The 49,554-nt window shown below is 48.4% G+C and carries 48 protein-coding genes and 6 tRNA genes (1 of these 54 only partly in view); 39 read left to right on the forward strand and 15 right to left on the reverse strand.

Features of this window, described 5'->3' with window-relative positions:
* From AT705_RS13230 to AT705_RS13240, 3 genes are all read left to right on the forward strand, one after another.
* Window positions 1–563: the 3' portion of a thiazole synthase gene (locus AT705_RS13230; RefSeq protein WP_058797998.1), read on the forward strand. The gene continues 229 nt to the left of window position 1, outside the view; the window shows 563 of its 792 coding nt (coding positions 230–792); its start codon lies beyond the left edge, outside the window; it ends in the stop codon at window positions 561–563.
* 84 nt (window positions 564–647) lie between these two features.
* A complete protein-coding gene (gene thiE / locus AT705_RS13235; RefSeq protein WP_058796941.1) occupies window positions 648–2,168 on the forward strand; it encodes a thiamine phosphate synthase in 1,521 nt (506 codons plus the stop codon).
* Window positions 2,165–2,917 (forward strand): HesA/MoeB/ThiF family protein, encoded by a 753-nt coding sequence (locus AT705_RS13240; protein ID WP_058796942.1) that lies wholly within the window; start codon window positions 2,165–2,167, stop codon window positions 2,915–2,917. The genes thiE and AT705_RS13240 overlap by 4 nt, the downstream gene beginning before the upstream one ends.
* A 305-nt stretch (window positions 2,918–3,222) precedes the next feature.
* Here the strand turns inward: AT705_RS13240 and asd are convergent, their stop codons facing one another.
* A complete protein-coding gene (asd, locus tag AT705_RS13245) occupies window positions 3,223–4,089 on the reverse strand; it encodes an archaetidylserine decarboxylase (protein ID WP_058797999.1) in 867 nt (288 codons plus the stop codon).
* A gap of 34 nt (window positions 4,090–4,123) precedes the next feature.
* Window positions 4,124–5,176 (reverse strand): small ribosomal subunit biogenesis GTPase RsgA, encoded by a 1,053-nt coding sequence (gene rsgA / locus AT705_RS13250; RefSeq protein WP_058796943.1) that lies wholly within the window; start codon window positions 5,174–5,176, stop codon window positions 4,124–4,126.
* A 173-nt stretch (window positions 5,177–5,349) separates the two neighbouring features.
* Here rsgA and orn point away from each other — a divergent pair, with 173 nt between their 5' ends.
* The 19 genes from orn (at window position 5,350) to alr (ending at window position 16,971) form a co-directional block, all read left to right on the forward strand.
* Window positions 5,350–5,895, forward strand: coding sequence for an oligoribonuclease (gene orn / locus AT705_RS13255; protein WP_010386260.1), 546 nt, complete (start codon window positions 5,350–5,352; stop codon window positions 5,893–5,895).
* A 96-nt stretch (window positions 5,896–5,991) separates the two neighbouring features.
* Window positions 5,992–6,067, forward strand: a tRNA-Gly gene (locus AT705_RS13260).
* 206 nt (window positions 6,068–6,273) lie between these two features.
* Window positions 6,274–6,349, forward strand: a tRNA-Gly gene (locus AT705_RS13265).
* Window positions 6,350–6,398: 49 nt separating this feature from the next.
* A tRNA-Gly gene (locus AT705_RS13270) sits at window positions 6,399–6,474 on the forward strand.
* A gap of 70 nt (window positions 6,475–6,544) precedes the next feature.
* Window positions 6,545–6,620, forward strand: a tRNA-Gly gene (locus AT705_RS13275).
* Window positions 6,621–6,836: 216 nt separating this feature from the next.
* Window positions 6,837–7,178: a 30S ribosomal protein S6 gene (gene rpsF / locus AT705_RS13280; RefSeq protein ID WP_010386261.1), complete on the forward strand. Its 342-nt coding sequence runs from the start codon at window positions 6,837–6,839 to the stop codon at window positions 7,176–7,178.
* A gap of 30 nt (window positions 7,179–7,208) precedes the next feature.
* Window positions 7,209–7,538, forward strand: a complete 330-nt coding sequence (priB, locus tag AT705_RS13285) for a primosomal replication protein N (protein ID WP_049865201.1) — start codon at window positions 7,209–7,211, stop codon at window positions 7,536–7,538.
* Between the two features lie 12 nt (window positions 7,539–7,550).
* Window positions 7,551–7,778, forward strand: a complete 228-nt coding sequence (rpsR, locus tag AT705_RS13290; RefSeq protein WP_010386263.1) for a 30S ribosomal protein S18 — start codon at window positions 7,551–7,553, stop codon at window positions 7,776–7,778.
* Between the two features lie 35 nt (window positions 7,779–7,813).
* On the forward strand, window positions 7,814–8,266 hold the full coding sequence (gene rplI / locus AT705_RS13295) for a 50S ribosomal protein L9 (protein WP_010386264.1): 453 nt from the start codon (window positions 7,814–7,816) through the stop codon (window positions 8,264–8,266).
* Window positions 8,267–8,678: 412 nt separating this feature from the next.
* The gene (locus tag AT705_RS13300) at window positions 8,679–9,098 is read left to right on the forward strand and encodes a type IV pilin protein (RefSeq protein WP_058796944.1); all 420 of its coding nucleotides are present in this window, start codon (window positions 8,679–8,681) and stop codon (window positions 9,096–9,098) included.
* Window positions 9,085–9,546, forward strand: a complete 462-nt coding sequence (locus tag AT705_RS13305) for a pilus assembly FimT family protein (RefSeq protein WP_058796945.1) — start codon at window positions 9,085–9,087, stop codon at window positions 9,544–9,546. The genes AT705_RS13300 and AT705_RS13305 overlap by 14 nt, the downstream gene beginning before the upstream one ends.
* Window positions 9,537–9,932 carry a type IV pilus modification PilV family protein gene (locus tag AT705_RS13310; RefSeq protein ID WP_058796946.1) on the forward strand — a complete coding sequence of 132 codons (396 nt, stop codon included), beginning with the start codon at window positions 9,537–9,539 and terminating at the stop codon, window positions 9,930–9,932. The genes AT705_RS13305 and AT705_RS13310 overlap by 10 nt, the downstream gene beginning before the upstream one ends.
* Window positions 9,929–10,453 (forward strand): PilW family protein, encoded by a 525-nt coding sequence (locus AT705_RS13315; protein ID WP_082668993.1) that lies wholly within the window; start codon window positions 9,929–9,931, stop codon window positions 10,451–10,453. Before AT705_RS13310 ends, AT705_RS13315 begins: the two co-directional genes overlap by 4 nt.
* 4 nt (window positions 10,454–10,457) lie before the next feature.
* Window positions 10,458–12,200 (forward strand): DUF7305 domain-containing protein, encoded by a 1,743-nt coding sequence (locus tag AT705_RS13320; protein WP_082668994.1) that lies wholly within the window; start codon window positions 10,458–10,460, stop codon window positions 12,198–12,200.
* A 154-nt stretch (window positions 12,201–12,354) separates the two neighbouring features.
* Window positions 12,355–12,906, forward strand: a complete 552-nt coding sequence (locus AT705_RS13325; RefSeq protein ID WP_010386271.1) for an RNA polymerase sigma factor — start codon at window positions 12,355–12,357, stop codon at window positions 12,904–12,906.
* Window positions 12,899–13,384: a hypothetical protein gene (locus tag AT705_RS13330; protein WP_058796948.1), complete on the forward strand. Its 486-nt coding sequence runs from the start codon at window positions 12,899–12,901 to the stop codon at window positions 13,382–13,384. The genes AT705_RS13325 and AT705_RS13330 overlap by 8 nt, the downstream gene beginning before the upstream one ends.
* Window positions 13,385–13,393: 9 nt before the next feature.
* On the forward strand, window positions 13,394–14,335 hold the full coding sequence (locus AT705_RS13335; protein ID WP_058796949.1) for a DUF4097 family beta strand repeat-containing protein: 942 nt from the start codon (window positions 13,394–13,396) through the stop codon (window positions 14,333–14,335).
* Window positions 14,336–14,454: 119 nt separating this feature from the next.
* Complete coding sequence (gene dnaB / locus AT705_RS13340; protein WP_049865207.1) at window positions 14,455–15,834, forward strand: replicative DNA helicase; 1,380 nt, start codon at window positions 14,455–14,457, stop codon at window positions 15,832–15,834.
* A gap of 48 nt (window positions 15,835–15,882) precedes the next feature.
* Window positions 15,883–16,971, forward strand: coding sequence for an alanine racemase (gene alr / locus AT705_RS13345; RefSeq protein WP_058796950.1), 1,089 nt, complete (start codon window positions 15,883–15,885; stop codon window positions 16,969–16,971).
* A gap of 9 nt (window positions 16,972–16,980) precedes the next feature.
* Here the strand turns inward: alr and AT705_RS13350 are convergent, their stop codons facing one another.
* The 4 genes from AT705_RS13350 to AT705_RS13365 form a co-directional block, all read right to left on the reverse strand.
* Window positions 16,981–17,412, reverse strand: a complete 432-nt coding sequence (locus AT705_RS13350) for a secondary thiamine-phosphate synthase enzyme YjbQ (protein WP_058796951.1) — start codon at window positions 17,410–17,412, stop codon at window positions 16,981–16,983.
* Window positions 17,409–17,876: a chemotaxis protein CheX gene (locus tag AT705_RS13355; protein ID WP_010386278.1), complete on the reverse strand. Its 468-nt coding sequence runs from the start codon at window positions 17,874–17,876 to the stop codon at window positions 17,409–17,411. The genes AT705_RS13350 and AT705_RS13355 overlap by 4 nt, the downstream gene beginning before the upstream one ends.
* Window positions 17,877–17,948: 72 nt before the next feature.
* Window positions 17,949–18,383 (reverse strand): transcriptional repressor, encoded by a 435-nt coding sequence (locus AT705_RS13360; RefSeq protein ID WP_058796952.1) that lies wholly within the window; start codon window positions 18,381–18,383, stop codon window positions 17,949–17,951.
* Between the two features lie 43 nt (window positions 18,384–18,426).
* A complete protein-coding gene (locus tag AT705_RS13365; RefSeq protein WP_058796953.1) occupies window positions 18,427–20,913 on the reverse strand; it encodes a bifunctional diguanylate cyclase/phosphodiesterase in 2,487 nt (828 codons plus the stop codon).
* A gap of 27 nt (window positions 20,914–20,940) precedes the next feature.
* On the opposite strand from AT705_RS13365, the gene AT705_RS13370 reads away from it, so the two are divergent.
* Window positions 20,941–21,150: a hypothetical protein gene (locus tag AT705_RS13370; RefSeq protein WP_157576786.1), complete on the forward strand. Its 210-nt coding sequence runs from the start codon at window positions 20,941–20,943 to the stop codon at window positions 21,148–21,150.
* A gap of 38 nt (window positions 21,151–21,188) precedes the next feature.
* A complete protein-coding gene (locus AT705_RS13375) occupies window positions 21,189–21,683 on the forward strand; it encodes a YbaK/EbsC family protein (RefSeq protein WP_058796955.1) in 495 nt (164 codons plus the stop codon).
* A 13-nt stretch (window positions 21,684–21,696) separates the two neighbouring features.
* Here AT705_RS13375 and AT705_RS13380 read toward each other — a convergent pair whose 3' ends face one another.
* From AT705_RS13380 to cysG, 9 genes are all read right to left on the reverse strand, one after another.
* Window positions 21,697–22,272 (reverse strand): hypothetical protein, encoded by a 576-nt coding sequence (locus tag AT705_RS13380; RefSeq protein ID WP_049865212.1) that lies wholly within the window; start codon window positions 22,270–22,272, stop codon window positions 21,697–21,699.
* A 139-nt stretch (window positions 22,273–22,411) separates the two neighbouring features.
* A tRNA-Ile gene (locus AT705_RS13385) sits at window positions 22,412–22,488 on the reverse strand.
* Window positions 22,489–22,792: 304 nt separating this feature from the next.
* On the reverse strand, window positions 22,793–23,158 hold the full coding sequence (locus AT705_RS13390) for a cupin domain-containing protein (RefSeq protein WP_058796956.1): 366 nt from the start codon (window positions 23,156–23,158) through the stop codon (window positions 22,793–22,795).
* A gap of 64 nt (window positions 23,159–23,222) precedes the next feature.
* Entirely contained in the window at window positions 23,223–23,990 is a 768-nt protein-coding gene (cysQ, locus tag AT705_RS13395; protein WP_058796957.1) for a 3'(2'),5'-bisphosphate nucleotidase CysQ, read from the reverse strand.
* A gap of 15 nt (window positions 23,991–24,005) precedes the next feature.
* Window positions 24,006–24,605 carry an adenylyl-sulfate kinase gene (gene cysC, locus AT705_RS13400; protein ID WP_058796958.1) on the reverse strand — a complete coding sequence of 200 codons (600 nt, stop codon included), beginning with the start codon at window positions 24,603–24,605 and terminating at the stop codon, window positions 24,006–24,008.
* 12 nt (window positions 24,606–24,617) lie between these two features.
* Window positions 24,618–26,342, reverse strand: a complete 1,725-nt coding sequence (locus AT705_RS13405; RefSeq protein WP_082669072.1) for an SLC13 family permease — start codon at window positions 26,340–26,342, stop codon at window positions 24,618–24,620.
* Between the two features lie 33 nt (window positions 26,343–26,375).
* Window positions 26,376–27,791: a sulfate adenylyltransferase subunit CysN gene (gene cysN / locus AT705_RS13410; protein ID WP_058796960.1), complete on the reverse strand. Its 1,416-nt coding sequence runs from the start codon at window positions 27,789–27,791 to the stop codon at window positions 26,376–26,378.
* Window positions 27,791–28,690, reverse strand: a complete 900-nt coding sequence (gene cysD / locus AT705_RS13415) for a sulfate adenylyltransferase subunit CysD (RefSeq protein WP_058796961.1) — start codon at window positions 28,688–28,690, stop codon at window positions 27,791–27,793. Before cysD ends, cysN begins: the two co-directional genes overlap by 1 nt.
* Before the next feature lie 43 nt (window positions 28,691–28,733).
* Window positions 28,734–30,155 (reverse strand): siroheme synthase CysG, encoded by a 1,422-nt coding sequence (cysG, locus tag AT705_RS13420; protein WP_058796962.1) that lies wholly within the window; start codon window positions 30,153–30,155, stop codon window positions 28,734–28,736.
* A 452-nt stretch (window positions 30,156–30,607) separates the two neighbouring features.
* On the opposite strand from cysG, the gene deoC reads away from it, so the two are divergent.
* From deoC to tuf, 15 genes are all read left to right on the forward strand, one after another.
* Window positions 30,608–31,354, forward strand: a complete 747-nt coding sequence (gene deoC, locus AT705_RS13425) for a deoxyribose-phosphate aldolase (RefSeq protein ID WP_058796963.1) — start codon at window positions 30,608–30,610, stop codon at window positions 31,352–31,354.
* A gap of 89 nt (window positions 31,355–31,443) precedes the next feature.
* On the forward strand, window positions 31,444–31,884 hold the full coding sequence (locus AT705_RS13430) for a hypothetical protein (RefSeq protein ID WP_058798001.1): 441 nt from the start codon (window positions 31,444–31,446) through the stop codon (window positions 31,882–31,884).
* A 128-nt stretch (window positions 31,885–32,012) separates the two neighbouring features.
* Window positions 32,013–32,089, forward strand: a tRNA-Trp gene (locus tag AT705_RS13435).
* 130 nt (window positions 32,090–32,219) lie between these two features.
* Window positions 32,220–32,597 (forward strand): preprotein translocase subunit SecE, encoded by a 378-nt coding sequence (gene secE, locus AT705_RS13440; RefSeq protein ID WP_058796964.1) that lies wholly within the window; start codon window positions 32,220–32,222, stop codon window positions 32,595–32,597.
* A 37-nt stretch (window positions 32,598–32,634) separates the two neighbouring features.
* Window positions 32,635–33,192, forward strand: coding sequence for a transcription termination/antitermination protein NusG (gene nusG / locus AT705_RS13445; RefSeq protein WP_058796965.1), 558 nt, complete (start codon window positions 32,635–32,637; stop codon window positions 33,190–33,192).
* 176 nt (window positions 33,193–33,368) lie between these two features.
* Entirely contained in the window at window positions 33,369–33,797 is a 429-nt protein-coding gene (gene rplK / locus AT705_RS13450; protein ID WP_010387320.1) for a 50S ribosomal protein L11, read from the forward strand.
* Between the two features lie 6 nt (window positions 33,798–33,803).
* Entirely contained in the window at window positions 33,804–34,508 is a 705-nt protein-coding gene (gene rplA / locus AT705_RS13455) for a 50S ribosomal protein L1 (protein ID WP_010387319.1), read from the forward strand.
* A gap of 332 nt (window positions 34,509–34,840) precedes the next feature.
* A complete protein-coding gene (gene rplJ / locus AT705_RS13460) occupies window positions 34,841–35,335 on the forward strand; it encodes a 50S ribosomal protein L10 (RefSeq protein ID WP_010387318.1) in 495 nt (164 codons plus the stop codon).
* Window positions 35,336–35,405: 70 nt separating this feature from the next.
* Window positions 35,406–35,768 carry a 50S ribosomal protein L7/L12 gene (rplL, locus tag AT705_RS13465; RefSeq protein WP_023400585.1) on the forward strand — a complete coding sequence of 121 codons (363 nt, stop codon included), beginning with the start codon at window positions 35,406–35,408 and terminating at the stop codon, window positions 35,766–35,768.
* 264 nt (window positions 35,769–36,032) lie between these two features.
* Window positions 36,033–40,058: a DNA-directed RNA polymerase subunit beta gene (gene rpoB / locus AT705_RS13470; protein WP_010387312.1), complete on the forward strand. Its 4,026-nt coding sequence runs from the start codon at window positions 36,033–36,035 to the stop codon at window positions 40,056–40,058.
* 96 nt (window positions 40,059–40,154) lie between these two features.
* Entirely contained in the window at window positions 40,155–44,336 is a 4,182-nt protein-coding gene (gene rpoC / locus AT705_RS13475) for a DNA-directed RNA polymerase subunit beta' (RefSeq protein ID WP_058796966.1), read from the forward strand.
* A gap of 191 nt (window positions 44,337–44,527) precedes the next feature.
* Window positions 44,528–44,902: a 30S ribosomal protein S12 gene (gene rpsL, locus AT705_RS13480; protein ID WP_010387308.1), complete on the forward strand. Its 375-nt coding sequence runs from the start codon at window positions 44,528–44,530 to the stop codon at window positions 44,900–44,902.
* A gap of 102 nt (window positions 44,903–45,004) precedes the next feature.
* Window positions 45,005–45,475, forward strand: coding sequence for a 30S ribosomal protein S7 (gene rpsG / locus AT705_RS13485; protein WP_010387307.1), 471 nt, complete (start codon window positions 45,005–45,007; stop codon window positions 45,473–45,475).
* 27 nt (window positions 45,476–45,502) lie between these two features.
* Complete coding sequence (gene fusA, locus AT705_RS13490) at window positions 45,503–47,617, forward strand: elongation factor G (protein WP_010387306.1); 2,115 nt, start codon at window positions 45,503–45,505, stop codon at window positions 47,615–47,617.
* Window positions 47,618–47,674: 57 nt separating this feature from the next.
* Window positions 47,675–48,859, forward strand: a complete 1,185-nt coding sequence (gene tuf, locus AT705_RS13495) for an elongation factor Tu (RefSeq protein ID WP_010387468.1) — start codon at window positions 47,675–47,677, stop codon at window positions 48,857–48,859.
* The last annotated feature ends 695 nt before the right edge of the window (window positions 48,860–49,554 follow it).

Consider the following 49,554-nt stretch of genomic DNA (forward strand, 5'->3'; position numbering starts at 1 on the left):
GTCACAGTGTTAAAGAAGTGGTGACACTGGCGCAAATGTGTCGCGAAGTGTTTGCCACTGACTGGATAAAGTTGGAACTCATCGGGGATGAATACAATTTACAGCCAGATCCGATTGCGTTGCTCGAAGCAACCGAGATTTTAATAAAACAAGGGTTTAAAGTGCTGCCCTACTGCACCGATGACTTAGTGGTGTGTCAGCGCCTGGCGGATCTGGGCTGCGAAGTCCTGATGCCCTGGGGTGCCCCCATAGGTACTGGTAAAGGCTTACTCAATCCCTATAATTTGCAAACCATTCGAGAGCGTTTGCCTAATCATACCCTGATTGTCGATGCAGGGCTGGGCTTACCATCTCATGCCGTTCAAGCGTTGGAGCTGGGTTATGACGCGGTGTTGTTAAATTCGGCCATTGCGGGTGCCGGGTGTCCGGTGACTATGGCCAGCGCTTTTCATCACGCGGTGGTTGCCGGGCGTGCTGCCTATGTGGCGCAGGCGATGCCTGAGAAAGAGGTGGCGGCGCCTTCTACCCCAACTATGGGTATGCCTTTTTGGCATCAGAATTAAACACACGTTTACGTGTCGTGAAGATTGTGTGGCGCATCGCACTTTATCATGCGCCCATGTTCAACAGAATAAGTAGGAGTAATTGTGGCTGAACTGGTATGGACCATTGCAGGGTCGGACTCGGGTGGGGGAGCAGGCATACAGGCTGATGTGAAAGCTATGCACAGTTTTGGTGTGCAAACCTGCACGGCCGTAACCGCACTGACGGCGCAAAATAGCCTCGCGGTAGAGGAAATTAACGCGGTGTCCAGTGAAGTGCTGGAATCTCAGTTACTGGCGCTTGAAGCTGATTTAAAAGCGACTGTGATTAAGATTGGCATGCTGGCTAATAGTACGCAGATCCAGTTGGTTGCAGAGCACCTGGCACAGTACAAAAGCCGCTGGGAAAGGCCGCCTGTGGTGGTCTTTGATCCTGTTGCGATTGCATCCAGTGGCGATGCGCTGACCGAAGAAGATACCCTGGACGCGCTGAAAAAGTATCTCTTGCCGCTGGTTGACGTGATCACGCCCAATACGCAGGAAACACAGGTACTGACCGGGGTTTATCTAATTGGCCCAGACGCAGTCAGAGACGCTGCCCTTAAACTGAGGGATCTGGGGGTGAAATCGGTGATTATTAAAGGTGGTCACTGGGATTACCCTAACGGTTACTGTATCGATTATTGCTGGAGCGAAGGCGAAGAGTATTGGCTTGGCAATGAGGCGATACAAACACCACACAGTCATGGCACTGGTTGTAGCTTTGCATCTTCTGTCGCCGCGTGTCTGGCGAAAGGCTACCCTATCAAAGATGCCTTTATTCTGGCCAAAGCCTATATCAATCAGGGGTTGAAAGTGGCACAGCGATTTGGTGAGGGCAGGGGGCCACTGGCCCATGCTGGATTCCCTGAGCAGATCAGCGATTTTCCACAGGTCATAGAAGCGGGCAGTTGGCTGGGCGATGAGCTGGAGTTTGCGGTTAGCGAAGAGTTTAACTTTGCTGCGGGTTTTGCGCCGGTGGGAGAAGAGTTGGGGCTCTATGCCGTTGTTGATTCTGTAGACTGGGTGGAAAAGTGTCTGGCTGAGGGCGTGAGAACGGTGCAACTCAGAATTAAGCAGGCTGACAAGGCTACGCTGGAAGAAGACATCCAGTGTGCTATCACCCTGGGGGAAAAGTATCAGGGCCGGGTCTTTATAAACGACTACTGGGAACTGGCTATTCGTCATGGGGCTTATGGTGTCCATCTTGGTCAGGAAGATTTGGATTCGGCTAATCTGGTTGCCATTCAGCAGGCGGGGCTGCGTCTTGGGGTATCAACACATGGCTTTTACGAAATGCTGCGTGCCCATAACTACCGGCCCAGTTATCTGGCGTTTGGGGCGATATACCCGACTACGACCAAAGACATGACAGGTCAGATCCAGGGGCTGGAGAAACTCAGGCATTTTGTGCCCCTGATGCGTGAGACTTACCCCACGGTAGCTATTGGGGGGATCGACCTGACTCGTGCTCATCAGGTCGCTGCAACGGGTGTCGGGAGTGTTGCTGTGGTGCGTGCCATTACCGAGGCCAGTGACCACAGGCAAGCGATTGTTGACCTTAAGCGGGCCACTGGCGAATCATGAGTACAGAACTCAGTGACAAAGAGCGGTTGAGGTACAGCCGCCATTTACTGCTCAATGCAGTATCTGAAGCTGGCCAGATGCGGCTCAAAGCGGCCCGGGTGGCCGTAATTGGGTGTGGTGGCCTGGGAAGCCCTGCGCTGTTTTACTTAGCGGCAAGCGGTGTTGGCCAGTTGACCTTTTGTGATGATGATGCAGTTGAGTTGTCGAATTTACAAAGGCAGATTTTGTATAAGATCAATCATATTGGCCAGTCAAAAGCAAAAGCAGCAGGGAAAGTCTTAGCGAGTTTGAATAACCAAATATCACTTATTCCACTGTCATTAAAACTCGACACGAGCAACATAGACACGGTGCTGCAAGACAGTGACTGGATCCTTGATTGCAGCGATAACTTCGCCACGCGCTACTTGCTGAATCAGTATTGTCTGCGTGAACGCAAAGTACTTATCTCTGGCGCAGCGCTGGGCACTCAGGGACAGTTTATATCTTTTGACTTCAGAACATCGTCTCCTTGCTATCATTGCGTCTTCCCTGAGTCGCCAGCGTCTACTGAATTAAATTGTCAAAATGCCGGGGTCGTCAGTCCTTTACTTGGCATGATTGGCTCTATGCAGGCGATGAAAGCGGTCAGTTTGATTGTCTCTGGTGTACCAGACAAGGCGAGTGAGATGATAGTGGTTGATGCGTTAAGCTTGCAGCAGAGACAATTTACATTGGAAAGAGATCCTGCCTGTACAGTGTGCTGCTAATCCTGTCATGTTAATGTGTTTTCGTATTGTTGATTTATTCATCAATAAGGAAACATTATGAAAATCACACTCTCTAAAAAAAACCTCAAACAATTAAGCTCGCAAAGACGTGAGATAAATCTGCAGGAAACCCCTAAAGTGGCTGGTGGAGTTTCAGTACTTGCGCCTTGCCATACAGGTCCTGCAGGTTCGTGCGTCTGGTCTGTGTGTACACTGATTGGGTGCCCGTAACGCTCATCGAAGCACCCATATCATATTAAAAAGCCCGCATGCGCGGGCTGTTTTAGTGTCTTATCTGGGTGGGTTTATTCACGAATGGTCGCGAATGGCGTGCCCATGCGGGTAACGGTTTCTGGTAACTGGTTTGCCAGGAAGTCGGCTTTATCTTCTCCCCAGGCCAGGATCACAGTTGAGCCCAGCTTAAAGCGGCCCATTTCGTCGCCTTTTTTCAGCTTAATGGCGTTGTCACCTTCGGCCGGGTAATCCCAGCTGAAGACGTCTTTGCCTGCGGGTGGGGTCACAGTACCAGCCCAGATGGTTTCAATGCTGGCTACTATGGTTGCGCCCACCAATACCATGGCAAGGGGACCGATTTCAGTGTCGAAAATAGCCACAACGCGCTCGTTACGTGCAAACAGGTTCGGGACGTTTTGTGCCGTCAAAGGGTTAACTGAGAACAGGTCGCCAGGCACGTAGATCATCTTTTTCAGTGTACCATCAAGGGGCATATGAATACGGTGATAGTCTTTGGGTGCCAGGTAAATCGTGGCAAATTTACCACCCAGATACGGCGCTACGTCTGACTCTTTGCCACCCAACAGGGTTTGCAGGCTGTAGTCATGGCCTTTGGCCTGAATGATCTGACCATCTACGACATCGCCCAGCTGGCTGATGGCGCCGTCAACCGGGTGTGCCACGATGCTGGCTTCCTCAGCAAGCGGACGGATCCCCGGCTTCAGCGGGCGGGTAAAGAATTCATTAAAGGTCTTGTAGTGAGCTGGATCTTCATGCAGCGCTTCACTCATGTCTATCTTGTATTGTTTGATAAACAGTTTAATTAAGGTGGTTGTCAGTGCACCCGCTTCGGCTGCTGCCAGTTTTCCCACCAAACGTGATACGGCATGTTTGGGTAAAGCATATTGCAGGGCAATTTTTAGTTTATCCAAGTTCACTTTTATTATTCCTGAAAAAATTTTGAAGATAGTATCAAACTCTTGGCGCGCGCGCACCTGCGCGGCCATCTGCCATTGACTCCAGAATGCGGTGATAGCTGTCGAAGCGCAGTTCGCTTATTTTGCCTTCGTCAACCGCTTCCAGGATCAGACAACCAGGATCGTTGAGGTGTTTGCAGTCTCGAAAACGGCAGCCACCGATAAACTCACGGAACTCTTTAAAGCACCAGGTCACGCGCTCTACTTCGAGATGCCACAGACCAAACTCACGGATCCCCGGGCTGTCTATCAGGTTACCGCCACTGGGTAAGTGATGCAGTTTTGAGACGGTTGTGGTGTGCTGGCCCAGGCCACTGTTTTCGGACACTTCCTGGGTCAGGATGGCTGCATCAGGCAGTACCGTATTGACCAGTGTTGACTTCCCGACCCCAGACTGACCAACGAAGATATTATTCTTTTCTGTCAGCAGGGCTTTGAGCTCATCGATCCCTTCGCCAGTCTTGTTACTGACCAGTAAGACGCGGTAACCTAAGTCGCGATAGATATCCAAGACTTCATCGACATAGTCGAGGCCTTCGTCATCGAGCAGGTCAACCTTGTTGAGTAACAGAATTGGTTCAATCCCCATGTCTTCACAGGCGACCAGGTAACGGTCAATGATCTGTGGGGTAAATTCAGGCACCACGGCGGACACCATTAAAATCTGATCTATGTTGGCTGCCACCACCTTAACACCATCATAAAAATCCGGACGGGTCAGCTGAGAGCGTCGAGGCTCGACGGCTTCTATGACGCCGGCCAAATCGCCTTCGCTCACTTTGGCGCGACGGAAAATCACTTCGTCACCACACACTAAACTGGTGACGGTACGGCGGATATTGCAGCGTAGCACGTCGCCATTTTCGCACTCGACATCGGCATGTTGCCCAAAGCGACTGATCACTACGGCGGGTTCTGTGGGGCCCAGGTTGTCTGTTTGCCAGCTTACCTGAGTGTCGGATTGTTGTTTCGCTTTATGCAAGCGTTTTTGATGATTGGCACTGATCCGTCTGGATTGGCCCTTACTGAGTTTTTTGCGTTTTGCCATATCTAATAAACTCGCGACACGATTTATTGCTATCGAGTGGTATACAGGCCAATCATGGACTATAACTCAATAAATTGCCCCGCTTTGTAAAAAAAAGCTTTTGGTCGAGTGATGAAGCTAATATGATATATCTAATTGCATTGGATCTAAAGGAAAGTACCGTTAGGTAGTGTATGTCTTTTCATGAATCAAACCTGATCTGGCTCGACTTAGAAATGACGGGTCTGGAACCTAAAACAGATAGGATCCTCGAAATTGCCACTGTGATCACAGACTGTGATCTTAACGTACTGGCTGAGGGACCTGTAATTGCTATCCATCAAAGTGATGAATTACTTGATAATATGGATGAATGGTGTACAAACCAGCATGGCCGCTCAGGTCTGACTGCGCGTTGTAAGGCCAGTTCTCATTCTGAATCTGATGCAATCAAACAAACCTTGGACTTCCTGAAGCAATGGGTGCCGCCGGGCAAATCGCCTATGTGTGGTAATTCGATTGGTCAGGACCGTCGTTTCCTCAATAAATACATGCCAGAGCTGGAAGAATACTTCCACTACCGCAACCTGGACGTTAGCACGATTAAAGAGCTGGCACGTCGCTGGAAGCCTGAGCTGTTAAACGGGATCCACAAAAAGAGTTCTCACCTGGCTCTGGACGACATTAAAGACTCCATTATGGAGTTGAAGGTCTATCAGCAAAAATTCTTCAATCTTTAAAAAATTTAGAAAAAGTACTTGCAATGCTTTTTCTATCTTGTAGAATCCTGCCCCGCTCAAGACGGCAAAGCTTATTTGTCTCTGGGGTATTATGAAGCGGCACTAGCTCAGCTGGTAGAGCGCGACCTTGCCAAGGTCGAGGTCACGAGTTCGAACCTCGTGTGCCGCTCCAATCTACAATCAGTTTACTCAACTGACTAAAAAAGAGCACTTATTGTGATGCGGCACTAGCTCAGCTGCTAAAACGTTAGACGCGACCTCAAGGTTGCGCCCAGCGGGAAACTAAGAGCTACATTGGAATGCGGCACTGGCTCTGCTGCTAAAACGTTAGACGCGACCCGTCGCGCACCAGCGCTTTAATATTCCATAACTTATGAAGCGGCACTAGCTCAGCTGGTAGAGCGCGACCTTGCCAAGGTCGAGGTCACGAGTTCGAACCTCGTGTGCCGCTCCAATCTATAATCAGTTTACTCAACTGACTAAAAAAGAGTACTTATAGTGATGCGGCACTAGCTCAGCTGGTAGAGCGCGACCTTGCCAAGGTCGAGGTCACGAGTTCGAACCTCGTGTGCCGCTCCAATTTACGATCAGTTTACTCAACTGACTGAATAACGAGTTTGTATGGTATTATATTTCCATACCCTGTGATGCGGCACTAGCTCAGCTGGTAGAGCGCGACCTTGCCAAGGTCGAGGTCACGAGTTCGAACCTCGTGTGCCGCTCCAACTTCCTCCTGTCTCTTTATACTCAATACTCATATTTTTTCACTCCGACTCACGCAACTTTAAATATTATTCCACCAATTTTCAGCGATAAACTGATTGCTTATTTTTAGCGCGACACGTAAAATACGCGCTCTTTCGGCCTAACTAACTTTAGTTCCTTGCCTTACCCCGACTGGCCGAAACGGGACAAGGCTATATTAACCGTAAGGAATATCCATGCGTCATTACGAAATCGTATTCATGGTTCACCCAGACCAAAGTGAGCAAGTACCTGGTATGATCGAGCGTTATACTGGTGCCATCACAGAAGCTGGCGGTAAAATCCACCGCCTAGAAGACTGGGGCCGTCGTCAACTGGCTTACCCAATCGAAAAGCTTCACAAAGCACACTATGTTCTGTTGAACGTTGAAGCACCTACTGAAGTAATCAGCGAGCTTGAAACTTCTTTCCGCTACAACGATGCAGTGCTTCGTAACCTGGTTATGCGTACTAAGAACGCTGTAACTGAAGCGTCTCCTCTTGCTAAAGAAGAGAAAAAAGAAGCAGCAACTGCTTAATCGTTATTGATTCGGAATTGACCTGGTAGTTTGGTGAGCACTCAGTCTGAACTGTATACAAACCAGCTGGTATTATCTGGCACGGTCTGTAAGCCACCTAAGTACAGTCAAAGCCCCGCCGGCATCGCGCATTGTATTTTTGTTTTAGAACATAAATCGATGCAGATAGAAGCTGACCTAAATCGTAACAGTTATGTACGTATTCAGGTGGTTGCCAGCGGACAGCAGTTCCGGACTCAACTAGAGCATTTATACGTTGGGCAGACCTTACAGGTACGCGGTTTTTTAAACCGACACGAAAGTCGCAGTGGCTTGAGTCAACTTGTATTACATGCACAACATATTGAAAGAATTAATTGAGGAAATTTACTCATGGCACGTTATTTCAGACGTCGTAAGTTCTGCCGTTTCAAAGCGGAAGGCGTACAACAAATCGATTACAAAGATCTGGCTACTCTTAAAAACTATGTAACTGAAAGTGGCAAAATCGTACCTAGCCGTATCACAGGTACTAGCGCTAAATACCAGCGTCAGCTAGCAACTGCTATCAAGCGTGCTCGCTACCTAGCCCTTCTTCCGTACACTGACTTACATAAGTAAGCAGCTGATTAACAGTTTTTAAAAGGTGTAGAGACATGCAAGTTATTCTACTAGACAAGATCGCAAACCTAGGTGGCCTAGGTGACCAGGTTTCAGTTAAATCTGGTTTCGCACGTAACTTCCTTTTCCCTAAGGGCAAGGCAGTTCCTGCAACTAAAGCTAACATCGAAACTTTCGAAGCACGTCGTGCTGAGCTTGAAGCGAAAATCGCTGAAGAGCTAACTGCTGCACAAGCGCGCGCTGAAAAACTAGAAGCACTTGCTGAAGTGACTCTGGTTTCTAAAGCGGGTGACGAAGGTAAGCTATTCGGTTCTATCGGTACTCGCGATATCGCCGACGCTATCACCGCAGTAGGTCTTGAAGTTGCTAAGTCAGAAGTTCGTCTGCCTACCGGTACTATCCGTGAGACAGGTGAGTTCGACGTAACTATCCAGCTTCACACTGACGTGACAACAGCTATCAAAGTAATCGTGATCGCTGAAGCTTAATTTTATTAAGCACCAACCGCGCGCATCTGTGCGCGGTTGTATTCCCAATCTCTGAAAGACAATAACAACTCCAATTTTCAGTGTGTGGATCTGATGATTATCGGGATCATCATGGAAGATTTACAACACAAGTCGGAAAATTAATCCAAATCAAAACAACAGCGCTCGTAAACGGCTTATAGTCATCTCGGGAACAATTGTAGCTGCAATTTAATGGTCTGACCTCAAGAGGTTTTTAGGGGAAAGAGCCCGGCTGTTATAGACTGTAAGCGCGTTCCTGTTTTAGCTAATTCTGTTTTGTGATATTTTAGTTAACTGTTTTTATTACAGGCACTTTTTTTTATTGGTTAAATGTCATACATTCTAATTAATGAGTTTATGACAGCGTTATCATTTAGGTGGGAAACCCAATATGCTTAAGACCTCCAGAATGCGTGGATTTACTTTGATAGAGCTGCTGATCGCCATTGCGATCGTTGCCATCCTGGCCAGTGTGGCATTGCCAAACTACGGCGAGTATGTGCGTGAAAGCAGACGACTGGATGCACAACATTTGTTGTTGCAAACCAGTGCCACGTTGGAGCGTATTTATTCCCGCAATGGTGGTTACCCCAATACTGCAACATTCCAGGGTTTGCCTGCTGCTGAGTACTACACGTTCAGTTATGAGGCGCGTAATAAGCCACAAGGTGCGAGCGGTGATTTTCGCAATATGGGCTATATTTTAAGGGCGACACCAGTGGCCGATAAGGGTCAGAGCAGAGACGTGTGTGGCGTGCTGACGTTAGACCATTTGGGCAATCAGGGAGGCAACCTGAATGACTGTTGGTAAATATACCCAGCGTGGCGTAACGCTCGTTGAATTGTTGGTGGTATTGGCGATTATTGCCATTCTGGCTATGGTTGCAGCACCGTCTTTAATCGGCCAGATTAAACAAGACCGGGTTAATACCACGGCAAACAAGTTAAGTAGTTTTTATCGTTTTGCGCGCAGTGAAGCGGTAAAACGGGAAGTGCCAGTAAAGCTAGAGTTGGAAAACAGCGACTGGGTCATGAAGGTGGTTGAGCAAGGTCAGGAAGTGACTTTAAAGCGTTTTACGATTGATCATAACCAAGTGGCGGTGAACCTGGTCGACAGGACATTACGTTCAAGTGGTGAGTTGAGTGCATTTAGTAACATTCTGATTTCAGATAACGATGCGGCAACGGATGATGTGCGTTTGTGCATTCTACACAGTGGGCAAAGTTGGTTGGGTAAGGCGACAGATAATTGCGCGTAGTAAAAGGTTTTTCATTGCTGGAAGTCATGGTGTCTATGGTCATCGCAGCCATTGCCTTGCTGGGGCTTGCTGCGGCGCAGATAAAAGCCATGCAGTTTGCACAGAATAGCTTTAAGTACACTATTGCCCTGATCCATGGCCAGAATGCAATAGAGCGGATCTGGCCGGATATTTGTCACTACCAAAGTGTCAACACCAGCCTGAACCCAGGTACGAATCCGACAGCGGCGGGATTGTACCCGAATGATCCGCGTTTCACGCTGACGCTACCCGAGACATTTAGCCTTGATATGAGTGTGTCAGTCAGCTGGCATGACGAACGTATGACAGATACGGGGGTGGATCAAATTTCCTTGCATGCCAGCTTTGTTAATGTTTGCTTATGAGTCGTTTGATGAACTACCGCGGATTTACCCTGCTGGAGCTTTTGATAGCACTATCGATAGGGCTGTTTATGCTCGGTGGTATTGCAGTGGCCTATTCGACCATTCGCAGCACCATTGCTGTTAATCAGGAATTGGCACAAGCACAGGAAGTGATCCGCTACACCAGTCAGCTTATGACCCGGAGCATCAAGCAAACGGCTTCTACGCCCCAGGTCAGACTCAATGGTCGCGCGTTAGAGGTTACGCAGGTCGCCAACACGCCAGCATGTGATGGCAGTGTACCTGCAGTCACTTATACAGAAACATTTTCCTTGCTTGACGGTTATTTGTTGTGTGATATCAGCTCGGATAACTTGCCTGCTCAACGTTTATTGCGCGGTGTAAATGCTTTGAGTTTTTCCGTCAACGGCTTGATCACGTCGATCACGGTAACGCCCGTGGGCATTCCAGTGCAGTATGCAGCGGGGATCCAAATAGACGTTGCTGCGAGCCAGCAAGTGCTGGCGACGGCCAATTGGTGACACTATGAAGATGCAGAGTACAAGACAGTGTGGATTTACCCTGATTAAAGTTATGCTACTGAGTTCAGTGGCCAGCGTCGTTGTGTTTGCTGCTTTTAAAGATACCCTGGTACAAGAACGCTTGAGTGGTAACTATCAAAAAGACCTCAATGCCCGTCTCCTGGCCGAAAAAGGGGTCATAGAGCGGGGTCAGGCACTTAAAGCCGCCATCACCAATAACGCCAATCTGACACTTGATCAGGCTGTGCAGCAGATAGGCGCGGGGCTGGGGACTGGCGAACTCGACGGGACAAGCTATGACGCACAGTTGTCAGTCAATGGAGATGAAGTGTCGATTGCCAGCCTGGGTAAGCGTTATGATGATCAGGCGCATGCGCGAATGGTCTCTTACTTTAAATACACGCCAGCTGAACGCAGCTCAGTGTTTCAAAATGCGGTAACTGGATGTAAAGGCGTTAATCTGGCTGGTAGTGGCCTGGTTGATAGCTATGACTCCACTTTGGGCAGTTATGAAGACACGCGCACCAGCAATGGTGATGTTAATACAGTGATTGGTGATGCCGATGTGGTGCTGAATGGGCATTCACCCATTATGGGCGATGTAAAAGCATCGGGCATCTTGTATCTCAAAGGGTCTTCGCCTGTCGTTGGCACTGTGCAATCGAATACTGGGATCGACATTTCTGCGGGCAGTGGGGTGCGGGTTGACGGAGATGTGCTCACTCAGGGGTTTGTTAAACACAATGGCGGCCAGATCACAGGTGTGCTGCGCGCAAACGGTGACGTAAGCATGAAGTGGGGTGCTGAGATCCTCAATCAAAATCAGGCTGAGCTAGATATCATGTATGGGGGAACGGGCAGTTTTCAAAGTAGTCATGTACAGAATGGGCTCCATTACTCAGCGGATCGCTTCAATGTGAACCCTGAGGTTGAAGCGGTGCGTGTCTATGATCCAAGTTCGCCAGATTATGACCCTAATGACCCTGACAAAGAATGTGACCCGCTGGCTTTACCGCTCAATATGCCTTCCGTGATAGACAGCAATAACACTTACACGGATTTTACGGTTGGTGCACAGACCGACTATGTGTTCACGCCAAGTGAAGGCCGTTATATACGGGGTGGCAGCGGTACCTGGTCTTCGAGCCCTGCCGACATCTATTTGTTCCAGCATCTGACGCAAAGTCATGGCCAGAGTAATACCAGCAGCGAATATGTCTTCGGTATGAAAAACATGAAGCTCACCAGTGATGGCACTATTACCATAGAAGGCGGTGATGTGATCTGGCTGGTTGATGGGGATCTCAAAATGACGGGCGACACCAGCATCACCATCAAAGCAGACAGCAGCCTGGCCATTTTTGTCACCGGAAAAGTGGATTTTGGTGCCAGCGGGGTAGTGCTCACAGAGCAGGAAGGGTTGACTGACAGTGGTTTTCCAAGCCTGAGCATCTTCTCATCCTATTCAGGCCAGAATGGCATCACAATGCGGGGGGCCAGTTCAATGTACGCTGTCATATATGCGCCGGTGACCAGCATTGCTATGCGCGGCAGTGGCCAGTTTTATGGCACCATTCGTGGCGCAACCATAGATGCGACGGGCGGCAGTGGTGTGCATTTTGATGAAGCGCTGAAAAACTTCAATCTTGGTAACGGTGGCGTGATCACGCCGGCAAAACTGGAGTTTATGGGATGGCGTTTTGAGTCTGGTGACGAGTACCAGACACCCGATGAAGACGAAGAGTAACCCTCCTGACAGTTGTAAAAAAAAAATTTTCTCGCCTGTTTAAACCTTTTGTTGTCCCACGCTCGTCTTATCTTCCAAACATCGCACCATTGGGTTACTTTCTTTATAGCACCTGATATGTCACGATGATGACTCGTAAGCGAAGGAATACTCTATGATAATCAATGCCAAAGAGGCATTTAACCCAGATACGATTGAACTGTTAGTGCAGCGTGCTCAGCAGGGCGAGCAAGCGGCGTTTGAACAGCTCTATCAACAGTGTTATCGCAGGGTGTATGGACTGTGTTTACGTTTGCTCGCTGATCAGGCACATGCGGAAGATGCGACGCAGGAGGTGTTTGTACAGCTTTGGCACAAAATTGCTCAGTTTCAGGGCCAGTCAAAGTTCACTACCTGGCTACACAGTGTCACATCGAATGTCGCGATCAGTTATTTACGTAAACAAAAAAACTGGCTGCAAAAAGTGGTTAGCCTCGAAGACAGTGGGATGGAACACGCCGAGATAATGCAATGCCAATCGCTCAACGGGCTCGACAAATTGATCTTACGTTTGCCGGAGCGAGCGCGTCTGGTGTTTGTGTTGCACGCGGTAGAAGGGTACCGCCATGAAGAAGTCGCTAATATGTTGAATATGGCGGTAGGCTCAAGTAAATCGCAGTTTCACCGGGCCAGGAAATTGTTACAGGAGTGGTATGACAATGAGTAAACCAACATTTGAGCAGTTTCTGAAACAACAACTGCCGCGGCAGCAAGATCAGGAGCAGCTGCCTGAACCACGAAGAGATTTGTGGCAGGGTATTGAAAAAGCCATCAATGTATCCAGCACAGTGGCTCCATCACGCAGCCCCTGGATAAAATTGGCGGGGGTCGCTGCCTGTGTATCGGCTGGTTTACTGAGCTGGCAGGTCATTATGACGCAGCCCAGGCAAGATACCATGACCCATATGAGCGCTTTTTTTGAGCAGAAGAAACAGACATTATTGGTTCAGTATGAGGCACAGCCCGCCTTGACGAAAGACTGGCAAGGGCCACTGCAGGAACTGGAGGAAGCAGAGCAGGCGATTAAGCTGGCACTGATGAAAGATCCGGACAACCCAGCTCTGCTCAAGATGCTGGCACAGGTTTACCAGCAACAGTTAGATTTAATCACTAAGGTACATCAGCCCCAGTGGCAACAGATTTAGGAGAGAAGCATGAAAGCAATCATTTTTGGACTGGCTACGCTGCCGCTGTTTGCCCTGGCGGGTGACAAGATTGACGAACAGATAGAAATACCGCTGGATGGCAAAGTCGTTATTGAAAGCCAGCGTGGTAAAGTGACAATTAAATCATGGGATAAGCCAAGCTTTCAGGTCAGTGGTGAACTGGATGAACTGGCCGAAGGTTACACGCTGGAAACTCAGGGCAGTGTGACCGAGTTTATTGTTAAAATGCCACGCCGTAGCAAGAGCTGGAACAATCAGCGAGATGGCTCTCGGTTGACCATTTATATGCCAAAGCAAAGTGAGCTTAACTTTGAAGGGGTGAGTGTTGACGTGGATGTCAGTCATTTTGAGGCTGACGTGGCCGTCACTACAGTCAACGGGGACATTGAGGCCAATGAGCTCAGCGGCAAGGTTGAACTGGAAACCGTGAATGGCGATATAGAAGGCAAAAAATTATCTGGCAATATTCGCTATGAAACGGTCAATGGTGATATCGAAGATATGGCATCAAATGGCAAGTTGCGTTTCAATGCGGTTAATGGCGGCATTGAGAGTGTGACTCAGGCCACTGATATTCGTGTTGAAAACGTCAATGGAGAAGTCGATTTTGATATTGCCAGCCTGAAAGACTTACGTATGAGTACCGTGAATGGTGAAATTAGCGTGCGTCTGAGAGCGCTCGAAAAAAGCGCGAATATTCGTTTTGAGTCGGTCAGTGGCGATGTTGACTTTTACTTCCCTACAGAGCTATCTGCACGCTTTGACATTGATGCCCATGCAGGTGGCCGGATCATCAATGAGCTTTCAACAGACAAAGAGAAGAAAGCCAAATATGGCCCATCCCGGGAATTGGAGTTTGTGGTCAAAGATGGTGACGTGGATGTGGAAATCGATACTGTCAGTGGACGTATTGCATTGAAGAAACTGTAATGCAGTGATGGGGGCGTGCAATGCGCCTCCTTTGGCCCACATTAGAGCGATAATCAAGATTCATTTCCACCCCAATTGCGTATACAATAACAGGTCTTTCCCTTAGTGTTTGTAGTGATATGGCGAAACCTGATCAACAAGTCGATACCCTAAAAGTCCCTCCCCACTCCATCGAGGCTGAGCAGTCTGTACTTGGTGGACTTATGCTTGATAATCAGGCGTTTGATAGGGTTGCAGAGCTGGTCGTTGCGCAGGACTTTTATACCCGCACCCATAAGTTGATATTTGAGGCAATGACCAAGCTGGTTGAAGCCAGTCAGCCGATTGACCTTATCACTATTTCGGAAAACCTTGAGAAGAATAACCAGTTAGAAACTGTGGGTGGCTTTGCGTATCTGGCTGAGATTGCGAAAAATACACCCAGTGCCGCGAACATAGATGCTTATGCCAGCATTGTCCGTGAACGTGCGGTGGTCCGTGAGATGATCACGGTTGCTAATGAAATTGCCGAGGCGGGTTTCAACCCGGAAGGACGCGACAGCCACGAATTACTGGACCTGGCGGAAAGTAAAGTATTCAAAATCGCTGAGCAACGCACTAAGAGTACCGAAGGTCCGCAGAGTATTCACAGCATTCTGGAAAAAACCGTGGATAAGATCGAAGAGCTTTACCAGTCGCCGCAGGATGGTGTAACCGGGGTGAGCACGGGCTACTCTGATCTTGACCAGATGACCGCCGGTCTGCAACCGTCAGACCTGATCATAGTCGCGGCACGTCCGTCGATGGGTAAAACCACTTTTGCGATGAACCTGGCTGAGCATGCGGCGATGACACAAGACAAGCCTGTGCTTATTTACTCGCTGGAGATGCCCTCAGAACAAATCATGATGAGGATGCTGGCCTCACTGGGACGCATTAACCAGACTAAGGTCAGGACGGGCCAGCTGGATGATGATGATTGGGCACGCCTTTCCTCCACCATGGGCTTGCTAATGGAAAAAGGGCAGATGTATATCGATGACGCCTCAGGTCTGACTCCGACCGATGTGCGCTCACGAGCGAGGCGGATTGCGCGGGATCATGGCGGGATCAGCATGATCATGGTTGACTACTTGCAGTTGATGCGAGTCCCCAGTTTATCGGATAACCGGACCTTAGAAATCGCCGAGATATCTCGTTCACTTAAGGCATTGGCAAAAGAGCTTCAGTGCCCGGTGATAGCCCTATCGCAGCTTAACCGTACGCTGGAGCAGCGCGCGGATAAGCGCCCTGTTAACTCAGACTTGCGTGAATCGGGGTCTATCGAGCAGGATGCCGACTTAATCATGTTTATCTACCGCGATGAAGTGTATAACGACGACAGTCCGGAAAAAGGCGTTGCAGAAATTATTATCGGTAAACAGCGTAATGGTCCGATTGGTAAGGTTAGGTTAACCTTCCAGGGGCAATTCTCTCGGTTCGACAATTATGCCGGTCCTGCAGTGGATGACGAATACTAAGATATTCGTCCTTTGTGACTAAATCGGCAGCCCGAATTAGGAGTATGTATGCGCCTGGCAACCGCCGAAATTAACCTCACGGCTTTAAGCTATAATTTAAAACAGATTAAGGTACTGGCACCTGGTACACGGGTTATGGCTGTGCTTAAGGCCAATGCCTATGGGCATGGTCTGGTTAAAATTGCACAGCACCTCAATGATGCAGATGCCTTTGCGGTCGCACGTATTGATGAAGCGTTGGCTTTACGTGCCGGTGGCCTGACTAAACCCATCGTGTTACTTGAAGGCTTCTTCAACCGTGCCGATTTGCCTATTCTTATCGCCAATAACTTTGAAGCCATTATTCATGATGAAAACCAGTTGCGGGCCATTGAAGCCAGTCAACTGGACGCGCGTTTGTCGGTTTGGCTAAAAATAGACACAGGTATGCACCGTCTGGGCATTGAGCCCGAGCAGTTCGAGTCATTTTATCAGCGTCTCAAAGCCTGCGACAACGTTGACCCCAAGATTAAGCTGATGACACATTTCTCCTGTGCGGATGATGTTCACAGCACACAAACACAGGTTCAGATTGCCGCGTTTGAGCGCCTGGTACAGAGTAAACCGGAAGCTAAGTGTTTGGCTAACTCAGCCGGTGTTATAGGCTGGCCACAGTCACATGGTGACTGGATCCGGCCCGGTTTGATGATGTATGGCGTTTCACCTATGATTAACCAGGTTGGTACTGAGCACGGGCTGAAGCCTGTGATGCGCCTGAAAACTCGGGTAATTGCTGTCAAATCACTGGCTGCCGGAGAGAAGGTTGGGTACGGCGGTCGCTGGCACAGTAAGCAACAAACTCAGTTGGCAATTGTGGCTATGGGTTACGGAGATGGCTATCCGCGCAATGCGAAGGATGGGACACCCGTGGTCATACGAGGTGAGCGCTATGGCATTGTTGGCGCCGTCTCTATGGATATGATCACGGTGGATATAGGTTGTAACCCGGATGACATTAGTGTTGGTGATGAGGTTGAAATGTGGGGCCCTGCGCTGCCTGTTGAAGAAGTGGCAGCTTGCGCAGGTACTATCCCCTATGAATTGCTATGTAATATCACACCGCGCGTGAGTTATGATTACCTTGCTGAGGCAGATTGAACGGACTGTCTATTCCAATAATTGACCGTGTAAGGTGGCGACGATAGCGCGACTACCTGCATGGTCTCTGTGTTCCCCGAGATAGATCCCCTGCCAGGTGCCTAACTGCAGGCGTCCCTGACTGACCGGGATCGTGACCTCACAGCCCAGCGTACTCGACTTAATATGAGCCGGCATGTCATCGTCTCCCTCGTAATCATGGCGATAGTAACTTTGTCGCTCGGGCACAAAGTGGTTGAAGTGACTTTCCATATCCATGCGTACGGTGGGGTCGGCATTTTCGTTGATGGTGAGGCTGGCAGACGTATGCTGGATAAACAAATGTAGCAAGCCTACTTTGTAGTAACCCAGCTGTGTTAGTTGGGTCAGGACCTCGTCATCAATCAAATGAAAGCCGCGTTGGCGCGGCCTGAGTGTGATGTGTGTTTGATGCCAGCTCATAGCTTATCGAAGCTCACCTCTATGTTGGCATTGCCGTCATCTGATGTGAACGGCATTATGATCTTTGGACCTTCACATTTGTGGGTGATGGTGTGGCCTGGCCCGGACACAACGATTGGGGTCGCCATATCAAACTCATAGCCTTTCTCGCCCAGTAAATTTTTTGCGCCACCTGTGACCATGTTGGTGATTTCACCAACCATATCAGTGACCTCTTCATTGATCTTTTCCGGGCGCTCACCCAGCATTCTTTCCATAATGGTCAGAGCCAGACCTTCATCAAAGCTGATAGAAAAGGAGCCTTTGGTCTGTGGGCCCACCATGCCTATCAACCCGGACACGTCGCCGCGTGCCACCTCATCTTTTTTAATTTTAGGCTTGCCAGGCGTTAGTTCTGTTTGTGCCATGGTGGCCAGTACATTCATCAGAGATGATAAAAAAGGGTTGATGAATTCTACATTCATATGCTTCTTCCCTAGGTTCCTACATTGTAACGGACGCTGGATTAAGTGTAGTGGGCTTTTTGCTATGCTGCACTACTCATTACACTTTCCACAACGGCCGTGTGCTTCAATCGTTTGTGCTTTTACAAGAAAGCCGTGCTCTGCAGCCAGGTTATTCAGCTCGTGTGAAATGGCATTGGAATGCAGCTCTTGTACGTGACCACAAGAGTCACAGATCAATAACTGCACAGGGTGAATACAGTCAAAGTGATGGCACAGCATAAATGCATTCGTGCTTTCAATTTTATGAATAAACCCTAATTCTGAGAGAAAATCCAAAGCACGGTATACCGTTGCTGGTTTTGCGCCAGACTCGGTGAGTTTGAGCTCTTCTAACAGATCATAGGCGCCTACACCGCCTTGTTTAGCAGCGAGTAAGCGGAAAACTTTTTCTCGGATAGGGGTAAAACGAGCCCCTCGATTATCACAAACTTGCTTAGCTTTACTTACCAGTTGTTCTATATTCATGTTCTAAATCCTTACACTGCCATGCAATACTAACATATTCTTTTTAATAGTCTTGTATCGACAGGGATTTATTCATTATATTCTCAGGACGGGTAAAGTTGTGTTTAAGCCAATCCTGAAATGCCGCTTCAGGCATTGGCTGGCCGATCAGATAGCCCTGTCCAATGTTACAGTTAAACTCTACCAAGCGGTTTAGCTGCTCCTGATCTTCTATGCCTTCTGCAACCACTTTGAGCCCCAGGCCATGCGCCATGGTAATGATATTTTTAACCAGATACGCTGATTCGTTGCCCGCATGCATATCGGCGATGAAGCTCTGGTCGATTTTTAATACATCAAATGGGTATTGGCGTAGATAATTCAACGAAGAATAACCGGTACCAAAGTCATCCATAGAGATCAAAACTCCCATTTCTTGAAGCGTGCTAAGGGTTGCCTTAATTGTGCTATCACCGCTTAACAGCAAGCCCTCGGTGATCTCCAGTTCAAGGGTGCCGGGTTGTAAGGCACAGTGTGCTATCAGTTGTTCCACATGGCAGAGCAGTGCCGGATCATTAAACTGGCGGGGTGATAAGTTGACCGCCAGGCGCAATGACGTATTAAATTGAGTATGTATCTGCTGTAACGTTCTGGCTGCTGAGTTTAAAACAAATTTACCCAAATCAATGATAAAGCCTGTTTGCTCAGCTAATGGAATAAATTCAGCGGGTGAGATTGGCCCCAAGGTATCACTGTGCCAGCGCAATAATGCCTCAGCGCCGACGACTTTGCGCGCCTGCAGGTCAAGCTGGGGCTGGTAATAGACCTCAAACTCCCCACGCTCCAGCGCGCCTTGCATGCTTTCTTCAAGCATCAGCCGTCGCTGCAGCGTATTGCTCATGCTTTCGGTAAACATGCAATAGGTATTGCGACCTTGTTGCTTAGCGTTATACATGGCTGAGTCAGCTTTACGCAGCAGATCGTTAGGGGTGTCGGCATCTTGAGGGAAAATCGCGATCCCCAGACTCAGCGAAATATTAAAAGCGCGACCGTCAATGTCAAATGGGGCATGAAAGAGTTTAACCAGCTTGGTTGCAATAGGGGGGATATCAGCACTGGTTTTTAAATCGCCTAGTAAAATGATGAACTCATCGCCACCTAAGCGGGCCACAGTGTCTTTTTCTCGCAGTGCCGATTTGAGTCGCTGCGCTGAGTGGATCAGGACTTTATCACCGACTTCATGCCCCATCGAGTCATTGACCTTTTTGAAGTCATCCAGGTCAATAAAGCCAACGCCAACCAGTGATTTGTCCCGTTTGGCATCGTGGATCAGTTGCTGGAGACGATCGAGAACCAAAAAACGATTGGGTAAGTCTGTCAGTGTGTCGTAAAAGGCGTGGTGAAGAATGATTTCTTCCTGACGCTTTTTATCTGTGATATTTCTCACTGCGACGACGAGGTAATCTGAACCTGGCAGTGCACTCAGTCGGGCTTCAAAATGGCGATTGCCATCGTCAAATGGTAGTGCATATTCAATTTGAGTAAGCTGGCCTGGCTTGCCAATGGCATGTATGGCACGGTGAAATGAACGCGCTGTCTGGCTTGGAAGCACATCCTGCATGGTTCGTCCCATGAACTCGCTATCTGCGACAAACAGGTCATTTTTTTGACCGCAGTGATACTCCAAAATCGTCCCTTCTCTGTCAACCACGAAGAACAAGTCCGGAAGCGCAGCAAAGATACCCTCTAGTATTTCATGTTTACGTTTAGCCTGTGCTTCGGCCTGCTGCGTTTGTTTCCAGCCATTACGCAGGTTACGTGCCATGTCGTTTAGATTGTCGGCTAGGCGTTTAAATTCACCTGTTCCTTTTGTTTCCAGCTTATCACTAAAATCAAAGCGACTGACATGCTCACTGAGCAACATAAGTTGCGTAACCGGACGGTGAATAAAGAGCCGTGTAAAATACAACACCATGACTGTGAGCAATAGCGCAATAGCCAGAATGGCTGCGATTTTAATGTGGCTATAATGAAGCAGCCGTTTTGCGTGCGGCTCGATAGAATACTCAGCATAGATAATTGCAGGTAACGTATTTGGGTGTTGTATCCTGATGTCTCTTTGGTATCTAACGTAAGCTCTAAATAGATACTGTTCTTTTGTATAGTGAATGCTGAAATCAGATGGGGTCTGCTGGACGACTTCGCCTTGTCTAATATCAGTGTTGCTGTACGACGCTGGCTGAATTGAACCACTACTATATAAGACGTCGTTCTGAGTATTGAGCAGTGCCAGATATTTGTACCCCTGATCGTGAGAAAACGCGCTTAGGGTACGTTGTATTTCTGTGTATTCATCTTCCGCAAAATGGTGTTGCAATGTTAAGTTCAGGATTGATAAATCTTTTCTGATGGTGGCCTCGCTAAGTGACAGCAGGCTCTCTTTCTGTGTGTGATGATGCAGCTGTACTAATCCAGCTGCCAATAAAGCTGCGAATACAAAGGCTCCGAGCGTTAACCAGAACTTGAGATCTATGGAGTACAGTTTTGTCACCTGAACGTCTCACTTAGTGTGTTTGTCGTGACGACTATATTACATGCTGAAGTACCTGGCTCAATCCAAGGCGGCACAGTTATCGCCACTGTCCTGACCCTAAGTGTAGTTGAAATGGGCAACTTGCTACCAGGATCCTCATTTTTCTACTGCTATTTAGATCTGAGTCTGGTAGATGAAAGAATTGCAATAGCTCTAAAGCTGACCTATTTGGCCGATGTGCTGTTTATTGGTTAAAGTGAAGTGGTTGGCAAAAAATAACTAAAGGAGTGAATATGATCAGCCAAGATACAGAGACATTGAGTAAAAGTGCTCAGCGGGTTCAGGATGCGATAAAATCTGCGGGATGTGAATTCAGGGTACTGGAATTGCCCGGCAGTACGCGCACGGCGGAAGAGTCGGCACACACCATAGGGTGTGAACTGGGACAAATTGTAAAATCACTGATTTTTAAAGGTAAAGAAAGCGGAAAACCGGTGTTGCTATTGGTCAGTGGCAGCAACCGGGTAAAAGAAAAGGTAGTGGCAAAATATCTGGGAGAAAAGCTGGTAAAAGCCGACGCTGAATTTACCCGTGAGGTAACCGGCTTTGCCATTGGCGGTATTCCCCCCATTGGACACCTGAGCAACCCAATTACTTATATTGACGAGGACTTGCTGCAATACGAGACGTTATGGGCTGCGGCTGGCACACCAAACGCGGTGTTTTCGTTGCCAGCGGCTAAACTGGAGTCATTGACTAAGGGCACGGTGATTGCTGTAAAGGCCTGATAGTGAAGGGGCGTTACCCGGTAAAGAGTTGCAGTGTGATCTGCACTTCGTCTGACTCAAACTCGGCGACGCCCTCATAGCCTTCGATATTGTAATTGAAGCTAAAAAAGCGGCGTAACCACAGGTCATCCTGGTTCTCTTTTAGTACATCAATAGAAATATCCATCAGGCTTTCCGCTACATTCATACCAACAGCAAACAAGGGGTTGGCCGCCGCAGCTGCTACAGTACGGGTGAGCTCGCCAAATGCCGTGGTTTTTCTGACTTTTGCCATGAGCTTAGCCGTACTGCGGATGTCACTGTCATCTTCCAATACGGCAATATGCGCATCCAGAAAACGCGGGATCTGACCAGCCCGGTTACGATAAATCGTATAACCAGCAGGGCCAAAGCTGATGGTGCCACCTTCACTGACTGGCATCACATTGAGTTCCATATTAAATGCATGATCCGCGACCCCGTCGCTTACTGCACTGAACACTTTGATCTCAAACTTGCGCTCACTGAGTAACTTGTCCACCAAGCCCAGCGATTTAACGTGAATTGACATGATACGCAGTTCGACATCGGTAAACATTTGATTAGGCATGATGAAAGTCCTTTGATATGCAATGGTATTAGCATACTTGGAACCAGATTGGGGCGCTATGGTTTTTGATTATAAAGTAAATTATTTGAGCATCAAACAAGATGGAAGTTTATTACGAAGTACAATTGCGGAGGAAAAATGGTGGCCCCACCTGGACTTGAACCAGGGACCTACCGATTATGAGTCGGGTGCTCTAACCAACTGAGCTATAGGGCCATTTTCAAATTGTAGTGCTCAATAAATTCATCCATGAAGCGAGGTCCTGTCGGCGTCCTGCCTCCACCTCAACAAGCTGCGAAGCGATGCTTCGGTCTTGTTTCGCCCAACTGAGCTATAGGGGCATTTTTTTGCACTTTTTAGCAGAGACCTAAAAAGCGCTGGCAGTATAAAAATTTTTAACAGGCTTGTCACTAGCAAAAGAGGAAAAAATCGCACATATCTGATTCAATTGCTTAATAAAAAGCCAAACTAGTGCACTAAGCTTGTTTCTTGATTCGGTTCGTCCGCTTACATCTGTGAGTTAGATCCAGACATCGTTTTGTGCGGTGAGTGAGCTGTCGGCATCTCCGGTGTTGACGACTCCTTTGGGTTCGATAATCAGCACCTGACATTCATGCTCGGCGTAGGGTTTGTGCTCTGAGCTCTTGGGTACAACCAGCATGTCACCTTCTTTCAGATGCTCTGTGCGGTCCCGAAAGGCAATCTGCATCTCGCCGGATAGCACGATGAACACTTCGTCGGTGTCGGGGTGATCGTGCCAGACAAATTCCCCCTGCAGTTTTACCAGTTTGAACTGATAGTCGTTCATTTCAGCAATGACTTTAGGAGTCCAGTGCTCTGAAAACAGCGCCAGCTTGTCAGCAAAATTGATCGTAGTGTGTGACATGGTATTTCCTTATGGTGACGGGCGTAAGAGAGAAGCCTTACCCGACTGGATAAGGCTCAGGATATTAGTTGAGTCGTGAAACCACAAAATAGGGATTCAAATAAGACTCTTTTTGATTGTATAGCAGTGGGCTGCCATCCAGCTGGGTAACGGTTGCACCCGCGATCTTCGCGACTGCGTGTCCTGCACCGGTATCCCACTCACTGGTTGGGCCTAAACGCGGGTAGACATCAGCAGCACTTTCAGCGACCAGACACAGTTTTAATGAACTGCCTTTTGGCACCATGTTCACATCGTCAAACTGTGTGAGATACTCAGCTAAATCAGGCGATGGGTGAGAGCGTGAGCCAACCACCTGGATGGTGCCCTGGTTGTCTTTACGGGTGACTTTCAGCTCAATGCGTGCTTCGTCACACTCTTTAAAAGCGCCGATGCTGTTAGCGGCGAAGTAACTCACGTTCAGTGCCGGTGCATGGACGACGCCCATGACAGGTTCACCATTTTCAATTAACGCTATGTTGACCGTGAACTCACCGTTTTTCTTAATAAACTCCTTGGTGCCGTCGATGGGATCGACCAGCCAGTAGCGTTGCCAGGTCTGGCGTTCCTGCCAGCTGATCTCTGCGCTTTCCTCGCTGAGGATCGGTAAATCCGGGGTAAGGGCTTTCAGGCCCGCTGTGATCACGTCATTAGCGGCTAAATCGGCGTCGGTTACCGGGCTTTTGTCGTCTTTGTACTCAACGTTAAAGTCTTTGGCATAGATGGTGAGGATCTTGTCTCCGGCGCGTCGGGCCAGATTCACTATCTCCTCAAGTAAGTCGGTGTCGTTCATGGTTTTTCCTTGGTACTACAGATGGATTATCTCGCGCTGTTGTAGATACGCTACCAGCTGTTGCACCGATTGGTCCAGACTATTTTCACCGGTATTAATGCGGATCTCCGGGTTTTTTGGTGGCTCATAGTCAGAGTCGATGCCGGTAAAGTGTTTGATCTCGCCGGCACGGGCTTTTTTATATAACCCTTTTGGATCGCGTTGTTCACACACCTCCAGCGGTGTATCCAGATACACCTCAACAAATTCGGCGTCTTCAACCAGGTCGCGAACCATGTCGCGCTCAGCCTGGAAGGGTGAGATAAAGGCGGTGAGTACGATCAGGCCGGCATCGACCATGAGTTTGCTCAGTTCACCCACGCGACGAATGTTCTCGACTCTATCTTCGTCGCTGAATCCCAGGTCTTTACACAGACCGTGACGCACATTGTCACCATCGAGTAAATAAGTGTGGGCACCAAGTTGCTGTAGGGCACTCTCCAGTGCGTTGGCGACGGTGCTTTTGCCCGAGCCAGAATAACCAGTAAACCACAAAATAACCGGACGGTGGCCTTTCTGTTCGCTGCGATGTGTTTTATTCACGGCATAGTTATGCCAGACAATATTCGTATCCATAATTCCTATCCACTAAAACGGGAAAACTAACGGGATCAGCGTCAGCACAGTGATCGAGTAAATGATTGAGAGCGGCAGGCCGACGGTCACATAATCTTTGATCCGGTAATTGCCTGCACTGTATACCATCAGATTAGTCTGATAGCCAAAAGGGGAAATAAAACTGGCTGATGCGCCAAAGGCGACAGCCATCACAAAAGGTAGCGGGTTCACACCAAAACCAATCGCCAGAGCGTATGCAACAGGGAATGACAGCGCAGCTGCCGCATTGTTGGTGATCAATTCAGTGAACACCACCGTCATCACAAAAATGGCGATAAAGGCACCATACGGGCCAAAGTCGCCTAGTACATAAAACAGCGCATCGGAAATCTGCCCGGCTAACCCTGTGTCTATCATCAGTTTAGCCAAGCCAATGGCACTGCCTACAATGGCGAGCAGCTCAATGGGAAAACGACGTTTCATTTCGCTGACTTTGATGGAGCCAAACAGCACCAGTCCGAGTAATAAAACCATCAGGCCTTTGACTAAAGGCACAACATCGAAGATACCCAGGCCGAGCACGGCAACAAAGGCAGCCATCACTTTATTTGATTGTGGCTGCGTTAAATGGGTTTGCAGGTCCAGGCCTGAGATATAAACAAATTCGCGTTTTAGATCTGGTAGCTGATAAAAATCTCCGCCAGGGGCGAGGATTAAAGAATCCCCTGCCTGCAGTTTAACCTGACCCAGGCCACCAGGCAGGCGGTCGTGACCACGGCGAATGGCTATCACCGCGGCATGAAACTGTTCGCGAAAGCGGATCTCTTTGAGTGTTTTGCCTAAAAATTTAGACGACTGACTGATCACCACTTCGACCAGGTGCTCAGCGTCTTTTTCGTGTTTGTCGTGCACCACCTGTAAGCCGTCGAAGCGGCGCAATAAAGGTACCGATTTGATGTCGCCGACAAACAGCAGCACATCACCCTGTTGTATTTCCTGTTGTGGTGTGACCGCACAAATACGGCGCTCGCCGCGGATGATCTCAGCGAGGAATAAATCACGCAGATCACGCAGGCCATTTTCTTCAACTGTCCGGCCAATCAGTTTAGAGCCCGCGGTGACTTTCCCTTCCAGGTAAAAAGGCACAACTTCTTCTTCTTTGCGGCCGTGATCGGGCAAAAACTTCAGTAATAAAATGATGGTAACTAGGCCCACACCCAGCGCACCAATACCGACCAGCGTAAAGTCAAAAAAACCCAATGGTGCCATACCGGCCTCAATGGCGAAACCATTGACGATTAAATTGGTTGAGGTGCCGATCAGGGTCAGTGTCCCCCCCAGGATAGCGGTATAGGACAGTGGCAATAATAGCTTAGATGGAGAGTGGGTTTTACTGTCTTTGATGGTACTGATCAAAGACGCCACCACGGCAGTGTTGTTGGTAAAAGACGACAAAAAAGCCGTGGATAACCCCAGTTTCATTACCGAGCGTGCCAGAGAGCCGTTGGCCAGTGAACGCGCCAGGTATTGCACCAGAGTCGTTTTTTCGATGGCGATAGACACCAGGATCAGTAAAACCAGTGTGATCAGCGACGGGTTTGCATAGTTGACCAGCATGGTTTCCAGATCGATAAGTCCTGCCAGGTAAGCGCTGCTGATGGCGCCAACAAATAACCAGGCCGGGTTGAGCCGCGTGCCAAAAAGGCACGCGACCAGCACGAGCATGATGCCTGTTAAGATGATCTGCTCTAGCAGCATAGATAACTCCCGTTAACAGGCATACAGCCGTTACTTCAGCTTGCTTAAGTCAAGCGCTTGCCAGTGTGGGAAGTGCTTGCGAACCAGGGCATTCAACTCCAGCTCAAACTCGCTGAACTGCTGCTTCTCACTGACTTGCTCATCCAAAATGGCATTGATCATACCAGCGCCTACGGTCAGGTTGCTCAGACGGTCAATCAGGATAAAGGCTCCGGTTTCGTGGTTATCACGATATACATCGGCAGCAATGGTTTCCGTCAGCTCCAGCGTGACAATGGCAATTTCATTTAGTTGCAGACTGTCGGCTTGGCCATGCTCCAGGGTGTTGACGTCAATCGTGTGGTCAATCTGCTTCACGATGGCAGCCGTACTCTTCGCGCCCAGCTTGAAGTTGTACGTTTTACCCAACACCAGGGGTGCTTCGTGCATCCATACCAGCTTGGCCTGGATCAGGTTGGTTGCCTTAGTCGATGAGCCTGCCGGGACAATCACATCACCCCGACTAACATCCACTTCGTCGTTCAAAGTGATGGTCAGTGCCTGGCCGGTTTCTGCTTGCTCGAGGTTGCCGTCGAACGTCACCAGTTCTTTGATGGTGCTGGTTTTACCTGAAGGTAAAATCTTAACCGCCTGACCAACACTTAGCGCGCCAGAGGTCAACGTGCCCTGAAAACCACGGAAGTCCAGGTTAGGGCGTACTACATACTGCACCGGGAAGCGGGCTTCAAATGCACTGTTTGGTTCCGCGGCCGGAGAGTCTTCCAGCAGCGCCATTAGTGGTTGATCGGTGTAGTAAGGCGTGTGCTCAGAGCGAGTAACAACGTTGTCACCTTTCAGAGCCGAAATAGGCACAAACTTGATGTCATTGACGTCCAGTTGCTCAGCAAACTGCAGGTAATCGGCTTTGATTTTCTCGAACACGGCTTCATCAAAGTCAACGATATCCATTTTGTTGATGGCCACAACAAATTGCTTGATACCCAGTGAGTCACAGATGAAGCTGTGGCGTTTAGTCTGGATCTGTACACCATAGCGGGCATCCACCAGAATAATTGCCAGATCACTGGTTGAAGCACCCGTTACCATGTTACGAGTATACTGTTCGTGTCCCGGTGTATCGGCAATGATGAATTTACGCTTCGCAGTTGAGAAATAGCGATACGCCACATCAATGGTGATCCCTTGCTCTCGCTCTGCCTGCAAACCATCAACCAGCAACGCAAGATCCAGTTCTTCACCAGCGTTACCGACTTTTTCATTGTCTTTGTGCAGCGCTGCCAGCTGATCTTCATAGATTTGGTGGCTGTCGTGCAGCAAACGACCGATCAGGGTGGACTTACCATCGTCTACACTGCCGCAGGTCATCATGCGCAACAGGCTTTTGTCCTGTTGGCGTGATAAATAGGTTTCGATCCCCAGTTCTTTTACTTCATTTGCGGTAGACATTAGAAATACCCCTCACGTTTTTTCTTCTCCATTGACCCGGATGAATCATGGTCGATGACCCGGCCTTCACGCTCTGATGAGGTCGATAACAACATTTCTTCGATGATCCCGGTCAGGGTGTTTGCTTCTGACTCAACTGCACCGGTCAGCGGGTAGCAGCCTAGTGTCCGGAAACGTACCGACTTCAACTCCGGTACTTCACCTTCCTCCAGCGGCATACGCTCGTCGTCAACCATGATTAACGTACCATCACGCTCAACCACAGGTCGTTTCTCTGCCAGATACAACGGCACGATCTCGATGTTTTCCTGATAGATATATTGCCAGATATCCAGCTCAGTCCAGTTTGACAGCGGGAATACTCGGATACTTTCGCCCGGGTTTACCTGACCGTTGTAGGTATTCCACAGCTCAGGGCGCTGATTTTTCGGGTCCCAGCGATGGTGTTTGTCGCGGAAAGAATAGACTCGCTCTTTCGCGCGCGATTTCTCTTCATCACGGCGCGCACCACCAAATGCAGCATCGAAGCCGTACTTGTTTAGTGCCTGTTTAAGGCCCTGGGTTTTCATGATGTCAGTGTGCTTGGCTGAGCCGTGCGTGAATGGACCAACGCCCATCTCTAACCCTTCCGGGTTTTTATGCACAATCAGGTCAAAGTTATATTCTTTGGCCAGACGATCTCGAAACTCTATCATCTCGCGGAATTTCCAGTCCGTGTCTACATGCAGCAGAGGGAAAGGGATCTTTGCCGGGAAAAACGCTTTACGTGCTAAGTGAAGGAGTACCGATGAGTCTTTACCTATGGAGTAAAGCATCACTGGGTTTTCAAACTCAGCAGCGACTTCGCGAATAATCTTTATACTTTCAGCCTCAAGTTGCTGAAGGTGAGTTAAAGCCATTGTCGTCGTCCTACTTAATACTAAAAATAAAGTGGTTCATGCGTCAGGCGATCTTAGCGAGCGGCTGAGCGTAACTTGCAATTTGTTCTGTTTTACCAAACCAGGCCAGTTCCTGATGCAATGCAGCGACCTCGCCAATGATCAGCAATGCCGGTGACTGGATATTATTGGCTTCGATTTGTGCTGCCAGCTGGCCAAGCTCAGTGGTCACAACACGCTGCGACTTGCGGGTGCCATTTTCGACGATGGCTACCGGCGTGTGTTCACTGCGGCCATGGGCCAGTAGTTGGGCCTGAATATGCGGAGATTTAATCACCCCCATATAAATGGCCAGGGTCTGATTCGGTTTGGCCAGCGACTGCCAGTCCAACTCCTGGCCCTCTTTTTTACAGTGTCCTGTGACAAACTGAATCGCCTGAGCGTGGTCTCGGTGTGTCAGCGGAATACCTGCATAGGCACTGCACCCTGCAGCAGCTGTGATGCCCGGGACTATCTGATAGCGGATGTTAGCCGCAGCCAGTACCTGAACTTCTTCGCCACCTCGGCCGTAAATAAACGGGTCACCGCCTTTGATACGGCATACCTTTTTACCTTGCTGGGCCAGCTCAACCAGCATCTGGTTGGTGTCTTCTTGTTTAACACTGTGGTGCCCCGCACGCTTACCGACACAGATGAGGTCGGCATCGCGTCTGACCAACTCCATAATTTCATCGGACACTAGGTAGTCATACACCACAACATCAGCTTGTTGCATCAATTGTAGTGCTTTGAGCGTCAGTAGTTCAGGATCGCCTGGGCCTGCGCCTACGACATAGACTTCGCCTTGTGGCTCTGCGGTGTCGTCCAGCATGTCATGCAGCTGCTGTTGCGCACCTTGTGTGTCTCCGCTTTGTACTTTACTGACGACATGTGAGTCGAATACCCGCTCCCAGAATTGACGGCGATCCGCAAAATGCTTAAAACGGCCTTTGACCTTGTCTCTAAATCCGCCAACCAGTTCGGCCAGTGGACCGATATGTTGTGGGATCAGGGTTTCGAGCTTTTCTCTTAAACGGCGCGCCAATACAGGCGCTGTACCGGCACTTGAAATCGCAATCGTAATTGGATTGCGGTCAACGATAGACGGGAAAATAAAGCTACACTTTGGCTGGTCATCAACCACATTGACGAAAATATTGCGCGCATCCGCAGCATCTCGCACTTGTGCGTTGACATCATCGTTGTCGGTGGCAGCGATAACCAGTGCCATGCTGTCAACGGCTTCGGCGTTAAAGTAAGCTGTCTTCAGATACAGTTCGCCTTCTTCAGACAACTGTATGAGTTCGTTGCAGAATTCAGGGGCCAGTACAGTTACATCGGCGCGCGCTTTCAGCAGCGCGCGGATCTTTCTCAGTGCAACTTCACCGCCGCCGACGACCAGCACGGGTTTGTTGTCCAACTTGGTAAAGATAGGTAAGTACTGCACGCTGTTGCCCCTTAAACATCGTAAAACTTGATATAAGCCAACTCTGGCTTTTTCTAGAGTGGCAGAATATCCCGCGTACTGGCAGGGAAAAAATAACTTAAACCCAGTTTTTATAACTAAAAGTTATATAAAACGAAGTAAAAAAGCTTACCTCATATATATCAAGGGGTTTAGCGTGATAGCACACACTTGTTCACAGTTATAGCTATTGGTTATGAGTTATAATTTCCATAATTTAGAGTTTGGCGGGCATGTTGACATCTCAGTGAAGCGCTATGTTTGCTGATTTTTGGCCAGATGGGAGGGGCTGCTTGGTAACATCAGACCGATGTACCTCAGTAAAGGTGCGGACAAATGTCCTGTGGTCCGGTAGGGCAAGCAGCTAACGTTGAGGTCCGACTCATATGATGCAGCTTGTCCAGAAGGCAGGCTGTAGTTAAAAGGAAACCAATATGAAAATGCAAGCCGTCGCACGCGAGGTGCTTGGATTAATGGATCTGACGTCGTTAAACGAGCAAGATAACGAGGCCAGCATCATTGCGTTGTTAGACAGCATTCGCCCCGAATTAGGGCTACCCGCAGCCGTATGTGTGTATCCCCAGTTTGTCGCGCTGTGCAAACAGGAATTAAGTCGTCGAGGCTGGACTGAGGTAAAGGTGGCGACTGTGACCAACTTTCCCTGTGGCAAGCATTCATTGCAACAGGTGCTGACACAAACAAAAGAGGCGTTGCAGGCCGGAGCCGATGAAATTGATCTGGTGATGCCTTATCAGCAGTTACAGGCGGGTGATCCGGATACGCCCTGGCAATATGTACGCTCAAGCAAACAGTTGTGCGGCAGTCAGGCTAAGTTGAAAGTGATCATTGAGTCCGGCGCCCTTGAAAATACGCAACAAATCGCGCAGGCCAGCGATGTCGCGATTCTGGCCGGTGCCGACTTCATCAAAACCAGTACCGGTAAGGTGCCAGTAAACGCCACACTGGAGGCAACCAGGGTCATGCTGGAGCAGATCCATGTGTCGGGTAAAGCGGTTGGCTTTAAAGCCGCCGGTGGGGTTAAAAGTGTTGAGCAAGCAAGTGATTACTTACAACTTGCAAAAGAGGTAATGGGTGATAACTGGCTTACCGCCGAGCATTTTCGGTTTGGCGCGTCGAGCTTGTTGCAAGATGTCCATCGGCAGCTGGACAGTGAAGACTAGCGGAGTGCAAAGTGGAGTATGATCAGGCAGTCATACGTGACAGTGAGCGGGAGAAGCTGCAGCTTGAGCATGGGGCTGCAAAACTGTTCATGCGCAGTTATGAGCGGCTTACTCATGTTCCGATGCGCCACATCTGGCATAACCAACCTGCCAAACCTGATGTCAGCTGTTACCTGGCACAGTCGCGCCTAGATATTGAAGTGGCACATCTTTATGCCAGTGAGACAGAGGCCATGGCCGTGCTTGGCCGTCCTTTATCACTCACCATGCAGCGCGAACTGGCGTTAATGGCACAGACTCCGAGTGCACAGCGGTTGGCTACCGGCCTCGCTCGCCTACTCAAACAAAAAGCGGGTAAACACTATCATTCTCAGTGTGTTTGGTTGTTGATCCGCAATGCCAGCCCAATGTGGCACCGGGTTGATTTTGAAAATGCGCTACCTGATTTATCCGTGCCTGAAACGCATCCTTTTGAGCAGATCTGGCTACTGTGTGACTTCTTTTACGGTGATCCACTGCGTTTGTACTAGTCAGGAAAGCTACCACTGAATGCAATTCAACGGGTGTGTGCCTGTCTGAAATTGGCACAAATACCGCTTTGCGCATCTTTTACTCTTGTTTTCAGTTTGTTCGTCAGTATAATGGGCATCCACTTTGCAGGGGCGTAGTTCCAATTGGTAGAACAGCGGTCTCCAAAACCGATGGTTGCGGGTTCGAGTCCTGCCGCCCCTGCCACTCTTATAATCAGTCCAAATCTAAAATAATGGGTCTTATCATCACCGCTTATTTGTAAATTTGGATTGAAATGGATTAACCCTGTTTTTATGCAGGGTTGTTGTGTCTGTATTTAAGGTAAAAATAAATTATGAGCACTAATGTTGAAAACCCGTCTAGCTCGATGGACACGGTAAAGTGGTTGTTGGCAGTCGTTTTATTGGCTGGCGCAGTTGTTGGTAACTATATGTATGCGGATATCTCAGTATTGACTCGCGCAATTGGCGTTGTAGTTGCAGTAGGAGCGGCATTGGGTATTGCAGCAACAACAGAAAAAGGGCGAACCTTTATCGCTTTTGCCAAAGAGTCTAGAATTGAGGTTCGCAAGGTAGTTTGGCCAACGCGTCAGGAAACAACACACACGACCTTTATCGTAATGGCTGCAACAGTAGTAATGGCACTGATCCTGTGGGGATTGGATGGCATTCTGTTTCGCGCGGTTGGCTTTTTAACCGGCTTGACCTTGTAACAGGTTAGCGTTTTAACTGGATTGGAGATCTGATCCCATGTCGGATGAGAACAAAGAAAAGAAATTACGTTGGTACGTAATTCAGGCGTTTTCAGGTTTTGAAAAGCGCGTCGCTCAAACTATTCTTGAGCACATTAAAATCGAAGGTCTGGAAGAGTACTTCGGTGAAGTACTAGTCCCAACTGAAGAAGTTGTGGAAATGCGTGCCGGACAAAAACGTAAGTCTGAACGTAAATTCTTCCCGGGCTATGTGTTAGTTGAAATGGTGATGGATGATGCATCCTGGCACCTGGTGAACAGCACACCACGCGTGATGGGCTTTGTTGGTGGTACGTCAGATCGTCCAGCACCAATCAGCAAAAAAGAAGCCGATCGTATTCTCAATCGCTTGCAGGAGAATGCAGAAGCTCCGAAGCCAGCCACTCTGTTTGAGCCGGGCGAAGTGGTTCGTGTTATCGATGGTCCATTTGCGGACTTTAACGGTGTTGTGGAAGAGGTTGATTACGAGAAGAGCCGCCTGAAAGTGTCAGTGCTGATCTTCGGCCGTTCTACGCCGGTTGACCTGGAATTTGGACAGGTTGAACAAGATAAGTAATTTTGTTGTTTAAAACAGCAAAAGTTATTGCCAAAGGCCGCTGGTTAATCTATAATCAGCGGCCTTTTTGTATGTCATTACTATGACGCACAAAAAGACAGTTTTTTAATTGGGAAGCCGTCTGAGTACGCGTCCTCGCGCGCACAAGGCTAAGACCCACATAACGAGGTATTATCATGGCTAAAAAAGTTGAAGCTTTAATCAAGCTACAAGTTGCTGCTGGTATGGCTAATCCTAGTCCTCCAGTAGGTCCTGCACTAGGTCAACACGGTGTAAACATCATGGAATTCTGTAAAGCGTTCAACGCACGTACAGAGTCTATCGAGAAAGGCGCACCGGTTCCTGTAATCATTTCTGTTTACAACGACCGTTCTTTCACTTTCGACATGAAAACTCCACCTGCTTCTTACCTTCTTAAGAAAGCAGCTGGTATCAAGTCTGGTTCTGGCCGTCCTAACACTGAGAAAGTGGGTACTGTTACTCGCGCTCAGCTTGAAGAGATCGTTGAGACTAAACGTCCGGATCTTACTGCTGCTGATATGGATGCAGCTGTACGCACGATCGCAGGTTCTGCACGTGCAATGGGCTTGAACGTAGAGGGGTAATTGAGAATGGCTAAATTAACTAAGCGTATGCGTACTATCCGCGAAAAAGTGGATGTTACTAAAGAATACGAAATCAACGAAGCTGTTGCTCTTCTTAAAGAACTTGCTACTGCTAAGTTCGTTGAAAGTGTAGACGTTGCTGTAAACCTGGGTATCGATGCTCGTAAATCTGACCAAAACGTACGTGGTGCAACTGTACTACCTCACGGTACTGGTCGTGAAGTACGCGTAGCTGTATTCACTCAAGGTGCAAACGCTGACGCAGCAAAAGAAGCTGGCGCTGATCTGGTAGGCATGGAAGACCTTGCTGAGCAGGTTAAGAAAGGCGAAATGAACTTCGACGTAGTTGTTGCTTCTCCGGATGCAATGCGCGTTGTTGGTCAACTAGGTCAAATCCTAGGTCCACGTGGCCTTATGCCTAACCCTAAGACTGGTACTGTTACACCTAACGTTGCAGAAGCAGTTAAAAACGCGAAAGCGGGTCAGGTTCGCTACCGTAACGACAAAAACGGCATCATCCACACCACTATCGGTAAAGTTGATTTCGACGCGAACCAGCTTCAGGAAAACCTGGAAGCACTTATCGTTGCGCTTAAGAAGGCTAAGCCTTCACAAGCAAAAGGTACTTACGTGAAGAAAGTAAGCATCTCAACGACTATGGGCGCGGGTGTTGCTGTAGACCAAGCTACTCTAAACACGCAAGTGGCTTAATTTAGAGATAAGCGTTTACATGGCGTAAAAATTAGACTATAATTTTGCGCCATTTCGTTGAGAGCTAAGCTCTAAACGAAGCAAAGAATTCGGGTTGAAGCGCATAATTTCGGCACTTTGCAGACTTTATAGTCTACAATGATCCGATAAATTGCGTTTCCGTCCAAGACCGTAGGTGTAACCTAGTTACTTAATTCCCTACGTAGACGGTGTGAATCCCAGCTAGATTTTCCTAATCTTCTGGTTCTCGCCGTAAAAAGCAGCTCAAAGTCGTAAGACGATGAGTAAAGTAGAACTGGGACATGTTCCCATCATAACCAGGAGTAACACCCATGGCTTTAAATCTTCAAGACAAAAAAGCAATTGTTGCTGAAGTCAACGAAGCTGCCAAAGGTGCTCTGTCTGCAGTTGTTGCAGATTCTCGTGGTGTAACAGTAGATGCGATCACTGCACTTCGTAAAGAAGCTCGTGAAGCAGGCGTATGGATGAAAGTTGTCCGTAACACCCTAGCTAAGCGCGCTGTAGAAGGTACTGACTATGAGTGCCTTAACGAATCGCTAGTGGGCCCAAGCCTAATCGCTTTCTCTTCAGAGCATCCAGGTGCTGCAGCTCGTATCTTCGCTGATTTCGCGAAGAAGAACGAGTTGTTCGAACTGAAAGCGGCTGCATTTGAAGGCAATGTTGTAGACGTAGACATGCTAGCTAAGCTGCCTACTTACGACGAAGCTGTTGCACGCCTAATGAGCGCTATGAAAGAAGCGTCAGCTGGTAAATTGTGTAAAACAATTGAAGCTGTACGTGTTCAGAAAGCTGAAGCAGCTGCTTAATAGCACGCTTCTTACTTTCACAAATAAATTTTTAGAACCCCATGGTTCGTGATTAATTAGGAAACTTAAAATGTCTGTAACTAAAGACCAAATCCTTGACGCGATTGCTGAAATGTCAGTAATGGAAGTTGTTGAACTAGTTGAAGCAATGGAAGAAAAATTCGGTGTAACTGCAGCTGCTGCTGTTGTTGCTGCTGGTCCTGCTGAAGCTGCTGAAGAGAAGACTGAGTTCGACGTAATCCTAGCTGGCGCTGGCGGTAACAAAGTTGCTGCTATCAAAGCTGTACGTGGTGCAACTGGTCTTGGCCTTAAAGAAGCAAAAGCTCTTGTTGAGTCTGCTCCTGCGCCAATCAAAGAAGCTGTTTCTAAAGAAGAAGCTGAAGCACTTAAGAAAGATCTTGAAGAAGCTGGTGCTGAAGTTGAGATCAAGTAATCTGGCATTTGCTAGGTTCGCTGCCTGAGCAATCAGGCAAGGGCTGGTGATTATTTAATCACCGGCCCTTTTGCGCTATAGAGCGACGCTTTCCTGTTGCGCAATAAATTCCTATGTTTTTCTTATTTTTCAATCTGTTAGAAGTATTTTGAAAGTGAGTGACTCATAGGACGACAATTAGATGTTGTTATCATGGCTTAGATGCCAATGAAGTCTGTTCTCCATGAACAGGTTGGGTCAAAGATCAGCAAGCTGAGGAACCCCATGGCTTACTCTTATTCTGAAAAGAAACGTATCCGTAAGGATTTTGGTAAACGTCCACAAGTTTTGGACATACCTTTCCTTTTGCAAACGCAGTTGGAATCGTTCAAAAAGTTCATTACACCGGACGCGGATGGTGATACCGGACTGGAAGCGGCATTCCGTTCTGTGTTCCCGATCAAAAGCTACTCGGGCAATTCTGAGCTTCAATACGTTAGCTACCGTATTGGAGAGCCAGTATTCGATGTAAAAGAATGTCAAATTCGCGGTGTGACTTTTTCTGCTCCACTTCGCGTAAAACTTCGTCTTGTGCTAATGGACAAAGAAGCACCAGGCACAGTTAAAGACATTAAAGAGCAAGAAGTTTACATGGGCGAAATCCCGCTCATGACTGACACAGGTACTTTTGTTATCAATGGTACTGAACGTGTTATCGTTTCTCAGCTACACCGTTCACCTGGTGTATTCTTTGATAACGACCGTGGTAAATCACACTCGTCGGGTAAAGTACTATATAACGCACGCGTGATCCCATACCGTGGTTCGTGGTTAGACTTTGAATTCGATGTAAAAGATAACCTGTTTGTACGTATCGACCGTCGTCGTAAACTGCCTGCGTCAATCATTCTACGTGCCCTTGAATTCTCAACAGAAGAAATTCTAGGCATGTTCTTCGAAACGACTGCGTTCGAAGTGACTAACGGCAAAGTGATGATGGAATTGGTACCATCTCGACTACGTGGTGAAACCGCTGCTTTTGATATCAAAGATGCAGACGGTGAAGTCCTGGTTGAGCAGGGTCGCCGTATCACAGCCCGTCATATAAAAACAATCGAGAAAAAGGGCATTGACCAGTTAGAAGTACCGCATGAGTACATCATTGGTCGTGTGGTTGCGAGAAACTACATCGATGAGTCAACTGGCGAGATCATTGCTGAAGCGAATGCTGAGCTGTCTCTGGAGTTGATGGCCGAGCTGGTTAAAGCAGGTCACACAAAAATCGACACCCTGTACATCAATGATGTAGACAGCGGTGCTTACATGTCAGAAACTGTTCGTATCGACAGCACGGCAAACCGTCTTGAAGCACTGGTAGAAATCTACCGCATGATGCGCCCGGGTGAGCCACCAACAAAAGAAGCAGCAGAAGCCTTATTCGATAATCTGTTCTTCTCTGACGAGCGTTATGACTTGTCAACGGTTGGTCGTATGAAGTTCAACAGCCGTGTTGGTTATGATACTGACACAGGTCCTGGCACGCTGAGCAAAGAAGACATTGTTAGCGTAATGAAGGTGTTGATCGACATCCGTAACGGTAAAGGTGATGTGGACGATATCGACCACTTAGGTAACCGTCGTATCCGTTCTGTAGGTGAAATGGCAGAAAACCAGTTCCGCGTTGGTTTAGTACGTGTTGAGCGTGCTGTACGTGAGCGTCTGAGCTTGGGTGATCTGGATAATGTAATGCCTCAGGATCTGATCAACGCTAAGCCAATTTCTGCTGCCGTTAAAGAATTCTTTGGTTCTTCACAGCTGTCTCAGTTTATGGATCAGAACAACCCGCTGTCAGAAGTAACGCACAAGCGTCGTATTTCTGCACTTGGTCCGGGTGGTCTGACTCGTGAGCGTGCTGGCTTCGAGGTTCGAGACGTACACGTAACGCACTACGGTCGTGTTTGTCCAATCGAAACGCCTGAAGGTCCAAACATCGGTCTGATCAACTCATTGTCTACGTACGCACGTACCAACGATTATGGTTTCCTTGAAACACCATATCGTAAAGTGGTTGATGGCGTCGTAACGGATGACGTTGATTACCTGTCTGCAATTGAAGAAGGTCAGTTCGTAATCGCACAGGCGAACACTAACCTGACTGAAGAAAACCAGTTTGCAGAAGAACTGATCCCATGTCGTTATAAAGGTGAATCAACCTTTATGCCAAGCGACAGCATCCAGTATATGGATGTATCTCCACAGCAGGTTATCTCTGTGGCAGCGGCACTTATCCCATTCCTTGAACACGATGATGCGAACCGTGCATTGATGGGATCGAACATGCAACGTCAGGCTGTACCAACACTGCGCGCAGACAAGCCGCTGGTAGGTACAGGTATTGAACGTACGCTGGCAAAAGACTCTGGTGTAACCATTGTTGCTAAGCGTGGCGGTGTGGTGAAGTATGCAGATGCAAGCCGTATCGTTGTTAACGTGAACGAAGAAGAGCGCGTACCTGGTGAAGCGGGTATCGACATCTACAACCTGACGAAATACACCCGTTCTAACCAGAACACCTGTATCAACCAAAAACCAACTTGTATGGTTGGTGAGCCGGTTGTCCGTGGTGACGTTCTGGCGGATGGTCCTTCGACTGACCTGGGCGACCTGGCTCTTGGTCAAAACCTGCGCGTGGCATTCATGCCGTGGAATGGTTACAACTTCGAGGATTCAATCCTACTTTCAGAGCGTGTAGTTCAGGAAGATCGCCTAACTACGATCCACATTCAGGAACTGCAGTGTATCGCTCGTGATACTAAGCTTGGTCCAGAAGAGATCACAGCGGATATCCCGAATGTTGGTGAGTCTGCGCTAGGTAAGCTGGACGAATCAGGTGTTGTATACATCGGTGCTGAAGTAAAAGGCGGCGATATCCTGGTTGGTAAAGTAACACCGAAAGGTGAAACGCAGTTGACGCCTGAAGAAAAGCTACTACGTGCTATCTTCGGTGAAAAAGCGTCTGACGTGAAAGACAGCTCGCTACGTGTACCTAACTCTGTATCTGGTACGGTTATCGACGTTCAGGTCTTTACCCGTGATGGCGTAGAGAAAGACAAGCGTGCATTGGAAGTTGAAGACATGCAGCTTCGCGAAGCGAAGAAAGACTTCAACGAAGAATTCCGTATCCTTGAAGGTGGTATTCTGACTCGTGCGCGTGACCTGCTGGTACGTGCTGGTCTGAGCGAAGACAAGATCGCAGACCTGAACGCTGAAAAGCTACTAACGCAAAGCCTGGCTGACGAAGAGCAGCAAGCTGAACTAGAGCAACTGGCTGCGCAGTACGACGAGCTGAAAGCAGAATACGATAAGAAGTTTGAAAACAAACGTCGCAAGATCACCCAAGGTGATGATCTGGCGCCGGGCGTACTGAAGATCGTTAAGGTTTACCTGGCTGTTAAGCGTCGCATCCAACCGGGTGATAAGATGGCGGGTCGTCACGGTAACAAGGGTGTTATCTCTACTATCGTGCCTGTTGAAGACATGCCTTACGATGAAAAAGGTCGTACGGTAGACATCGTTCTGAACCCGCTGGGTGTACCATCGCGGATGAACATCGGTCAGATCCTTGAAACTCACATGGGTCTTGCTGCACGCGGTATTGGTGAGCGCATTGAAGACATGATGAAAGAGCAACGTGAACTCCACGAAATGCGCGATTTCATCAAGCAAGCCTACGAAATCGGTGATTGCCGTCAGAAAGTTGATATTGCTAACTTCTCTGATGATGAGATCCGTCGTCTGGCACACAACCTTAAAGGTGGTCTGCCAATCGCAACGCCAGCATTTGACGGTGCACGCGAAGCTGAAATCAAAGACATGCTAGAGCTGGGTGGTTATCCAAGAAGTGGTCAGGTAACGCTATATGATGGTCGTACTGGTGATGCATTTGAGCGTCAGGTAACAGTTGGCTACATGTATATGCTGAAACTGAACCACCTTGTTGATGACAAAATGCACGCACGTTCTACCGGTTCTTACAGCCTGGTTACTCAGCAGCCGCTGGGTGGTAAGGCACAGTTCGGTGGTCAGCGTTTCGGTGAGATGGAGGTATGGGCACTTGAAGCATACGGTGCTGCCTACACGCTACAAGAAATGTTGACAGTGAAGTCGGATGACGTAAACGGCCGTACTAAGATGTATAAGAACATCGTGGACGGCAACCATAAGATGGAACCGGGCATGCCGGAATCATTCAACGTATTGTTGAAAGAGATCCGCTCGCTGGGTATCAACATCGAATTGGAAGAAAGTTGATCCGCCGGGCCGCGTAAGCGGCCCAGACCGGACTGAAAAGAATGAAGGGGTGAGCCCAGGCTTGCCCTCAAGATTAACTCCGACAGGAGAGCTAAGGTGAAAGACTTACTTAAGTTTCTGAAGCAACAAAATAAGACCGAAGAATTCGATGCAATTCGTATTGGTCTTGCTTCGCCGGACATGGTGCGTTCATGGTCTTACGGTGAGGTAAAGAAACCTGAGACAATTAACTACCGTACTTTCAAGCCTGAGCGTGACGGCTTATTCTGTGCCCGTATCTTCGGCCCAGTAAAAGATTATGAGTGTTTGTGTGGTAAGTACAAGCGCTTAAAGCACCGTGGTGTGATCTGTGAGAAGTGTGGCGTTGAAGTTACACTGACTAAAGTACGCCGTGACCGCATGGGTCACATTGAGCTGGCTAGCCCAGTTGCACACATTTGGTTCCTTAAATCATTGCCGTCTCGTATCGGCCTGATGCTGGACATGACGCTTCGTGATATCGAGCGTGTACTTTACTTCGAATCATTCGTAGTAACTGAACCTGGTATGACAACGCTTGAGCGTGGTCAGCTATTAGGTGAAGAAGAGTACCTGGATGCACTGGAAGAGCATGGTGATGAATTCGAAGCGAAGATGGGTGCCGAAGCGGTACTTGATCTGCTACGTGATTTGGACCTGGGTCAGCTAATCGCCGAAATGCGTGAAGAGCTGCCGACTATCAACTCTGAAACAAAGCGTAAGAAAATTACTAAGCGTCTTAAGTTGATGGAAGCATTCCACCAGTCAGGTAACAACCCTGAGTGGATGGTAATGAGCGTACTACCAGTTCTGCCACCTGATCTACGTCCACTTGTACCACTGGATGGTGGTCGTTTTGCGACATCTGATCTGAACGATTTATACCGTCGTGTTATCAACCGTAACAACCGTCTTAAGCGTCTACTTGACCTGGCGGCACCAGACATCATCGTACGTAACGAAAAGCGTATGTTGCAAGAAGCGGTGGATGCACTACTAGATAACGGTCGTCGTGGTCGTGCGATCACTGGTTCTAACAAGCGTCCTCTGAAGTCGCTTGCAGACATGATCAAAGGTAAGCAAGGTCGTTTCCGTCAAAACCTGCTAGGTAAGCGTGTAGACTACTCTGGCCGTTCTGTAATCACAGTTGGTCCTACACTGAAACTACATCAGTGTGGTCTGCCTAAGAAAATGGCACTTGAGCTATTCAAGCCATTCATCTACGGCAAACTAGAGCGCCGTGGCATGGCGACTACCATCAAAGCTGCAAAGAAGATGGTAGAGCGTGAAGTACCAGAGGTTTGGGACGTACTTGACGAAGTGATCCGTGAGCACCCGGTTCTACTGAACCGTGCACCGACACTTCACAGACTAGGTATCCAGGCGTTTGAACCGGTACTAATCGAAGGTAAAGCAATCCACCTGCACCCGCTAGTGTGTGCGGCGTATAACGCTGACTTCGATGGTGACCAAATGGCGGTACACGTACCGTTGACACTGGAAGCACAGCTTGAAGCACGTGCGCTAATGATGTCGACCAACAACATCCTGTCTCCTGCGAACGGTGAGCCAATCATCGTACCTTCACAGGACGTTGTATTGGGTCTGTACTACATGACGCGTGACCGCATCAATGCAAAAGGTGAAGGCATTGTCTTCAAAGATGCGAAAGAAGCTGAAAAAGCATACCGTACTGGCGCGGCAGAACTACATGCACGCGTAAAAGTACGTATCGCAGAAGTCCACATTGATGGCGAAACAGGTGAACGCAAAGACGTGACTGAGGTGGTTGAAACCACGGTTGGTCGTGCCATCCTGTCTTTGATCATGCCGACTGGCCTACCGTTTGAACTAATCAACCGTGCGCTAGGTAAAAAGCAGATCTCTGGCCTGTTGAACGAGTGTTATCGTCGTCTGGGTCTGAAAGATACTGTTATCTTCGCGGACCAGGTGATGTACACCGGTTTCCACTACGCGATGAAGTCAGGTGTTTCTATCGGTATCAACGATATGGAAATCCCACCAACTAAAACAGGCATCATCGAAGCAGCAGAAGCTGAAGTTACTGAAATTAACCAGCAATTCCAGTCTGGTCTTGTAACTGCGGGTGAGAAATACAACAAAGTTATCGATATCTGGTCACGTGTTAATGAAAACTTATCACGCGAGATGATGGCGAACTTGTCGAAAGACACGGTTGTGAATGCGCAGGGTGAAGAAGAAGAGCAAGATTCTTTCAACTCAGTGTTCATGATGGCCGACTCGGGCGCACGTGGTAGTGCAGCTCAGATCCGTCAGCTAGCCGGTATGCGTGGCCTGATGGCACGTCCGGATGGTTCAATCATCGAAACACCTATTACAGCAAACTTCCGTGAAGGTCTGAACGTACTACAGTACTTCATCTCGACGCACGGTGCGCGTAAAGGTCTAGCGGATACCGCACTTAAGACAGCGAACTCGGGTTACCTGACTCGTCGTCTGGTAGACGTTGCACAAGACTTGGTCATCAACGAAACAGATTGTGGTACCCTTGAAGGGACTGTAATGAAGCCGCTGATTGAAGGTGGTGACGTTGTAGAGCCATTGCGTGAGCGTGTATTAGGTCGTGTTGTAGCAGAAGACGTGGTTATCCCTGGCACTGACGAAGTGCTGGTTGAACGTAACGTGATGCTTGATGAGAAGCTGTGTGACCTGTTAGAAGAGCACTCAGTGGACGAAGTAAAAGTACGTTCAGTTATCACCTGTGAAAACGACTTTGGTGTGTGTGCTAATTGTTACGGTCGTGACCTGGCACGTGGCCACATCATTAACGCGGGTGAGTCTGTTGGTGTTATCGCGGCACAGTCAATCGGTGAGCCGGGTACTCAGCTTACGATGCGTACCTTCCACATCGGTGGTGCGGCATCTCGAGCGTCTGCAGAAAACAGCGTTCAGGTTAAGAACAATGGTAGCATGAAGCTGCACAATGCGAAGTTCGTAATCAATACCGACGGCAAGATCGTGATCACCTCACGTTCAACCGAAATTACGGTTATTGACGAACAAGGCCGTGAGAAAGAGCGCTATAAAGTGCCTTACGGTGCCGTATTGTCAGTGAGTGACGGTGCAGAAGTGAAAGGTAACGACATAGTCGCGACCTGGGACCCGCATAGTCACCCAATCATCATCGAGCACGAGTCTAAAGTATCGTTCAGCGACATCGACGATTCTAACACTGAAGCACAAACAGACGAGCTAACTGGTCTGACGCGTGTGGTTGTTAAAGACCTTGCTAAGGTGAATGCAAAAGAGCCTAAGCTGATCATCGAAAATGAAGAGCGTGGCCTGCAGGAAATTCGTCTGCCTTCGTTCACCACCATCGAAATCACAGATGGTGCAACGGCACAGCCGGGTGACGTTCTGGCACGTATTCCTCAGGAAGGTTCGAAGACTCGTGATATCACGGGTGGTCTACCTCGAGTTGCTGACTTGTTTGAAGCGCGTAAGCCGAAAGATCCAGCAATCCTGGCAGAAATCACAGGTACCGTTAGCTTTGGTAAAGAAACCAAAGGTAAGAAGCGCCTGGTGATTACACCGGAAGAGGGTGATGCATACGAAGAAATGATCCCGAAATGGCGTCAGCTGAACGTGTTCGAGGGTGAGCAGGTATCTAAAGGTGAAGTTATCGCCGATGGTCCTGAATCTCCGCACGACATCTTACGTCTGCGTGGTGTGACTGACGTATCTAACTACATCGTAAACGAAGTACAAGAAGTATATCGTCTACAGGGTGTAAAGATTAACGACAAGCACATCGAAACCATCATTCGTCAGATGCTACGTAAATGTATCATCCTTGATGGTGGTGACAGTGAGTTCCTGGCTGGCGAACAAGCCGAAGTGGCGCGCGTTAATATTGCAAACCGTGAGCTAGAGAAACAAGGTAAGATCCCAGCGAAGTTCGAAATTCAGCTGATGGGTATTACTAAAGCCTCACTGGCAACAGAGTCTTTCATCTCTGCAGCCTCGTTCCAGGAGACGACACGTGTCCTGACTGAAGCCGCAGTAAATGGTAAGAGTGATGAGCTTCGTGGTCTGAAAGAAAACGTTATCGTGGGTCGTCTGATCCCAGCGGGTACCGGTTTCTCTTACCACTTAGATCGCATCAACCGTCGTAAGCAAAATGAAGCTGCAGTTGAAGAGCAAACTGTAAGTGCTGAAGAAGCATCTCAGGCACTGACAGACGCACTAAATGCAGACTTGCTTGGTGGCCAAGACTAAAATTGACGAAAAACACGTCAATTGCAATAAAAAGGCAGCTTTAACGCTGCCTTTTTAGTTGTTTTGGTTGACAGGTTAAACTTTGCTCATTAAAATTCCGCCACCCATTTATTCGTTCGAATAACAGAACGCTTAAATTGGCGAAATTTGATTTTTTCAGTAGTAATTTTTATTAATTCAGGAGCTATTTAATGGCAACTATTAACCAGCTAGTACGTAAGCCACGTCGCAGCAAGGTTACTAAGAGCAACTCAGCTGCTCTTAAAGCTTGTCCTCAAAAGCGTGGTGTATGTACTCGTGTATATACAACTACACCTAAGAAGCCAAACTCTGCACTACGTAAAGTAGCGCGTGTTCGTCTAACGAACGGCTTCGAAGTAACATCTTACATTGGTGGTGAAGGCCACAACTTGCAAGAGCACAGTGTTATCCTAATCCGTGGTGGTCGTGTTAAAGACTTACCAGGTGTGCGTTTCCACACAGTACGTGGCGCGCTGGACTGTGCTGGCGTAAATGACCGTAAACAAGGTCGTTCTAAGTACGGTGCAAAACGTCCTAAGGGCTAATGGTTCTCCGTTAGTAAGGCCAAGCACTTAAGTTTTAATTTATATATTTTGTTTTGGGAATTCGTCGTAGTAAGACGAACCTGAAGATACCGGAGAAAGAAAATGCCTAGAAGACGCGTAATAGGTCAACGTAAAATTCTTCCAGATCCGAAGTTCGGATCAGAGCTTCTTGCTAAATTCGTTAACGTAGTAATGCTTGACGGTAAGAAGTCTACTGCTGAAAAAATCGTATATGGTGCGCTAGACGTGGCTGCTGAAAAATCAGGCAAGTCGCACCTAGAAATCTTCGAGTCTGCACTTGAGAACGTACGTCCACAGGTTGAGGTTAAATCTCGCCGTGTTGGTGGTTCTACGTACCAGGTACCAGTTGAAGTACGTCCAGTTCGTCGCAACGCACTAGGTATGCGTTGGTTGGTTGAAGCTGCACGTAAGCGCGGCGAGAAGTCAATGGGCCTTCGTCTGGCTCAAGAAATGATCGACGCTGCTGACAACAAAGGCACTGCGGTTAAGAAACGTGAAGACGTTCACCGTATGGCTGAAGCGAACAAAGCATTCGCTCACTACCGTTGGTAATCTGCCCAAGACCTTTAAGAGGATAATATGGCACGTACAACTCCTATTGAGCGTTACCGTAATATCGGTATTTGTGCTCACGTAGATGCGGGGAAAACCACCACCACGGAACGTGTACTTTATTACACGGGCCTGTCTCACAAAATTGGTGAGGTGCATGATGGTGCCGCAACTATGGACTGGATGGAGCAGGAGCAGGAGCGTGGTATTACCATCACTTCAGCTGCGACCACGTGTTTCTGGAAAGGGATGGATGCTCAGTTTGATGAGCATCGTATAAACATCATCGATACTCCCGGACACGTAGACTTCACCATCGAAGTAGAACGTTCATTACGTGTACTAGATGGCGCTGTAGTCGTATTATGTGCTTCATCAGGTGTACAACCACAAACGGAAACCGTTTGGCGTCAGGCGAACAAGTACGAAGTACCTCGCATGATTTTCGTCAACAAAATGGACCGTACCGGTGCAGATTTTCTGGCCGTTGTGGATCAGGTGAAAAAGCGTCTTGGCGCTGCACCTGTGCCAATTCAGTTACCAATCGGTGCTGAAGATGAATTTAAAGGTGTTATCGATCTCATCAAGATGAAAGCCATCAACTGGAATGCTGAAGACCAGGGGATGACTTTCAACTATGAAGAGATCCCGGCAGAGCTTCAGGAGCTGGCAGAAGAGTGGCGCGCAGAGCTACTCGAATCTGCCGCAGAAGCTTCTGAAGAGCTAATGGACAAATATCTTGAAGAAGGTGAACTGAGCGAGGCCGAAATTAAGGCCGCGATCCGTCAGCGTACATTGAACAATGAAATTGTGCCAATGAGCTGTGGTAGTGCATTCAAGAATAAAGGTGTTCAGGCTGTGCTTGATGCCGTGATTGAATACATGCCGTCTCCAACAGAGGTTAAAGAGATCCAGGGTATCCTGGATGACGAAAGCGAAGCAACGCGTCCTGCGGACGATGATGCGCCGTTTTCAGCTCTGGCGTTCAAAATCGCCACTGACCCGTTTGTTGGTACGCTTACCTTCTTCCGAGTTTATTCCGGCACAGTAGGTCAGGGTGACTCGGTTTATAACCCAGTTAAAGGCAAGAAAGAGCGCTTTGGACGTATCGTTCAGATGCACTCTAACTCGCGCGAAGAGATTAAAGAAGTTCGTGCCGGGGACATTGCCGCTGCAATTGGTATGAAGGACGTCACCACAGGTGACACGCTTTGTGCTCATGATGCTGTTATCACGTTAGAGCGTATGGAATTTCCAGAGCCAGTGATTTCAGTTGCAGTAGAGCCTAAGACCGTTGCTGACCAAGAAAAAATGGGTATCGCGCTAGGTAAGCTGGCTGCGGAAGACCCGTCTTTCAGAGTTGAAACCGACGAAGAATCAGGCCAAACCATTATTTCAGGTATGGGTGAACTCCACCTGGATATCATCGTAGATCGCATGAAGCGTGAATTCAGCGTTGAATGTAACGTAGGTAAGCCTCAAGTTGCTTATCGTGAAACGATCCGCGGTTCGGTTGAAGCCGAAGGTAAATTCGTACGTCAATCAGGCGGACGCGGCCAATATGGTCACGTTTGGTTGAAGCTCGAACCTATGGAAGTTGCTGATGAAGACGCACCAATTTACGAGTTCGTTAATGAAATCGTAGGTGGTGTGGTACCTAAGGAATATATTCCTGCGGTTGACAAAGGCATCCAGGAACAGATGAAGCAAGGTGTCCTTGCTGGTTATCCTATGCTGGGTGTGAAAGCTACCTTGTTTGATGGCTCATTCCATGATGTTGACTCAAACGAGATGGCGTTTAAGATTGCCGGCGCAATGGGCTTTAAGAAAGGCGCGCTTGATGCGCAGCCAGTTATTCTTGAACCTGTTATGAAGGTAGAAGTCACCACCCCTGAAGCAAACATGGGTGATGTCGTTGGCGACCTGAACCGTCGTCGAGGCATAATCGAAGGTATGGACGACTCATTTGGTGGTCTGAAGCAAGTTAATGCTCAGGTCCCGTTGTCTGAAATGTTTGGTTATGCAACTGATCTTCGTTCTGCAACACAAGGTCGAGCTTCGTACTCAATGGAATTTTCCAAGTACGCAGAAGCGGCGAAAAACGTTGCTGACGCAATTATTGCAGCTCGCGCTGTTAAGTAATTTTAGTTCGGTCCGGTCTTAGGGCTGGACTTTAATTTCTTTATAGGAATTTTTAAAATGGCAAAAGAAAAGTTTGAACGTTCGAAACCGCACGTTAACGTTGGTACTATCGGCCACGTTGACCACGGTAAAACTACCCTAACTGCAGCAATCACTAACGTACTTGCAAAAGTATACGGTGGTGAAGCGAAAGACTTCGCATCAATCGATAACGCTCCAGAAGAGCGTGAGCGTGGTATCACAATCTCAACTTCACACGTTGAGTATGACACTCCAACTCGCCACTACGCGCACGTTGACTGTCCTGGACACGCTGACTACGTTAAAAACATGATCACTGGTGCTGCTCAGATGGACGGCGCGATCCTGGTAGTTGCTGCAACTGACGGTCCTATGCCTCAAACACGTGAGCACATCCTACTTTCTCGTCAGGTTGGTGTACCTTACATCATCGTATTCATGAACAAATGTGACATGGTTGACGACGAAGAGCTACTAGAGCTAGTAGAGATGGAAGTTCGTGAACTTCTTTCTGAGTACGACTTCCCAGGTGATGACCTGCCTCTAATCCAGGGTTCAGCTCTTAAAGCGCTAGAAGGCGAGAAAGAGTGGGAAGACAAGATCGTTGAGCTTGCAGAAGCACTAGATTCTTACATCCCAGAGCCAGAGCGTGACATCGATAAGCCGTTCATCATGCCTATCGAAGACGTATTCTCAATCCAGGGTCGTGGTACTGTTGTAACTGGCCGTGTTGAAGCTGGTATCATCAACGTGAACGACGAAGTTGAAATCGTAGGTATCAAAGAAACTACGAAGACAACTTGTACTGGTGTTGAAATGTTCCGTAAGCTGCTTGACGAAGGTCGTGCAGGTGAGAACATCGGTGCACTTCTACGTGGTACTAAGCGTGATGAAGTTGAGCGTGGTCAGGTTCTTTGTAAGCCTGGTTCAATCAACCCACACACTAAGTTCACTTCAGAAGTATACGTACTGTCTAAAGATGAAGGTGGCCGTCATACTCCATTCTTCAAAGGCTACCGTCCACAGTTCTACTTCCGTACAACTGACGTAACTGGTAACGTTGAGCTTCCAGAAGGCGTAGAAATGGTAATGCCTGGTGACAACATCAAGATGACTGTTGAGCTAATCGTTCCAATCGCGATGGACGAAGGTCTACGTTTCGCGATCCGTGAAGGTGGCCGTACAGTTGGTGCTGGTGTTGTAGCTACAATCGTAGAATAATCTACAGATTGCAGTAACACTGTGAAAAAGGTCGCTTAGGCGGCCTTTTTTAATGCCTGAGTGAAAGTCATCATGTGAAGGTGGCGCCTTCTACAGGGTAGTGTAGGTGCTAGTTGCAACTATCGTTGAGTAATATCGACTTTAGTTAATGCAATAAGCATTGTAAAAAAGGTCACTTCGGTGGCCTTTTTTAATGCCTGAAATATAGCGATGGAAAATGCGGTGTGGAAGTACATCCTTGTAGCGACGCCCATCGCGCATCCTTGCGCTCACCTCCTCTTGCTGCGAAGCGGTGCTTCGTTCACTCGTCGCCCTTGCGCAAAGGAAATGCCAGTGCAAGCACTGTGTCATTAGCCCTTTGCACGATAGGTGGCGCTCTCTACAGGGTAATGTAGGTGCTAGTTGTAACTATCGTTGAGTAATATCGACTTTAGTTAATGCAATAAGCATTATAAAAAAGGTCACTTCGGTGGCCTTTTTATATTGCCTGAAATATGGCGATGGAAAATGCGGTGTGGAAGTACATCCATGTAGCGACGCCCATTGCACATCTCGATAATTGCTCCCGCCTCCCCACATCCATGTGGGTCCTTGCGCTCACCTCCTCCTCATGCTGCAAAGCGGTGGTGACTCCAGGCTTCCTGCCTTATGTTCGTCGAGTCAGCATAGCTGTTCAAAAATATTCCAGGTATTTT

It is taken from the genome of Pseudoalteromonas rubra (assembly GCF_001482385.1).
In the GTDB taxonomy this organism is placed as follows: Bacteria; Pseudomonadota; Gammaproteobacteria; order Enterobacterales; family Alteromonadaceae; genus Pseudoalteromonas; species Pseudoalteromonas ardens.

Excerpts from the sequence above, each read along its gene's own strand:
- AT705_RS13240 (WP_058796942.1), top strand. The coding sequence starts at position 2,165 with ATGAGTACAGAACTCAGTGACAAAGAGCGGTTGAGGTACAGCCGCCAT.
- rsgA (WP_058796943.1), bottom strand. The coding sequence starts at position 5,176 with ATGGCAAAACGCAAAAAACTCAGTAAGGGCCAATCCAGACGGATCAGT.
- orn (WP_010386260.1), top strand. The coding sequence starts at position 5,350 with ATGTCTTTTCATGAATCAAACCTGATCTGGCTCGACTTAGAAATGACG.
- rpsF (WP_010386261.1), top strand. The coding sequence starts at position 6,837 with ATGCGTCATTACGAAATCGTATTCATGGTTCACCCAGACCAAAGTGAG.
- rpsR (WP_010386263.1), top strand. The coding sequence starts at position 7,551 with ATGGCACGTTATTTCAGACGTCGTAAGTTCTGCCGTTTCAAAGCGGAA.
- rplI (WP_010386264.1), top strand. The coding sequence starts at position 7,814 with ATGCAAGTTATTCTACTAGACAAGATCGCAAACCTAGGTGGCCTAGGT.
- AT705_RS13300 (WP_058796944.1), top strand. The coding sequence starts at position 8,679 with ATGCTTAAGACCTCCAGAATGCGTGGATTTACTTTGATAGAGCTGCTG.
- AT705_RS13305 (WP_058796945.1), top strand. The coding sequence starts at position 9,085 with ATGACTGTTGGTAAATATACCCAGCGTGGCGTAACGCTCGTTGAATTG.
- AT705_RS13315 (WP_082668993.1), top strand. The coding sequence starts at position 9,929 with ATGAGTCGTTTGATGAACTACCGCGGATTTACCCTGCTGGAGCTTTTG.
- AT705_RS13320 (WP_082668994.1), top strand. The coding sequence starts at position 10,458 with ATGAAGATGCAGAGTACAAGACAGTGTGGATTTACCCTGATTAAAGTT.
- AT705_RS13325 (WP_010386271.1), top strand. The coding sequence starts at position 12,355 with ATGATAATCAATGCCAAAGAGGCATTTAACCCAGATACGATTGAACTG.
- AT705_RS13330 (WP_058796948.1), top strand. The coding sequence starts at position 12,899 with ATGAGTAAACCAACATTTGAGCAGTTTCTGAAACAACAACTGCCGCGG.
- AT705_RS13335 (WP_058796949.1), top strand. The coding sequence starts at position 13,394 with ATGAAAGCAATCATTTTTGGACTGGCTACGCTGCCGCTGTTTGCCCTG.
- dnaB (WP_049865207.1), top strand. The coding sequence starts at position 14,455 with ATGGCGAAACCTGATCAACAAGTCGATACCCTAAAAGTCCCTCCCCAC.
- alr (WP_058796950.1), top strand. The coding sequence starts at position 15,883 with ATGCGCCTGGCAACCGCCGAAATTAACCTCACGGCTTTAAGCTATAAT.
- AT705_RS13350 (WP_058796951.1), bottom strand. The coding sequence starts at position 17,412 with ATGAGCTGGCATCAAACACACATCACACTCAGGCCGCGCCAACGCGGC.
- AT705_RS13355 (WP_010386278.1), bottom strand. The coding sequence starts at position 17,876 with ATGAATGTAGAATTCATCAACCCTTTTTTATCATCTCTGATGAATGTA.
- AT705_RS13360 (WP_058796952.1), bottom strand. The coding sequence starts at position 18,383 with ATGAATATAGAACAACTGGTAAGTAAAGCTAAGCAAGTTTGTGATAAT.
- AT705_RS13375 (WP_058796955.1), top strand. The coding sequence starts at position 21,189 with ATGATCAGCCAAGATACAGAGACATTGAGTAAAAGTGCTCAGCGGGTT.
- AT705_RS13380 (WP_049865212.1), bottom strand. The coding sequence starts at position 22,272 with ATGCCTAATCAAATGTTTACCGATGTCGAACTGCGTATCATGTCAATT.
- AT705_RS13390 (WP_058796956.1), bottom strand. The coding sequence starts at position 23,158 with ATGTCACACACTACGATCAATTTTGCTGACAAGCTGGCGCTGTTTTCA.
- cysQ (WP_058796957.1), bottom strand. The coding sequence starts at position 23,990 with ATGAACGACACCGACTTACTTGAGGAGATAGTGAATCTGGCCCGACGC.
- cysC (WP_058796958.1), bottom strand. The coding sequence starts at position 24,605 with ATGGATACGAATATTGTCTGGCATAACTATGCCGTGAATAAAACACAT.
- cysN (WP_058796960.1), bottom strand. The coding sequence starts at position 27,791 with ATGTCTACCGCAAATGAAGTAAAAGAACTGGGGATCGAAACCTATTTA.
- cysD (WP_058796961.1), bottom strand. The coding sequence starts at position 28,690 with ATGGCTTTAACTCACCTTCAGCAACTTGAGGCTGAAAGTATAAAGATT.
- deoC (WP_058796963.1), top strand. The coding sequence starts at position 30,608 with ATGAAAATGCAAGCCGTCGCACGCGAGGTGCTTGGATTAATGGATCTG.
- AT705_RS13430 (WP_058798001.1), top strand. The coding sequence starts at position 31,444 with ATGCGCAGTTATGAGCGGCTTACTCATGTTCCGATGCGCCACATCTGG.
- secE (WP_058796964.1), top strand. The coding sequence starts at position 32,220 with ATGAGCACTAATGTTGAAAACCCGTCTAGCTCGATGGACACGGTAAAG.
- nusG (WP_058796965.1), top strand. The coding sequence starts at position 32,635 with ATGTCGGATGAGAACAAAGAAAAGAAATTACGTTGGTACGTAATTCAG.
- rplK (WP_010387320.1), top strand. The coding sequence starts at position 33,369 with ATGGCTAAAAAAGTTGAAGCTTTAATCAAGCTACAAGTTGCTGCTGGT.
- rplA (WP_010387319.1), top strand. The coding sequence starts at position 33,804 with ATGGCTAAATTAACTAAGCGTATGCGTACTATCCGCGAAAAAGTGGAT.
- rplJ (WP_010387318.1), top strand. The coding sequence starts at position 34,841 with ATGGCTTTAAATCTTCAAGACAAAAAAGCAATTGTTGCTGAAGTCAAC.
- rplL (WP_023400585.1), top strand. The coding sequence starts at position 35,406 with ATGTCTGTAACTAAAGACCAAATCCTTGACGCGATTGCTGAAATGTCA.
- rpoB (WP_010387312.1), top strand. The coding sequence starts at position 36,033 with ATGGCTTACTCTTATTCTGAAAAGAAACGTATCCGTAAGGATTTTGGT.
- rpsL (WP_010387308.1), top strand. The coding sequence starts at position 44,528 with ATGGCAACTATTAACCAGCTAGTACGTAAGCCACGTCGCAGCAAGGTT.
- rpsG (WP_010387307.1), top strand. The coding sequence starts at position 45,005 with ATGCCTAGAAGACGCGTAATAGGTCAACGTAAAATTCTTCCAGATCCG.
- fusA (WP_010387306.1), top strand. The coding sequence starts at position 45,503 with ATGGCACGTACAACTCCTATTGAGCGTTACCGTAATATCGGTATTTGT.
- tuf (WP_010387468.1), top strand. The coding sequence starts at position 47,675 with ATGGCAAAAGAAAAGTTTGAACGTTCGAAACCGCACGTTAACGTTGGT.